62 protein-coding genes (1 of these 62 running past the window's edge) are annotated in these 57671 nt (G+C 38.5%); 12 read left to right on the forward strand and 50 right to left on the reverse strand.

Annotation, left to right across the window (positions count from 1 at the left end; translation table 11 throughout):
- The 15 genes from sigE to KHA95_RS06540 all read right to left on the reverse strand — a co-directional run.
- Positions 1-475, reverse strand: partial view of an RNA polymerase sporulation sigma factor SigE gene (sigE, locus tag KHA95_RS06470; protein WP_213136663.1) — the 5' portion only. The gene continues 245 nt to the left of window position 1, outside the view; only the first 475 of its 720 coding nucleotides appear in the window; the start codon lies at positions 473-475; its stop codon lies off the left edge, out of view.
- 48 nt (positions 476-523) lie between these two features.
- Positions 524-1450 (reverse strand): sigma-E processing peptidase SpoIIGA, encoded by a 927-nt coding sequence (gene spoIIGA / locus KHA95_RS06475; protein ID WP_213136664.1) that lies wholly within the window; start codon positions 1448-1450, stop codon positions 524-526.
- Between the two features lie 1001 nt (positions 1451-2451).
- Positions 2452-3588, reverse strand: coding sequence for a cell division protein FtsZ (gene ftsZ / locus KHA95_RS06480; RefSeq protein WP_213136665.1), 1137 nt, complete (start codon positions 3586-3588; stop codon positions 2452-2454).
- 36 nt (positions 3589-3624) lie between these two features.
- Positions 3625-4911: a cell division protein FtsA gene (gene ftsA / locus KHA95_RS06485; protein WP_213136666.1), complete on the reverse strand. Its 1287-nt coding sequence runs from the start codon at positions 4909-4911 to the stop codon at positions 3625-3627.
- Positions 4912-5038: 127 nt separating this feature from the next.
- A complete protein-coding gene (locus KHA95_RS06490; protein WP_213136667.1) occupies positions 5039-5395 on the reverse strand; it encodes a small basic family protein in 357 nt (118 codons plus the stop codon).
- Position 5396: 1 nt separating this feature from the next.
- Positions 5397-6125 (reverse strand): DUF881 domain-containing protein, encoded by a 729-nt coding sequence (locus KHA95_RS06495; RefSeq protein WP_213136668.1) that lies wholly within the window; start codon positions 6123-6125, stop codon positions 5397-5399.
- Complete coding sequence (locus KHA95_RS06500; protein ID WP_213136669.1) at positions 6122-6829, reverse strand: DUF881 domain-containing protein; 708 nt, start codon at positions 6827-6829, stop codon at positions 6122-6124. The genes KHA95_RS06495 and KHA95_RS06500 overlap by 4 nt, the downstream gene beginning before the upstream one ends.
- Complete coding sequence (locus KHA95_RS06505) at positions 6807-7592, reverse strand: cell division protein FtsQ/DivIB (RefSeq protein ID WP_213136670.1); 786 nt, start codon at positions 7590-7592, stop codon at positions 6807-6809. Before KHA95_RS06505 ends, KHA95_RS06500 begins: the two co-directional genes overlap by 23 nt.
- Before the next feature lie 44 nt (positions 7593-7636).
- Positions 7637-8734, reverse strand: a complete 1098-nt coding sequence (murG, locus tag KHA95_RS06510) for an undecaprenyldiphospho-muramoylpentapeptide beta-N-acetylglucosaminyltransferase (RefSeq protein ID WP_213136671.1) — start codon at positions 8732-8734, stop codon at positions 7637-7639.
- Between the two features lie 437 nt (positions 8735-9171).
- A complete protein-coding gene (spoVE, locus tag KHA95_RS06515) occupies positions 9172-10239 on the reverse strand; it encodes a stage V sporulation protein E (RefSeq protein WP_249316690.1) in 1068 nt (355 codons plus the stop codon).
- 86 nt (positions 10240-10325) lie between these two features.
- Positions 10326-11675, reverse strand: a complete 1350-nt coding sequence (gene murD / locus KHA95_RS06520) for a UDP-N-acetylmuramoyl-L-alanine--D-glutamate ligase (protein ID WP_213136673.1) — start codon at positions 11673-11675, stop codon at positions 10326-10328.
- A 1-nt stretch (position 11676) separates the two neighbouring features.
- Positions 11677-12648, reverse strand: a complete 972-nt coding sequence (gene mraY / locus KHA95_RS06525) for a phospho-N-acetylmuramoyl-pentapeptide-transferase (protein ID WP_213136674.1) — start codon at positions 12646-12648, stop codon at positions 11677-11679.
- Positions 12636-13070 carry a UDP-N-acetylmuramoyl-tripeptide--D-alanyl-D-alanine ligase gene (locus KHA95_RS06530; protein ID WP_213136675.1) on the reverse strand — a complete coding sequence of 145 codons (435 nt, stop codon included), beginning with the start codon at positions 13068-13070 and terminating at the stop codon, positions 12636-12638. Before KHA95_RS06530 ends, mraY begins: the two co-directional genes overlap by 13 nt.
- 5 nt (positions 13071-13075) lie before the next feature.
- The gene (locus KHA95_RS06535) at positions 13076-14530 is read right to left on the reverse strand and encodes a UDP-N-acetylmuramoyl-L-alanyl-D-glutamate--2,6-diaminopimelate ligase (RefSeq protein ID WP_213136676.1); all 1455 of its coding nucleotides are present in this window, start codon (positions 14528-14530) and stop codon (positions 13076-13078) included.
- Between the two features lie 179 nt (positions 14531-14709).
- Positions 14710-16587 (reverse strand): stage V sporulation protein D, encoded by a 1878-nt coding sequence (locus KHA95_RS06540; protein WP_213136929.1) that lies wholly within the window; start codon positions 16585-16587, stop codon positions 14710-14712.
- A 381-nt stretch (positions 16588-16968) separates the two neighbouring features.
- On the opposite strand from KHA95_RS06540, the gene KHA95_RS06545 reads away from it, so the two are divergent.
- Together KHA95_RS06545 and KHA95_RS06550 are read left to right on the forward strand one after the other, a co-directional pair.
- Positions 16969-17154: a hypothetical protein gene (locus KHA95_RS06545; RefSeq protein ID WP_213136677.1), complete on the forward strand. Its 186-nt coding sequence runs from the start codon at positions 16969-16971 to the stop codon at positions 17152-17154.
- Between the two features lie 54 nt (positions 17155-17208).
- Positions 17209-17619: a GNAT family N-acetyltransferase gene (locus KHA95_RS06550; RefSeq protein WP_249316617.1), complete on the forward strand. Its 411-nt coding sequence runs from the start codon at positions 17209-17211 to the stop codon at positions 17617-17619.
- A gap of 76 nt (positions 17620-17695) precedes the next feature.
- Here KHA95_RS06550 and KHA95_RS06555 read toward each other — a convergent pair whose 3' ends face one another.
- The 10 genes from KHA95_RS06555 to KHA95_RS06600 all read right to left on the reverse strand — a co-directional run bounded on the left by KHA95_RS06555 (position 17696) and on the right by KHA95_RS06600 (position 28036).
- On the reverse strand, positions 17696-19888 hold the full coding sequence (locus KHA95_RS06555; RefSeq protein WP_213136678.1) for a penicillin-binding protein: 2193 nt from the start codon (positions 19886-19888) through the stop codon (positions 17696-17698).
- On the reverse strand, positions 19885-20247 hold the full coding sequence (ftsL, locus tag KHA95_RS06560) for a cell division protein FtsL (protein WP_213136679.1): 363 nt from the start codon (positions 20245-20247) through the stop codon (positions 19885-19887). The genes KHA95_RS06555 and ftsL overlap by 4 nt, the downstream gene beginning before the upstream one ends.
- Positions 20248-20267: 20 nt before the next feature.
- Entirely contained in the window at positions 20268-21200 is a 933-nt protein-coding gene (gene rsmH / locus KHA95_RS06565) for a 16S rRNA (cytosine(1402)-N(4))-methyltransferase RsmH (RefSeq protein WP_213136680.1), read from the reverse strand.
- A 37-nt stretch (positions 21201-21237) separates the two neighbouring features.
- A complete protein-coding gene (mraZ, locus tag KHA95_RS06570) occupies positions 21238-21669 on the reverse strand; it encodes a division/cell wall cluster transcriptional repressor MraZ (RefSeq protein ID WP_213136931.1) in 432 nt (143 codons plus the stop codon).
- Between the two features lie 176 nt (positions 21670-21845).
- Positions 21846-23474: a bacillithiol biosynthesis cysteine-adding enzyme BshC gene (gene bshC, locus KHA95_RS06575; protein ID WP_213136681.1), complete on the reverse strand. Its 1629-nt coding sequence runs from the start codon at positions 23472-23474 to the stop codon at positions 21846-21848.
- Between the two features lie 83 nt (positions 23475-23557).
- Entirely contained in the window at positions 23558-23953 is a 396-nt protein-coding gene (locus KHA95_RS06580; protein ID WP_213136682.1) for a DUF3397 domain-containing protein, read from the reverse strand.
- Positions 23953-24849 (reverse strand): 2-dehydropantoate 2-reductase, encoded by an 897-nt coding sequence (locus KHA95_RS06585; RefSeq protein ID WP_213136683.1) that lies wholly within the window; start codon positions 24847-24849, stop codon positions 23953-23955. The genes KHA95_RS06580 and KHA95_RS06585 overlap by 1 nt, the downstream gene beginning before the upstream one ends.
- A 91-nt stretch (positions 24850-24940) precedes the next feature.
- A complete protein-coding gene (locus KHA95_RS06590; protein WP_213136684.1) occupies positions 24941-26473 on the reverse strand; it encodes an acyl-CoA carboxylase subunit beta in 1533 nt (510 codons plus the stop codon).
- Positions 26474-26495: 22 nt separating this feature from the next.
- Positions 26496-26708: an acetyl-CoA carboxylase biotin carboxyl carrier protein subunit gene (locus KHA95_RS06595; RefSeq protein ID WP_213136685.1), complete on the reverse strand. Its 213-nt coding sequence runs from the start codon at positions 26706-26708 to the stop codon at positions 26496-26498.
- Positions 26705-28036, reverse strand: a complete 1332-nt coding sequence (locus tag KHA95_RS06600) for an acetyl-CoA carboxylase biotin carboxylase subunit (protein WP_213136686.1) — start codon at positions 28034-28036, stop codon at positions 26705-26707. The genes KHA95_RS06595 and KHA95_RS06600 overlap by 4 nt, the downstream gene beginning before the upstream one ends.
- A 161-nt stretch (positions 28037-28197) precedes the next feature.
- Here KHA95_RS06600 and KHA95_RS06605 point away from each other — a divergent pair, with 161 nt between their 5' ends.
- Positions 28198-28686, forward strand: coding sequence for an N-acetyltransferase (locus tag KHA95_RS06605; RefSeq protein WP_213136687.1), 489 nt, complete (start codon positions 28198-28200; stop codon positions 28684-28686).
- A gap of 57 nt (positions 28687-28743) precedes the next feature.
- Positions 28744-29166 carry a DUF4064 domain-containing protein gene (locus KHA95_RS06610; RefSeq protein WP_213136688.1) on the forward strand — a complete coding sequence of 141 codons (423 nt, stop codon included), beginning with the start codon at positions 28744-28746 and terminating at the stop codon, positions 29164-29166.
- Between the two features lie 83 nt (positions 29167-29249).
- On the opposite strand, the gene KHA95_RS06615 is transcribed toward KHA95_RS06610, so the two are convergent.
- From KHA95_RS06615 to KHA95_RS06625, 3 genes are all read right to left on the reverse strand, one after another.
- Positions 29250-29783: an RsfA family transcriptional regulator gene (locus KHA95_RS06615; RefSeq protein ID WP_213136689.1), complete on the reverse strand. Its 534-nt coding sequence runs from the start codon at positions 29781-29783 to the stop codon at positions 29250-29252.
- Positions 29784-29920: 137 nt separating this feature from the next.
- Positions 29921-30094 carry a 50S ribosomal protein L32 gene (rpmF, locus tag KHA95_RS06620; RefSeq protein WP_213136690.1) on the reverse strand — a complete coding sequence of 58 codons (174 nt, stop codon included), beginning with the start codon at positions 30092-30094 and terminating at the stop codon, positions 29921-29923.
- A gap of 42 nt (positions 30095-30136) precedes the next feature.
- A complete protein-coding gene (locus KHA95_RS06625; RefSeq protein WP_213136691.1) occupies positions 30137-30676 on the reverse strand; it encodes a YceD family protein in 540 nt (179 codons plus the stop codon).
- Between the two features lie 234 nt (positions 30677-30910).
- On the opposite strand from KHA95_RS06625, the gene KHA95_RS06630 reads away from it, so the two are divergent.
- The gene (locus KHA95_RS06630; protein ID WP_213136692.1) at positions 30911-31150 is read left to right on the forward strand and encodes a hypothetical protein; all 240 of its coding nucleotides are present in this window, start codon (positions 30911-30913) and stop codon (positions 31148-31150) included.
- Between the two features lie 73 nt (positions 31151-31223).
- Positions 31224-32435, forward strand: coding sequence for a nucleotidyltransferase (locus tag KHA95_RS06635; protein WP_213136693.1), 1212 nt, complete (start codon positions 31224-31226; stop codon positions 32433-32435).
- A 70-nt stretch (positions 32436-32505) separates the two neighbouring features.
- Here the strand turns inward: KHA95_RS06635 and KHA95_RS06640 are convergent, their stop codons facing one another.
- Positions 32506-33291: a patatin-like phospholipase family protein gene (locus KHA95_RS06640; protein WP_213136694.1), complete on the reverse strand. Its 786-nt coding sequence runs from the start codon at positions 33289-33291 to the stop codon at positions 32506-32508.
- Between the two features lie 89 nt (positions 33292-33380).
- Between KHA95_RS06640 and ylbJ the strand changes: the two genes are divergently transcribed.
- Entirely contained in the window at positions 33381-34595 is a 1215-nt protein-coding gene (ylbJ, locus tag KHA95_RS06645; RefSeq protein ID WP_213136695.1) for a sporulation integral membrane protein YlbJ, read from the forward strand.
- On the opposite strand, the gene coaD is transcribed toward ylbJ, so the two are convergent.
- The 9 genes from coaD to KHA95_RS06690 form a co-directional block, all read right to left on the reverse strand.
- The gene (gene coaD / locus KHA95_RS06650) at positions 34592-35074 is read right to left on the reverse strand and encodes a pantetheine-phosphate adenylyltransferase (RefSeq protein ID WP_213136696.1); all 483 of its coding nucleotides are present in this window, start codon (positions 35072-35074) and stop codon (positions 34592-34594) included. The genes ylbJ and coaD overlap by 4 nt on opposite strands.
- Positions 35071-35637 carry a 16S rRNA (guanine(966)-N(2))-methyltransferase RsmD gene (rsmD, locus tag KHA95_RS06655; RefSeq protein ID WP_213136697.1) on the reverse strand — a complete coding sequence of 189 codons (567 nt, stop codon included), beginning with the start codon at positions 35635-35637 and terminating at the stop codon, positions 35071-35073. The genes coaD and rsmD overlap by 4 nt, the downstream gene beginning before the upstream one ends.
- 759 nt (positions 35638-36396) lie before the next feature.
- Positions 36397-37818, reverse strand: a complete 1422-nt coding sequence (locus KHA95_RS06660; protein WP_213136698.1) for a stalk domain-containing protein — start codon at positions 37816-37818, stop codon at positions 36397-36399.
- A gap of 71 nt (positions 37819-37889) precedes the next feature.
- Positions 37890-38165, reverse strand: a complete 276-nt coding sequence (locus KHA95_RS06665) for a YlbG family protein (protein ID WP_213136699.1) — start codon at positions 38163-38165, stop codon at positions 37890-37892.
- A 29-nt stretch (positions 38166-38194) separates the two neighbouring features.
- A complete protein-coding gene (locus KHA95_RS06670) occupies positions 38195-38641 on the reverse strand; it encodes a YlbF/YmcA family competence regulator (protein ID WP_213136700.1) in 447 nt (148 codons plus the stop codon).
- 52 nt (positions 38642-38693) lie between these two features.
- Positions 38694-39056, reverse strand: a complete 363-nt coding sequence (locus KHA95_RS06675) for a hypothetical protein (protein WP_213136701.1) — start codon at positions 39054-39056, stop codon at positions 38694-38696.
- Between the two features lie 53 nt (positions 39057-39109).
- A complete protein-coding gene (locus tag KHA95_RS06680) occupies positions 39110-39346 on the reverse strand; it encodes a YlbE-like family protein (RefSeq protein WP_213136702.1) in 237 nt (78 codons plus the stop codon).
- A gap of 17 nt (positions 39347-39363) precedes the next feature.
- Positions 39364-39762, reverse strand: a complete 399-nt coding sequence (locus KHA95_RS06685) for a YlbD family protein (RefSeq protein ID WP_213136703.1) — start codon at positions 39760-39762, stop codon at positions 39364-39366.
- 392 nt (positions 39763-40154) lie between these two features.
- Positions 40155-41222 (reverse strand): CAP domain-containing protein, encoded by a 1068-nt coding sequence (locus KHA95_RS06690; RefSeq protein ID WP_249316619.1) that lies wholly within the window; start codon positions 41220-41222, stop codon positions 40155-40157.
- A 264-nt stretch (positions 41223-41486) separates the two neighbouring features.
- Between KHA95_RS06690 and KHA95_RS06695 the strand changes: the two genes are divergently transcribed.
- A complete protein-coding gene (locus KHA95_RS06695; protein ID WP_213136704.1) occupies positions 41487-41846 on the forward strand; it encodes a YugN family protein in 360 nt (119 codons plus the stop codon).
- 121 nt (positions 41847-41967) lie between these two features.
- On the opposite strand, the gene KHA95_RS06700 is transcribed toward KHA95_RS06695, so the two are convergent.
- From KHA95_RS06700 to cyoE, 8 genes are all read right to left on the reverse strand, one after another.
- The gene (locus KHA95_RS06700; protein ID WP_213136705.1) at positions 41968-43137 is read right to left on the reverse strand and encodes a GNAT family N-acetyltransferase; all 1170 of its coding nucleotides are present in this window, start codon (positions 43135-43137) and stop codon (positions 41968-41970) included.
- A 65-nt stretch (positions 43138-43202) separates the two neighbouring features.
- Complete coding sequence (locus KHA95_RS06705; protein WP_213136706.1) at positions 43203-43664, reverse strand: DUF420 domain-containing protein; 462 nt, start codon at positions 43662-43664, stop codon at positions 43203-43205.
- Between the two features lie 35 nt (positions 43665-43699).
- Positions 43700-44623, reverse strand: a complete 924-nt coding sequence (ctaG, locus tag KHA95_RS06710) for a cytochrome c oxidase assembly factor CtaG (protein ID WP_213136707.1) — start codon at positions 44621-44623, stop codon at positions 43700-43702.
- 814 nt (positions 44624-45437) lie between these two features.
- Positions 45438-45770, reverse strand: a complete 333-nt coding sequence (gene ctaF, locus KHA95_RS06715) for a cytochrome c oxidase subunit IVB (protein WP_213136708.1) — start codon at positions 45768-45770, stop codon at positions 45438-45440.
- Between the two features lie 3 nt (positions 45771-45773).
- The gene (locus tag KHA95_RS06720) at positions 45774-46403 is read right to left on the reverse strand and encodes a cytochrome c oxidase subunit 3 (RefSeq protein WP_213136709.1); all 630 of its coding nucleotides are present in this window, start codon (positions 46401-46403) and stop codon (positions 45774-45776) included.
- Positions 46403-48271 carry a cytochrome c oxidase subunit I gene (ctaD, locus tag KHA95_RS06725; RefSeq protein WP_213136710.1) on the reverse strand — a complete coding sequence of 623 codons (1869 nt, stop codon included), beginning with the start codon at positions 48269-48271 and terminating at the stop codon, positions 46403-46405. The genes KHA95_RS06720 and ctaD overlap by 1 nt, the downstream gene beginning before the upstream one ends.
- 24 nt (positions 48272-48295) lie before the next feature.
- The gene (coxB, locus tag KHA95_RS06730) at positions 48296-49363 is read right to left on the reverse strand and encodes a cytochrome c oxidase subunit II (protein WP_213136711.1); all 1068 of its coding nucleotides are present in this window, start codon (positions 49361-49363) and stop codon (positions 48296-48298) included.
- A 213-nt stretch (positions 49364-49576) separates the two neighbouring features.
- Positions 49577-50494: a heme o synthase gene (gene cyoE / locus KHA95_RS06735; RefSeq protein ID WP_213136712.1), complete on the reverse strand. Its 918-nt coding sequence runs from the start codon at positions 50492-50494 to the stop codon at positions 49577-49579.
- Between the two features lie 486 nt (positions 50495-50980).
- Here cyoE and KHA95_RS06740 point away from each other — a divergent pair, with 486 nt between their 5' ends.
- Positions 50981-51970 carry a COX15/CtaA family protein gene (locus KHA95_RS06740; RefSeq protein WP_213136713.1) on the forward strand — a complete coding sequence of 330 codons (990 nt, stop codon included), beginning with the start codon at positions 50981-50983 and terminating at the stop codon, positions 51968-51970.
- A 117-nt stretch (positions 51971-52087) separates the two neighbouring features.
- Here KHA95_RS06740 and KHA95_RS06745 read toward each other — a convergent pair whose 3' ends face one another.
- Together KHA95_RS06745 and KHA95_RS06750 are read right to left on the reverse strand one after the other, a co-directional pair.
- On the reverse strand, positions 52088-53314 hold the full coding sequence (locus KHA95_RS06745; RefSeq protein WP_213136714.1) for an FtsW/RodA/SpoVE family cell cycle protein: 1227 nt from the start codon (positions 53312-53314) through the stop codon (positions 52088-52090).
- Between the two features lie 129 nt (positions 53315-53443).
- Complete coding sequence (locus KHA95_RS06750) at positions 53444-53725, reverse strand: Fpa/YlaN family protein (RefSeq protein ID WP_213136715.1); 282 nt, start codon at positions 53723-53725, stop codon at positions 53444-53446.
- A gap of 164 nt (positions 53726-53889) precedes the next feature.
- Between KHA95_RS06750 and KHA95_RS06755 the strand changes: the two genes are divergently transcribed.
- Positions 53890-54381: a molybdopterin-binding protein gene (locus tag KHA95_RS06755; RefSeq protein ID WP_213136716.1), complete on the forward strand. Its 492-nt coding sequence runs from the start codon at positions 53890-53892 to the stop codon at positions 54379-54381.
- A gap of 47 nt (positions 54382-54428) precedes the next feature.
- On the opposite strand, the gene KHA95_RS06760 is transcribed toward KHA95_RS06755, so the two are convergent.
- Positions 54429-55757: a PhoH family protein gene (locus KHA95_RS06760; RefSeq protein WP_213136717.1), complete on the reverse strand. Its 1329-nt coding sequence runs from the start codon at positions 55755-55757 to the stop codon at positions 54429-54431.
- 229 nt (positions 55758-55986) lie between these two features.
- Between KHA95_RS06760 and KHA95_RS06765 the strand changes: the two genes are divergently transcribed.
- Both KHA95_RS06765 and KHA95_RS06770 read left to right on the forward strand, forming a co-directional pair.
- A complete protein-coding gene (locus tag KHA95_RS06765) occupies positions 55987-56604 on the forward strand; it encodes a YhcN/YlaJ family sporulation lipoprotein (protein WP_213136718.1) in 618 nt (205 codons plus the stop codon).
- A gap of 65 nt (positions 56605-56669) precedes the next feature.
- Positions 56670-56870 carry a YlaI family protein gene (locus tag KHA95_RS06770; protein WP_213136719.1) on the forward strand — a complete coding sequence of 67 codons (201 nt, stop codon included), beginning with the start codon at positions 56670-56672 and terminating at the stop codon, positions 56868-56870.
- A 139-nt stretch (positions 56871-57009) separates the two neighbouring features.
- Here KHA95_RS06770 and KHA95_RS22895 read toward each other — a convergent pair whose 3' ends face one another.
- The gene (locus tag KHA95_RS22895) at positions 57010-57228 is read right to left on the reverse strand and encodes a hypothetical protein (protein ID WP_249316622.1); all 219 of its coding nucleotides are present in this window, start codon (positions 57226-57228) and stop codon (positions 57010-57012) included.
- Positions 57229-57671 lie beyond the last annotated feature (443 nt).

Below are 57671 nucleotides of genomic sequence, written 5' to 3' on the forward strand. Positions count from 1 at the left end.
TACCTAAAACATCAGATAACAACAATTCGTTTCCGTCCCAATCAATATTAAGCGGCTCATCGAATGAAACTTCAGAACGAGTTTTATTATTTCTCCGCAAGTACATGAGAATTTCATTTTCAATACAGCGGGAAGCGTATGTAGCAAGTTTAATTTTTTTCTCTGGGTTAAATGTATTCACTGCTTTAATTAATCCAATTGTTCCAATGCTAATTAAGTCTTCAATATTGATGCCCGTATTTTCAAACTTTCTTGCGATATAAACGACAAGTCTTAAATTTCTTTCAATCAATATGGAGCGGGCTGTTTTATCCCCCTTTGGCAGCTTCTGTAATAGTATCGCCTCTTCATCGCGTGAAAGTGGTGGTGGTAAAGCTTCACTTCCCCCAATATAATAAATCTCATCTGAACGTAAGCCAATTTTTCTTAGTAGCTTATACCAATAATAGTGTAGCCGCAGCCGTAGTTTATTCACAAAAAGAGCCCTCCTCCCATCTTGGAAAAAACGAAAACCAAGATTGTATTATGAAGCAGATTGTTCGATTCCATCGGATACCATTAAAGGATGGACAATGCAATGAAATTGATCATCTGCTGATAAGCGCTGTGCTGTAAATACGATTAGACCTTTTGACACTTGCTTGCTTTTATTACCGACCGTTACATGAATCGAATCTGGCTTAAAAGCGAAAAGTAATTGCTGGTTATTTCCTAAGACGGTTGCGGGTATGAGACGCATTTTACTCGACCAATTTTCTGACAATTCAATTGCCGCATCGAAATGGTCGCCGGAATTCTCTGCCAAATGCATAATCTCTTCTGGCAGCTTGTCTGCTACGGCTGAAGCTTGAATGACCATAACAGGCATTTTTGAAATCGGATCATATAGCTGATTCCCACTATCAATTAGACCGACAAGCTGTAATTCAATCTCATTGATAACGACTGAAACATTTGCTAACACATCATACTTAATAGCGGATATCGTAATTCCTTTTACTCTTCGTTGTGAAAAATGCCATGCAACAGGAAAACCAACCATGACAAACATCCAACTAATTGGATCTCCATAGCCTAATTGGTGCTGAATAAGCAGCCCCGATTGTAGCTCAAAATCAAAAGCAATAAAATAATGAGTCCCTAGTAAAATCCCACCCATTAAAAAAGTGGCAAAATATAAAGTTAATAGGCCATTGACATAATAAGAAAAGCGTTTATAACCGAATGCAACGAAAACCATTCCGACCGAGATTCCTATTTTCATAAGCGGGTGTGCAGCTAACGATGCCCAAGGGGTAATCGTTAATAAGATGAGCATAGATCCTAGTAGCCCTCCTAATAACACTCTAACCGGGCGAATCGAGCGCTTCAAAAAAATCGCGGTCATCCATAAAAGCAAACTGTCGATTAGGAAATTTAAAAGCCACAAAAAATCCAAATATACAACCAAGCGCTCAACCTCCTTTTCCATCATCGCAATCTAACTTTGCAGCTTTGGCAAAATTATATCCCATCTCTATTCGGGAATGTGTCGCTTTGTAGGAGGGAAAATAGAGAAGTTTTCACAACTTCTTTAGAAGATTGTCATAATTAATAGAAATTAAGAAAATACGGAATGGGGGCGTGATCAACTAGATTACGTATTAAACGTACTTAACTGCTTTTATTTTTTATCTTTAGAAGCTCGACTTATACGAACGCATAGAGATTTGCAAACGAGTAACGAATTTTCTAAGCCGTTGCCGGGATTTGTAAGCCATTGCCGGGATTTATAAGCCATTAATCAGATTTCTAAGCCATTGCGAGGATTTGTAAGCCATTAATCAAATTTCTAAGCCGTTGCCGGGATTTGTAAGCCTTTAATCAGATTTCTAAGCCATTGCGAGGATTTGTAAGCCATTAATCAAATTTCTAAGCCGTTAATAAAAATTTCTAAGCCGTTGCCGGGATTTGTAAGCCTTAAATCAGATTTCTAAGCCATTGCGAGGATTTGTAAGCCATTAATCAAATTTCTAAGCCGTTGCCGGGATTTGTAAGCCGTTAATCAGATTTCTAAGCCATTGCGGGGATATTATAAGCCATTAATCAGATTTCTAAGCCATTGCGAGGATTTGTAAGCCATTAATCAAATTTCTAAGCCGTTGCCGGGATTTGTAAGCCTTTAATCAGATTTCTAAGCCATTGCGGGGATTTATAAGCCTTTAATCAAATTTCTAAGCCGTTGCCGGAATTTGTAAGCCGTTAATCAGATTTCTAAGCCATTGGCGGGATTTATAAGCCGTTAGCCGTCGCGAGGATTTGTAAACCGTCCCCGCTTTGCTTTTATTCATCGTGAGGATAATCTAAGTCTTCGCATCGCATCGTTGTGATATTTCGAAAATCTATATTCGAATATATCATTATTTAAAAGACAAAAAAGACTAGCCCAAAATGAGCTAGCCTCTTTGCTATTTATCTTCTACGATTTCGATTTCGTAGGAAAGTTGGAATATCTAACGTATCCTCAACTGGCTGGTGATTAACATGAACAGGTTCTGGAATTTCTTCACGCTTTTGTTCACGTACTGGCGCCTGTTGTTGGATCGGCTTCTTCGCTTGTCCAAATGATGGACGTTGTTGTTTAGGCTGAGGCGCCACTTCATCGAATCCTGTTGCGATCACCGTTACAACTATTTCATCTTTCAAATTATCATTAATGACTGAACCGAAAATCATGTTCACTTCTTGATCAGATGCGGTTGCGACGATGTCTGCCGCTTCTTGTACTTCATAAAGGCTGAGGTTAGAACCGCCGGTAATATTCATCAATACACCTTGTGCTCCATCAATTGATGTTTCAAGCAATGGAGATGAAATTGCCTTTTTCGCTGCTTCTGCTGCACGGTTTTCACCAGTAGCTACCCCAATACCCATAAGCGCAGACCCTTTATTTGTCATAATTGTTTTTACGTCAGCAAAGTCAAGGTTAATTAATCCTGGTACAGCAATAAGATCCGAGATCCCTTGTACCCCTTGGCGCAATACATTATCTGCCTCACGGAACGCTTCAAGCATTGGTGTGCTTTTATCAACAATTTCAAGCAAGCGATCGTTTGGAATAACGATTAGTGTATCAACCGCTTCTTTCATCGCATCGATTCCACCGCCAGCTTGCGTTGCACGCTTGCGTCCTTCAAAAGTAAATGGTCTCGTCACTACACCAACGGTTAATGCACCTAGATCGCGAGCAATTTGAGCGATGACTGGAGCTGCTCCTGTTCCCGTTCCGCCTCCCATTCCAGCTGTAACGAAAACCATGTCTGCACCTTTTAACGCTTCTTCGATCTGCTCCTTGCTTTCTTCAGCAGCCTTTTTTCCAACTTCAGGGTTTGCACCTGCCCCTAAACCTCTCGTAAGCTTTGCACCAATTTGCATTTTAATTTCAGCTTTTGATAAATTTAGAGCTTGTGCATCCGTATTGACCGCAATAAATTCCACACCTTGCACATCATGTTCTATCATACGGTTGACGGCGTTATTTCCACCGCCTCCGACACCAATTACTTTAATTGTCGCGAGTGAATCTAAATTTGTATCAAAATCCAACATGGCAAATCCTCCTAAATTATATTCAACTGGGATGCTCTACTCGAAAAAAGAGACAAAAAATCTTTTTACTTTTGAGGACATTTTATCATCCGGATGTTTTTCAGTTTTTTGTTTTGGCACAGTTGTCTTAGAATGTCTATCGATCGGCTCGTTTGTATATTGCATCGCTGTCGCACTTACATTTCTTCCTTGCAATCTAGCATTCTTGAAAGCATAGCGAATGAGTCCGATAGCCGTCGTATATTGCGGCTCTCTCACGCCAATATAATCTGGGCTCGCTACTCTGACACGATTTTGCAAGATGACCTGGGCTAATTCCATCACTCCAGGCATATTCGCCACTCCGCCGGTTAACACATAGCCACCTGGAAGATCGGCGACCCCCATTCGTTTGATCTCATTCTGAATCAACTCAAATATTTCTTCCATTCTAGCTTCTATAATATCAGATAATTCAAGTTGATTGAATTGCTGATGCTGATCACTGCCAATAATCGGAACACTAAACACTTCATCTTCAGATGCATGATCATAATAAGCATGACCATATTGCTTTTTAATTTTTTCCGCATCGTCTGTCGCTGTCCTTAGTCCAATCGATAAATCTTTTGTAATATTATCTCCGCCAACAGGAATTACACTTGTTCCTCTTAACGCACCTTCTTCAAACACGGCTAAAGTTGTTGTCCCTCCGCCGATATCGATTAAGGCTGTACCAAGATTTTGTTCGTCTTTGGAAAGTGCTGCTGCTGAAGTAGCTAATGGTTGAAGAACAATATCAACAATCTCAAGACCGGCACGCTCTACACAACGCAAGGTATTATGTAAAATTGTTTTGGAACCCGTAATAATGATCCCTTCCATTTCGAGCCGAACACCGATCATTCCCCTCGGATCTGTGATTTCTTCTAAACCATCGACGATAAATTGTTGAGGAATTACATTAATGATTTCTCTTTCTGGAGGAATTGAAACGACCTGGGCCGCATCCATTACTCTTGCTACATCGTCATCGGTAATTTCGCGATTTTCACTGGAAACTGCCACAACACCATGGCATGGTTGAAGCTGAACATGATTTCCAGCAATTCCGACGATCACATGGTTGATTTTCATTCCAACCATTCTCTCAGCTTCCTCTATCGCCTTTTCAATTGAATGAACGGTTTCATCAATGTCGACTATCGAGCCTTTTCGTATTCCTTCTGCTTTGGCATTTCCAACACCTATAATATTTAATGAATCATTCGTCATTTCCCCAATGATTACTTTAACCGTGGATGTACCAATGTCTAAGCTGATATATATTTCATTGTTGTTCATTCAGTGGCACCTCCTTTATCCAACTTTTTACTTTTAATATTTTTATACATTTCATAAGATCATCCTTGGTTATACTTATTAAGATTAATTCGTCATTTATAAGTGATTTCCTTTTTAATAATACATTTTATTGAGATTTTTCTCTACTATGGCTCCATTTATTTAATAGTATCCTACGAATAACTGCTATATTTTGAAAAAGTCTAATTCCAAATGCAAAAACAGCAGCTAAATACAAGTCTACACCAAGATGAACACCTAGAAAAGCTAAACTTGCCGCTAAAATAATATTAAAGAAAAAACCTGAAACAAAAACCCGATTATCATATAGGTTTTGCAGATGTGCTCGAATGCCTCCAAAAAAGGTATCTAGCGCTGCAAGTACTGCAATTGAAAGATAATTTTCATATTCTTCGGGAATTTTTATATCTGTCAGTAAACCAAATAGGATACCGATCACTAATCCAAGTATTGGAAGCCACATGTTAGCTCTCTCCTTTTTCATGCACTGGCTCCATATTCCGAATACGTATTGGATCTACAAACGCTGGAACGACGATTGACTTTTCTGGCTGCGATATTTTCACTTGCAAATGATCGATAAAAAAATCTTCAATCGTTGGGGAAGCGAGCATTCTATTATACATTTTATCTGCTACATCCTTATTTTCAGTAATGACGACAATATCAAATGGCAATGTGCGCAAAGAGTGGCTGCCAACTTTCGTCTCTCCATTAATATCTCTTATAACTGATGTATTAATGATACGCTCACCGTCAATTGCTATATGTTTTGCTCCATACATGTTTAACTCATTAATCAGGCGTTTTAAAATAACAGGTGATACCGTATCCGCCTTTTCAAGAAAAAATGAGGAATCAGTCAGTGATTCGACTGTTAATACGATACCCGTCCCTTTAATCTCGGTTAATCCCGCTTCTTTTTTTAATTCAAGCAATGTTTGTCTTAACGCTTCCTCTTTACTCCCTGCGATTTCAGATTCGTACTTATCAATCCGATTTTCATTCACGCGGATTTCATCGAGAAGTTTCGACTGTATTTCCATTTCCTTTGCCAGTTGTTTTCGCAATTCCCACATATCACGTGTGTCCCTAACAACTGGCTCATTCACTGTTTGAAATTGAATCGCGATCATAAAACCGATAATAAATGTAATGAGTGTAAACGATAGTTTAGCTCGACTCAGTTTCATGATTTCTCTCCTACTATCGGCTCAATCATCATTTGTTTTTTCTTTTCCAGTGTGAACGTAATATTATCGTTTACAAGCTGGTCACGAACGCCCCCATTTAATGTTAATGCTGACGCCATGACATCTGTATCTCCTAGAGCTGTAATTTTAAATGGGGCGGGATATGGATTTCCATCAACGGTAATAACCGGGCCCATACAAACGATATAAGAATCATGTTTAATTCTTTGCCCATTCACGGCGACGGCCTGTGCGCCTGAAATAAATAATTCATTTATAACAGCAAAAACATGCTGTTCATGAACAATATAATCATTAACATTGCCTTCTGATTTAAATTCTCCATCTTCAAGCGTGACAATAATCCCAGGACCTTGGACTTTGATCTTTCCAAGATACATACGGTATTTCTCAGCTTCCTCAGCCATATTAGAAAAATCGAGTTCTTCTTCAGAGAGACTTTTTTCCAATTGGCGGATTTCTTCAATCTTTCCAGATAGTTCTTTTTGTAATTCGAGATTTTTATCTTGTTGAGTAATAAGTTGCTTCCTTAGCTCGTTTTCTTTCACTTGCTGTCGATCGGTTATTTGATTTCGAGTCACTTTATCATCTTTTGATTGACTAAAGGAAAAGGCAAGAATGAAGCCGAATACTAAACAAACAAAAGAAAAAACAACGTACTTACTCTTCCTCCCCTTCTTCATTCATATCTTCTCCCTCTGTTTCATAAGCTTTGAAAAAGGACCCAACTTCTAAATCAATCACTCCTTTAATATTTGGATCTAATTGACTGATCATGGAAGGATAATTCTTCATTTTGACTGAAAAGGTTGGAATTGTTGCATTCACTTCATAGCCATCATTTGTAAATAGATAGATATGATATTTATCTGTTTCTTTCGGGGCGTAATGTATTTCCGAAATAATATTTACAATTTCAGATGGAAGCTTTTGCAATTCATCCGCCATTTCCCGCAACACATCGTCCTCTTTAAAGCCGGACAGTATCGGTGCATTGCCACTTAAACCATATTGGCCATCATTTGTTAAAATGACTCCATTTTCTAGAATGGGTATAAACGTATTTTCTTGAAGTAAATAACCAATCGTCTTATATTCTTTTATTTCAATTTGCACGATATTTGGAAAACGAATGGATACTTTTGCCGTTTGAATCGCCTCAATCACTTCTAATTGTTTTTCAAGCGATTTTTTATTTATTTTCCATAAATTAAGCCCTTCTGTTAATTCTGTTACTTCTAATATTTTCTCGGCTGCGATTTTTTCATTTCCTTCAATGGCAATTTTTTTAACCTTGCTGAGCGGGGATTGAAAATATACGACGCACATGATTAGTAAGAAAAACATTGTTAACAGGAAAATCAAGCGCTGATTTGCTTTTCGTTTTCGATGCTCTTTTATGGTTGGTATCCTGTCTTCCAGAGATAAGACTTTCCCTTTCTCCATAAGCAATTCCCCTTTAACTCAATCTCTTTCTTCACCCTTCATGCCTATTTATTTTGAACGAGCTCTTCGATCACATGAAAAAGACGAATCGATGCATCTCTCATTCCTAGTTCTTTTGATGCCTCACTCATCTTTTTTCGTTTTGCATCATCGAGAAGGACTGCATCTAATGTTTCAACAAGACGCTTGCTCGTTAATTCTTTTTCTAATAGCATGAAGGCCGCTCCTTTATTCACAAGCACTTCAGCATTTTTCTCCTGATGATTATTCGTGACGTACGGACTTGGAATTAAGATCGAAGGGAGCCCTAAGGCGCTTATTTCGGCGATGGAAGTTGCTCCAGCCCTCCCGACAACAACTTGTACAGAAGGTAATATTTCCTGCATATTATGTATGAATGGAACAATTGTAATGTTATCAAATTTCCCGAGCAATTCCGCTTCTTTGCTCACATTTTCATAATGAATTTCACCGGTTACATATAATACTTGGTACGGTTTTTTCGCTAAATGTGATAAGGAGTTAATGACCGCCTCGTTAATTGCCTTCGCTCCACGGCTTCCGCCGAAAATTAAGGCGGTTGGCACATGCTCCTTTAATCCAAACGATTGCAATGCTCCTATTTTCTTTGCGGCAACGACTTCAGATGCTCGCGGATTCCCCGTCAGGATGACCTTATTTTGTGGAAAATGCTGTCCCACCTGTTCAAAGCAAGTTGCCACTTTATCTACGTATCTGCTGAGAAATTTATTTGTCAGTCCCGGAACGCTATTTTGTTCATGGATGACGGTTGGAATGTTCATTTTTGCCGCCGCATATAAAACAGGTCCGCATACGTAACCTCCCGTCCCAATGACGGCATCAGGCTTAAATTTTTTTAATAATTTTTTACTATCGCGCACACCTTTGATAAATCGGTATATCGTTTTAACATTTTCAAATGATAGTGATCGTTTAAATCCTGTAATATGAATGGGTGCAAATGGAATGTTTTCTTTGCGAATAATATTCGCTTCTAATCCTCGTTCCGTCCCAATATATAAAAATTCTGTTGCCGGATATTGCTTGCTTATCGTTCGAATGAGTGCAAGAGCAGGATAAATATGCCCTCCTGTCCCCCCACCGCTAACAACGATTTTCATATTGACACCTCAATCTCCAATAATCAATTTATCTATATAAGTTGAAATAAATAACATACATAAAATGCGGAAAGTAAACACCGTTGATTTCCGTTCCGGGCGGGCGGTGAGCCTTATCAGCCGCTTCGCACCTTGCGGGGGGTCTCACCTGTCCCGCTCATCCCCTAAGAGTCGCCGCCCTTCACTCCAATCAACTAGATATGCATCTGCTAAAAAAACATTTAAATGAACAATCTTTATTTCAATTTATATATTTTATGAATCGATACCATTCAATTATCTTATTTTACTATATTTTACACAAGAAAGCTGTGATTATATAAGATTGTTGCCGAAATGTAATCTTTTCGTAGAATAAAAAAAAGGAAGTCCGAAGAACTCCCTTCATTCACGTATATTTTTATTGCCATTGCCTGTTATTCATTCTTAAAGTCTGCTTATCTTGCATGGCGGCTTATGTTTAATAATACACCGATCGCCATAAGCATGAGTGTTAATGACGATCCTCCATAGCTTAGTAGTGGAAGCGTGATGCCTGTAACGGGCATCAGCCCAATGACAACTCCAATATTAATCATTACTTGAATAGCGATCATCGAAATGATGCCAACAGCTAGAAAACTTCCAAATAAATCAGGAGCGGTTAAAGCAATTTTAATGCCGCGCCATAATAAAAAGGAAAAGAGTAGAAGGATGAAACATCCACCAATAAAGCCCAGTTCCTCAGCGAGAATTGCAAAAATAAAATCGGTTTGCGGTTCGGGCAAATAAAAATATTTCTGCTTACTTTCACCTAGTCCCAAGCCCAGCAATCCACCGGGACCAATCGCATATAAGGACTGAATAATTTGAAAACCGCTATTCAACGGATCTTGCCACGGATCTAAAAAAGAAGTAATCCTCGCAATTCGATAGGGAGCAGAAAGGACAAGCCCGACGAATCCGCCGAGCCCTAGCAGCCCTAAAAAAGCGAAATGAGCCAATCGCGCACCGGCAGCGAAAATCATAACGACACAAGTTCCGACCATGACCGTACCAGTCCCAAGATCTGGCTGTAACATAATAAATCCAAATGCTAGAAAAACAATTGAGAGTGATGGAACAATCCCCTTTTTCACTGTCGTAATAAACTTCTGATGTTCGGATAGAAATTTTGCTAAAAAAGCAATCATCGCAAGCTTCATAAATTCAGAAGGCTGGATTGAGAACGCCCCAACTCCAATCCAACTTCTCGAACCGTTTCGCTCCATTCCAATACCCGGAACTAAGACGACAATTAATAGAACGAAACAAATAAGTAAGAGGGGCTTGGCCCACTTTTTCCAAAGCCAGTAATCGATATTCATAATAAATAGCATCGCAACAATGCCTATCCCAGCAAAAAGCAGCTGTCGCTTCGCAAAAAAGAAAGAATCTGCAAATTTATAGTTAGCCCAGATCGAGCTTGCGCTATAAACCATAATCAGACCGATTGTTAATAATAAAATCGTAGCGATGATTAACATGAAATCTGGGGCTGTCCTTTTATTTGGCACTGTGCAACACCTCTACGGCTCCATACTCGAGCTTGACGATCCCTTATATCGCTCTATTAAAGTTTATGCACTGCCTCTATAAAAATATCACCACGAACTTCAAAAGTTCGATATTGATCCCAGCTTGCACATGCAGGTGATAGTAGAATCACATCGCCGGCATCGGAAAGCTCATACGCAACCGGAACAGCGGCTTCCACATCATGGACATGACGAATGTCTTCAATTCCCGCCGCTTTCCCTGCTTTTTCAAGCTTGCTTGCCGTTTCCCCGAAAACAATTAAGCTTTTTACATTTGATAATGCTGGAATCAATTCATCAAATTCATTGCCGCGATCAAGACCACCAGCTAATAAAATGGTCGGTTCAGCAAACGCGTTTAATGCACTCGTTGCTGCAAGGATATTCGTTGCTTTTGAATCATTATAAAAACGACGGCCATTCAATTCTTTCACGAATTGGGTACGATGCTTTACCCCATTGAATGTCGTAAGCACAAGGCGAATCGATTGATTGTTTATTCCAATTGTTTTCACCGCTGCTATTGCTGATAGAACATTTTCCAAATTATGACTTCCCGGTAAGACAACTTCGTTTACATCGATGATTTCCTCATTCTTAAACAAAATTTTTCCATCTTTTATAGAAATCCCGTTAGGAAGATAACGTTTTGTTGAGAAAGGAATCACATTTGCTTTTGTAAACTGAATCAGCTCCATCAGCTCAGATTGTTCCGCATTGACGATCAAATAATCATCTGCTGTTTGATTTTTTGTAATGTTCGCCTTCGCTTCAATATACTCGTTCCATGTTCCATGATAATCGAGATGCGCCTCATATAAGTTAGTGATGATCGCAATATGCGGGCGAAACGTTTGGATTCCCATTAATTGAAATGATGATAACTCAACAACCATTTGCTGGTCCGGAGTTGCCATTTGCGCTACTTCCGATGCAACGGTACCGATATTTCCGGCAATTAGCGGCTGTTGCCCCGCCATTTTTAACATTTCAAAAATAAGCGTTGTCGTCGTCGTTTTTCCATTTGTCCCGGTAATCCCGATCATCATCGCCTCCGAGATCCGATAAGCTAATTCCACTTCTGTAATAATCGGGATTTCTAATTGAACAGCCCCTTGAACGAGTGGGTTTGTATATGGAATCCCCGGATTTTTCACGATCAATTCAAATCCTTCATCTAGGAGTTCAACCGGATGGCTCCCACAAATCACTTTAATCCCTTGCTCAAGCAAGCCTTGTGCATCAGGATTCTCCTCAAATGGTTTATAGTCATTAACTGTCACGAAAGCCCCTAGTTGATGAAGAAGTGAGGCAGCAACAACCCCACTTTTTGCCAAACCAAGAACTAATATTTTTTTATGCTTATAATCGGATATTGTTTTCATCTTACATCCATACCTCCAAATACACACCTATGATCGCAAAAATAAGCCCAACTGCCCAAAATGTCATAACGACTCGCCATTCTGACCAGCCCGATAATTCATAATGATGGTGGAGGGGGCTCATTTTGAAAATTCGCTTTCCTGTTGTTTTGAAGGAAGCAACTTGCAAAATAACCGATAAAGTTTCCAAAACGAAAACTCCTCCGATTAACAATAAGATAATTTCCATTTTCGTAATAATCGAGATGGCTGCAATCGCTCCGCCAAGCGCTAATGAACCCGTATCACCCATAAATACTTTTGCCGGGTTCGCATTAAAGACAAGGAAGCCTAAGACAGCGCCCATAACCGCTACGGAAAAGATAGTCACATCAAGCTGTGACTGACTCCACGCCAAAATGGCAAATGCACCAAACGCAATCGCAGCCGTTCCGGATAAAAGACCATCGAGTCCATCGGTTAAATTCGTCGCGTTCGAAAAGCCGACTAACCAAAAAATAATAAATAATGCATAGCCCCAACCTAAATCAATCGAAATATTCGTAAGCGGGATTGAAATAGTCGTTGAAAAATCTTGCATCGTTAACACAATATAGAAAATAATGGCGATGATCACTTGACCGATTAGTTTTTGCTTCGATGTTAACCCTAAATTTCTTTTCATTGAAATTTTAATAAAATCATCGAGAAAGCCTAACAAACCATACCCAATTAAGACAAATAATAATAAGTATGTATCTATACTAGGCTCTGTATACTTCGCTGTGATGATGAAAGTTGTAATGACGATCGATAAGACAATCACAATTCCGCCTAATGTTGGCGTCCCGCTTTTCTTTTGATGGGATTTTGGCCCTTCATCACGAATGCTTTGCCCAAATTTAAGCCTGCGAAGGAACGGGATAAAGACAGGCGCTAATATAACCGAGATAAGGAAAGCCATAATGATGGCAAATAAAATTACTTGCTCCATCCGTTATCGCCTCCTTTGTGCATAGCTTTTAAAAATTCACGTACTTCTAGTTGATTGATTTTTAACTTCTTCATTTCTTTATTTTCAAGTTTCATAGTCGTTAAATCTCCACAATTCTCTATTGATATTTTACTTGCATATGTTTGCACTAATAAGCGCAAGGCTTCAATCACGTCGTCCACTAAAAATACTGGAAAATGATTTGGGGTATAGGACGGCAATGTTTTCGAAGCCGGCCAAATGGCAGCAATAGCTCCATTGCTGATCGCATCTAATAACCGTTCTTCATCATCTAGATAAATAAACAGTCCTTTTTCCACCTTAAGTGTACTGTTTGTCGTGATCGTTTGGAAATTAAGTGAAATCCCTTTTATCCCCTTTCCATCAGGAAATAAATGGGCTACATCTGAAAATGTCAACATCGTATTTATCGCCCCTTTAATGCTTCTAACGCAACTAGACGATCATCAAAATCAAATACGTGCTCCCCAATAATTTGGTATGTTTCGTGACCTTTTCCAGCGATTAAAATAACATCGTCGCCGCTTGCCATCTGAATCGCCTGCTTGATCGCTTCTTTTCGATCAGAAATGATCTGATACTGGCCTTTTGCTCCTTTTTCCATATCCGCTAAAATAGCGAGCGGATCTTCGCTGCGTGGATTATCTGATGTGAAAATGGGATTTGTTGCATACATGCAAGCAATTTCAGCCATAAGTGGTCGTTTTGTCTTATCACGATCCCCACCGCAGCCGACAATCGCAAAAATTCGTTTTTTTGCAAACTGCTTAATGGTTTTCAATACATTTTCCAAACTATCAGGTGTATGTGCATAATCGACAATGACAGGGAAGTCTTGACCACCATCAACTGGCTCGAAGCGACCAGGAACTCCAGTTACATTTTCAAGTGAACGAATGATGGAATCGAGCGGTATATTCGATACATATGCAGCAGCAATCGAAGCGAGCGCGTTATATATATTGAAAGTTCCCATTAATTTTAGCTGAACCTTTTGTACCCCTTCTGGAGAGGTGAGCGTAAAGCTAGTGCCACTGTTCGTCAGTGTAATATCTGCTGCATGGAAGTCTGCTTGATTGTTGATTCCGTACGTCATCACGTGGGCGGCAGCATCCACTTTATAATGCTCCGAAGCTTGATCATCATTGTTTAAAATTGCAAATTTTGGATTGTTTGCCTCATACGTATTTCCTTGCCGTGAAAATAACAATCCTTTTGCTCGCCTATATTCATCCATTGTTTGATGGTAATCTAAATGATCTTGCGATAAGTTCGTAAAGACAGCGACATCATACTCACAGCCATTTACTCTTCCTTGTACTAAGGCATGTGATGATACTTCCATAATCGCAGTATTTACGTTTTCTCGGACCATTTCTTGAAAAATCGATTGTAAGACGATCCCGTCAGGCGTTGTATTTTTCGATTCAATCACTCGATCGCCAATCTTCATATTAATCGTACCAATTAACCCTGTTGTTCGACCAGCATCACGAAAGATCGTCTCAAGCAAATGACTTGTCGTAGTCTTTCCATTCGTGCCTGTAATCCCAATTAGATGAAGTTGCTTTGTTGGATGTTCGTAAAACTGATTTGCTAATATCGGCAATATTCGTTTCGTATCATTCACTTGGATGACCGGAACAGATACATCAAGTGGCTTTTCAGCAACGATCGCTACCGCTCCGTTTTCTTCGGCGCCTTTTGCAAACTCATGGCCATCAACGACATGACCGTTTACACAAATAAATAAGCTACCAGGCTCCACTTTACGGTGGTCATTCGTTATTGAAATAATGTCCGGATTTTCATCAGGCAGATGAATGAACGGAACAGATTGTAAGATTGTATGTAATTTCATTTTGTCATCCTTTCTTTCATAAGGAGAAGTACCATTATTTCCTTGATTAAAATGTTTCGAGCAGGCATCCTTATCTATTCTACAAAATAATTGCCGATGATGCTATCATGCAGGAGATTTTTTTTCATCTAATCCTGACAAATGGCGGCCATGAAAAAATTCATGCCGCCACGTGGAAATTATTTCATATAAATTCGGATCACAGAGCCCGCTTCGACTTTCACACCGGCTTCTGGGATTTGATGGCCGACTACCTTGCCTTCGCCACTTGTTTCAAGACGAAGATTATATATTTCCTGTTCCATAATATCCATTTTCGTCATCCCTTGTAAATCAGGTACTTCAATCATAACCGGATCATCCCATTTCTTCTTTTTTTCAATTTGATCCGCCCTTGGCTCCACATCCATCGCTCTAAGCGCATCACCGATCATATTCCCTACAATCGGGGCCGCAACAGTCCCACCAAATTGTACTGTTCCTTTCGGGTTATCAACCGCCACATAAATAATGATTTGTGGATCATCAGCTGGGGCGAATCCGATGAATGAAACAATATGATTGTTCTCTAAATAACGACCATCTTGTGCCTTTTGCGCCGTCCCTGTCTTGCCGCCGACACGATACGAATCGACGAATGCATTCCCACCAGTCCCTTGCGCAACAACGCTTTCAAGGGCATATCGCACTTCCTTCGATGTTGCTTCAGAGATCACATTCCGTTTCGCAACAGGGGTCTTTCTCATAACAACTTCTCCTGTAATCGGATCGATTAATTCTTTTGCAACATATGGTTGATATAACGTCCCGCCATTTACTGCTGCTGCAACAGCTGCCACCTGCTGTATCGGTGTAACCGATACACCTTGACCAAAGGCGGTCGTTGCTTGCTCAACAGGGCCAACTTGATCCATCTTAAATAAAATCCCTGTCCCTTCTCCCGCTAAATCAATCCCGGTTTTTTGCCCAAATCCAAAATCTCTAATATACTGAAATAACTTTTCTTTCCCTAATCGTTGCCCAAGTTCTACAAAGCCCGGGTTACAAGAGTTCTCAACAACTTCTAAAAATGATTGGCTCCCATGACCGCCCCGCTTCCAGCATTTTAATGTTGCACCGCCTACTTTTACAAAGCCGGGGTCATGAAAATGATCGTGCTCTAAGTTTACTTTCCCTTCTTCTAAGGCTGCTGCAAGTGTAATAATTTTAAAGGTTGAACCTGGTTCATATGTGCTCCAAATAGGTAAATTACGATTATACACTTCTTGTGGCACATCTCTAAATTGTGACGGATGAAAGGATGGACGGCTTGACATACCTAATATTTCACCATTGTTCGGATTCATTGCAATCGCTATGATTCCATCTGGATTATACTGTGCTTCGGCGTTATCTAATTCCCTTTCAATGATTGACTGAATTTTTGTATCAATCGTTAATTTTAACTCGTACCCATCAATTGGCGCTTCGTAATCATCGGACATATTTGGCATTCTTTTTCCTTTTGCATCTGAGAAAAATTGCACGGATCCACTTTTTCCTTTTAATTCCTCATCATAAAAAAGTTCCAATCCCATTAACCCTTGGTTATCAATCCCGGTAAAACCGAGTACATGTGATAAATATTCCCCAAAAGGATAATGGCGCTTCGAATCCTCAGCGATATAAACTCCTTTTATTTTTTTGGCATGAACTTCTCGCGCCTTTTCAAATGATATTTTTCTTCCAGCAGATAATCTTACGTTAACCTCATTCTTTGTCAGCTCTTTATATAATGTTTCCTTTGATGTGTTAAGTATCGCCGCGAGTTTTTCAGCCGCATCAGCTGCGTCTTCGATTTGCCGTGGCACAACATAGATTGTCGGAGCACTCTCATTAGTCGCAATTGGAACGCCATTTCGATCAACGATTTGCCCTCGCTCTGGTTCAAATTTAATTTCTCGGCTCCAAGAATCACGAGCCCGATCCGTTAGTACATCTCCCATCGCAAACTGCACGTAACCGAGTCGAATCGAAATAATGAGAAAGATAATTAATCCTCCGGCTAATATATACATCAATCTTTTCTTAACTGTTACTGCGGAAACGCGCTTCACAAAAGAACCCCCTTTTTTTCGGCTCGTTCCACTATATGTCCTGTCCACCCTTATTTAGAACGGTTCGGTCATAAGAAAAGCGCAATAATGTTCGCTTTATTACGAAGTCTTCATTGGACGCAGCCGCTTCTCATTACCTGAAGGTATATCTAATCTTTGTTAAACTTCTTTCTGTTACTTTATAGAAAGTTTCTATGATAGTTTCATCGCGGCAAGCTGTCTATTCTCTATCATTCGCGGAGTGTTGAGAATAGTTAATGATGCAGGTATATTTGGAAGTTCGTCGAAATGAAAATATAGAAGACGCTAATCAAACGGGCATTGTTGAAGGAGAGAATAATAATGCTTAAAGACTTTAAGAACAAACGATATTGGATTTTAATGCCACCCTTTTTAATTATCGGACTATTATTAATTACCCTTCTTTCGGGTAATTATAAATATTTATCATTCTTAACAATTATTGTGTTTTGGATTATCTATCATAGCTGGAATGATCAGGCGGAAAAACATAAGAAAAGAGAATAATTTATTTACAGATTTTTAATAATCACTTATTAAACAGATGGGGGATAAAGAATCTTGATCAATTTAATCATAAGTAATGATAAATCACTTCTGGACTTAGATAAAATTTACGATTTCATGCAACAAAGCTATTGGGCAAATAAAAGATCAAAGGAAAAGATAAAGAAATCAATTGAGCATTCTTTATGTTATGGGGTTTACGATGGTGAAAAACAAATAGGTTTTGCCCGGATAATTACGGATTGGACAACGATGTACTGGCTATGTGATGTGTTCATTGATGAAGATTATAGAAGTCTAGGGATAGGTAAGAGGTTAATTGAAGAAATAACAACATCCGGAGATTTAAAGAATCTATTTGGGTTTTTAGGAACAAAAGATGCACATACATTTTATAAACAATATGATTTTGTTAGAGAACTAGAAAAAACAATGATTCGAACACCTGACTTTTTGCGAAAGTAGTAACGATTTTCAGCCAATAAAAATAGCAACTGAGAAGTCAGTTGCTATTTTTATTGAGCATTTTTCCCGCGCAAACCTAATCACTTGGGGTTTCATCATCATCCATCTTACTGCCGGTTTCTTCCCGTTCAAGTGCTTCCTTCGGCGTTTCAAATGTAACGACGAGCACATCACCTTCTGCAAGTATCCGATCGGGCTGTAAATTTTGGTTGGCTACATAGCCTTCACCAGTCATATTTACTTCGATGCCAAGCAATCGGGAAGCTTTCAGCACATCACGTTTCGACCAACCGATCATATTTGGGATTGTCCGATCACCGTCCGTTTGGACGATCACTTTTTCTCCTTCAATGACCGCACTTCCCTTTTGAGGAGACTGGCCAATGATTTTTTCACCATTTCCGATTATAATCGGAACGAGTCCGTTCTCTTCCAATAACTGGTTCACTTCTTGTAAACTCATATCCGTCAAATCTGGCAATGATAGAATGTTCGCATTTGGAATATCTTCCGGTTCGATATTTAAATATTTTAAACTGTTTTCCATTACGGTGTTAAAAATTATTGAAACCGGGTCGCTCCCATGATCACCTTCTTCAAGCTTTGGACGATCGACAACGACATACATAATTAATTCAGGATCATCCGCCGGGGCAGCCCCCAAAAATGAATAGAGGTAATTCCCCTCAATATATCCTCGATCAGATATTTGGGCTGTTCCCGTCTTACCAGCTACTTTATAGCCTTCAAGCTGATAGCTCTTTCCTGTTCCATTCTCAGATGTGATGACCGTTTCTAAAATCGACATCACTTCTTTTGCTGTTTTCTTACTAATCGGTTCGCCAACCATTTCCGGTTCAAACGTTTCAACAGTATCATCATTCGGATCAACAATTTTCTCAACGACGTACGGCTTCATCATTTTCCCGTCATTCGCAATCGCGGTCATCGCCTGAATCATTTGCATCGCTGTAACAGTCGTTCCTTGGCCATACACACTCGTTACTTTTTCGATCGGCCAATCGTATAAAATTTTTCCTGGCACTTCATTTGGCAAGTCAATACCAGTTTTCACCCCAAATTTAAATTTACCCATATACTCGCGCCATGTTTCTGTCCCCATTTTCTCGAGTAAGTAGGCGAAAGCGACGTTAGAAGATCGCTGCACACCTTCTAAATAAGTAATTTCCCCCCAGCCATTTCTATTATGATCGCGAATCGGACCGCTTTTCTGATCGACCAAATAGCTGCCTGACTTGAACTTATCATTTGGATTAAATTTGTTCTCTTCGATCGCTGTCGCTAATGAAAATATTTTCATCGTTGACCCAGGTTCAAATGATGTTTCAACGAGCTCATTATGCCATGATTGGTCAATTCCTTCGCGCGTATCAGGATGAAATGTCGGGCGTTGCGCCATAGCGAGGATTTTTCCTGTTTTCGCCTCTGCAACAATCGCCATAACCCGTTCTGGTGTATAGCGTTCACTTACTTGACTCATCATATCTTCAAGAAAGGTTTGGATTTTCTTATCAATCGTTAAATAAATATCATGACCATGCTTAGGCTCAACAACTTGTTTCGATGAATTTGGCAAAATGTAATTCCAAATATCTCCTTCATATTGAATCGAGCCATCTTCTCCTTTTAGCATTGTATCGTAACTTTTTTCCAAACCCATTTTCCCGATAATCTCTGATGGCTTTCCTTCCTCTTGTTCCTTTTGGGCATAACCAATCAAATGGGAAGCAAATATTCCATTCGGATAATATCGCTTCGAGTCCTTCATAAAAGAGATCCCTGGCAATTTTAACTGTTCAATCGCTTTTTTCAAATTATGCGACAAATCTCTCCCAGCTTTTCCGAACTCTACTTGTTTACGCTCTGGTTTCGTAAGCCTTTGATAAATCTCTTGCTCACTCATGTCAATATGCTTTGCAAGTTCCACAGCAGTATATTGAGGATCGACAACATGTCTTGGATGTTCCGGATCTGTTGTCAAATTCTCATCCAAAATGGCAACTAACGTATAAGAAGAGGAATCTTCGGCAATTGGCTCTTTATTATGATCATAGATCGTTCCCCGTTTTGCCTTAATCGTTTCTGTTTGTAAATATAATTGTGCCGCCTTTGCTGACAACACCGTCCCTTTTACTTCTCCAGAATATTGAATCGATATAAAGCGAACGACTAAAATAAAAAAGAGCAGACCAAAGAAAATAAATAAGATCGCTGCTCCAATATTTCTATTTTTTTTATTTACATTCATTTTTGCCCAACAACCTTAACATTATCTTTGTCTAAATTCAATCCACGATTTTTTGCTTTTTCCAACACACGGTCAGGCTTACTTAATTCGCTAATTTGAATTTCCAAATCATCGTTTAATTTTTTCTGCTCATGCATCGTCGATTTTACGTCTTCGATTTCTTTATTCACTTCATAAATGGCTGCTTGTGCCGACACGATCTTTACAGCCATAAAAACAATAAATGCAACGAACATAGCAGCTAAAATCTTTTCTCCAGGGGTAATTTTCGTATGTCTTTGAACCTTTTTGACCTTGACCGTCGCCTGCTTCACTTGTTCATCAAATTGATGTTGGTGTTTTCGTGCTAAATTACCCATTCTCCTTCCCCCATTTTCCTTTATATTTTTTCTATAATTCTTAATTTCGCTGATCGTGCTCGATTATTTTGTTCCAACTCTTCATCAGATGGAATAATCGGCTTACGGTTAATTAATTTAACAGTTGGTTCATACCCGGCTGGAATGGCTGGCATCCCAGGTGGAAGCACTGGTCCTTCACTCGCTTCCTTAAAAACAGTTTTACAAATGCGATCTTCAAGCGAATGGAATGTGATAACACTAACCCTTCCACCTTGATTAAGTAAATCGATCGCTTGGTGCAATGAACTTTCGAAAACCGCCAACTCATCATTCACAGCAATGCGAATCGCCTGAAATACCCGCTTGGCTGGATGACCGCCTTTTCTTCTTGCGGGGGCGGGAATGCCTGCTTTAATTAATTCCACTAATTCCCCAGTCGTTTTAATCGGCTCTTTCATCCGAGCTGCTTCAATTTTCCGAGCGATTTGCTTCGAAAATCGCTCTTCTCCATATTGGAAAAAGATGCGAACAAGGTCTTCATACGGCCAATTATTAACAACTTCATATGCGCTTAACTCACCTTGTGTGTCCATTCTCATGTCAAGTGGGGCATCGTGGTGGTAGCTAAACCCTCTTTCAGGTGTATCTAATTGTGGAGATGATACGCCTAGATCATATAAAACACCATCAACCTTATGTATATTCAAGCTGTTCAAGCGTTCTTGAAGGTATTTAAAATTGCTTTTTACTAATATAAGCTTTTCCCCATATTGCTTTAAGTTCTCTTTCGCGTTTTCAAGGGCGATATCATCCTGATCAAAAGCAATCAGTTTCCCATTTTCTGATAATTGCTCAAGAATTTTTTGTGAATGTCCGCCACCACCTAATGTGCAATCAACATACACTCCATCTGGGCGGATATTTAAACCGTCTACGGTTTCGTCTAATAAGACCGTTGTATGATTAAACAATGACGCTCACCTTTCTACTTATCGACGTACATTAAACTTAAATATCAAAATCGATCATATTCTCTGCAATATCTGCAAAAGATTCTTCAGATTCTGTTATATAGCCTTCCCATAACTCTTTGTCCCAAATCTCAAATCGACCAGAAACACCTAAAATAACACATTCCTTTGTCAAATTCGCATATCCGAGCAAAGATGAAGGTAAATTTATTCTTCCCTGTTTGTCTAATTCACATTCTGTTGCTCCAGAAAAGAAAAAACGTGTAAATGCTCGTGCATCTTTCTTCGTCAACGGCAGGGCTTTTAATTTTTCTTCCAATATTCTCCATTCCTCAAGTGGATAGCCAAATAAGCATTGATCAAGTCCGCGAGTAACAACAAATGTTTCACCGAGAAGTTCACGAAACTTCGACGGAATGATCAATCGGCCTTTTACATCTATGTTATGTCGGTATTCACCCATAAACATAAGACATGCCCCACTTTCTATATTAAATGTACCACATCCCCCCACTTCACACCACCCATTTTTCAAAAAAAATAGCTTCCACATGGGAAGCTATAAAAACGAGTTCAAAAGGTAGGTAAAAAGGACTAAATTCTACTATGTCATTCTTACTAAACCTTTTGAATTCTCATGAAAAATTATATTTTAATTACTTTATGTGTACCATCAAAGTGGTAATCAAGTGCCATTATATCTGAGATAAAACTCGGTCCTCTTTCATTAAGAAAATAAAAAATATTCCACATCCGTTCTTGGAAGCTTCCTTCTGGACGAAGAAAACGTTCAAGGCGATCAAATTTATTAATGATTGTTTCATGCTTTTTATAAATCGATTGATCTACTTTTTGAGCTAAATAATCGAATTGTTTTTGATGATAATGCAGGTTTTTCTCAGCCAATGGTATAAGGCTTTGATCGATCACCCGCAAGCGTTCAAAAACGTTCTTATATTGTATCGTTAAATCGTCTAAAGCAGCTTCTAATATGTTATTTAGTTCCCCATCGACTGTTGATTGCATAAACCCATCTCTACTATGCTGTAACCCTGCCTCAATAATCTTGGCAAGATCGAGCTGCAATTCATGCGCATCTCGCTCATGAACCGATTCAACAAACGTCATATTAAGCCGCGGAATAATCGGCGGCATCTTCATGTTCAATTGTTCAAAAGCTTGTTTTAACTCACCCCAATAAGCAATTTCACCTGGCCCAGCAATAAAAGCTAATGACGGAAAAATCCATTCCTGCATGAGTGGTCTTGTGACAACATTATTGCTAAAACGTTCGGGGTATTGCTCAAGCAAATCAAAGAGTTCTTCCTTCGTGAATATGATATCGGCTTTTTTAGACGTAAATCTATTTTGCGTTTCATCGAAATCAAGAAGAATGCGCTCATTTTCAAAATAGTAGAAAATATTCGCTGAATCATTGTTCAACTCAATCATCTGCTTAAAGCCCTTCGCTTGAATAAGCGCTTGTTGAACTAAAACTGCTTTAGTTACATCTGCGCCATGATCAATTAAACGCGAGAAATAAGGTCTTTCTATTTTCCTAAGCTTGGCGTCAGCTGCGTCGATGATAAGCAATCCGTAATCTTTAAATAAGGATGTTACGAGATATGCGAAAAATTGTGTAAACGTATGAAATGTATGAATCGCTTCTTGCAACAAGGTTAGAAGCTCCTTCGTATACTTTCGCTCACCAAAATGCTCAAATACATCGTTTACCCATTTTTCTAATTGCTGTTTATTATAATCAATATGCGAAACCATCCGCTTTTCATCAAGAAGACCCGGATAGCTAATCTTCTTCATCCGCTCCCTCGTCTCCGTATATACATGATTGATTTCTAGAAAATCATGATCTTCTCCAGCAATCCAAAAAACAGGAACAACCGGCTTACCAAGCTGTTTTTCTTGTTGCTCCGCCAATTTAATAATCGAAATGATTTTATGGATCGTATAAAGTGGCCCTGTTAATAACCCTGCTTGTTGACCACCAATCACTACTACGGAGGAAGGGTCACGAAGCTTATTTATTGATTCTGTTATTTTTTCAGAGGTCGGATAGTCTTTCATATAATCTTCAATACAATCTGCCACAACTTCTCGATCGTACGTTTGTTTCATTACTTCTTTATATCGCTTTTCATAAACCGACTGGTTGGTTATATCGTAATGAAAAAAACTTTTTACAGGATCTTTTTGTTCTATATAGAGTGAAGCAAATTGATTCAACGCTGGAATGACGATGCTTTCCAATTTCATAAACTAAGCATCCTTTCTATACTTTCATGCTTTTTCTTCGTTGAGTATAGCAAACTCATAGATAAATTGATATTAACTTGCTCTTAGAACAGTGTAACGGCTTCTACTGCGCGATAGGCAATTCCATACATCATTAAGATGATATAAGCAAAAGAAAATAATAAAAAACTTAATCGCCAATAGCCGATCACGATTTTCGAATATATTATTTCTTCCCGATAACGCCAATACACGATCGTAAAAACAACTGCAGTAATGAGCATTACGAGAAAAATCAGCCACAATAATGAACGCGACCAAATAGCTGTCATTAAGAAATGAACAGACATAATTAAAAAAGGTGTCGTAATATTGATCGCAATGTTTCTTGCTTTACGGCCGTTTCTCAACCACCGTTTCATAATAATAAAAATGATTACGTATAAAAATAAAGGCATAATAATCATCATCGCAATAAAATAATTTAAAACCGCCCCCATTACTCCCTTAATCCCCTTTCAAATTCCATCCCTTTAATTGATTCATATAAAAACGAAACATTTGGTAATTTCCGTCCCATCTCTGCCCCTCTTTTTAATACGTAGCCTAAGATGGCGTCTATCTCCGTTCGTCGTCCTTCTTCTATATCTTTGAACATTGATGATTGATTATCGCTTGTCGATCGGCAAATTCTTTCTACCTCTTTGATCGTCATGTTTTCCTTGATTTTCGGAAAACACGGAATGATTTCCTCATATAATATATGTAATAACGCTAAATAGGATGGATTGGTAAGTAACTTTCCGTTCTTTACCTGGAATAGCGCTGTAAGTGGATTAATGATTGCATTGACAATTAGTTTTTGCTCTAGTATGGCTTCGTAATCTTGGTGGAGCTTAATTGGAAATGAATCACTTTGCATCCTTGATAGAGCGAGTATCCGTTCATCCCCGCGAAAATAAGCAATGTTCGTTTTCCCGATCCCACTATGGTATACAGAATGGTCATCTATTTTTAATGCACCATGCTCAACTGTACCAACAAGAATCGCTTGATTGTTTAATGTACACAAATATGTAAGATGGCCCATTCCATTTTGAATGAACAAGAGCGGAATATGGATAGGCAACGTTCTCAAGATCGGCAGGATCCCTTCCAAATCATATTGTTTCACTGCAATGATGATAAGCTCCTGTTCGCTCAGTGTTTGCCAATTTGCTCGTGCCTTCACAGGTGTAATCAATGACTCTTGAGCAGTTTTTACATGAACCCCATGTAATTCAAGTTGCTTAGACTGCTCCATTCGCCGAGAAAAGAGCGTCACATCATACTCCTGCCCTATATACCCAGCAAATAACAGACCAAGCGCCCCCCCTCCAATAATCCCAATTTTCATGATTCTCGTCCCCTAATTTTTCATATAGTTCTATTGTACCAAATTTCATTTAAGAAACAGCAGTAAAAACTCCTCTGTTTCTTAAGAGGAGTTAGACAGGATAAACCGGATGTTTTCTTGCAATTAGATCGATTGCTTTCGTCTCATAATAATGAAATCTTGTGACGAGGGTTTGTCGCAATTCATTTGGCGATACGATGTCGTCGATAATTAATTCAGAGGCTAATTGATAGATATCGATATGTTCTTTATACTCCTGTTGCTTCGCTTGAATGAAGGCTGCTCGCTCCATTTTATCTTCTATCTCAGCTATTTTATTTGAGTAAACGGCATTGACTGCTGCTTCCGGACCCATAACGGCAATTTGTGCGGTTGGTAAAGCTAGGCAACAATCGGGTTCAAAAGCGGGACCTGCCATCGCATAGAGCCCTGCCCCATACGCTTTTCTAATAATGACTGAAATTTTCGGAACCGTTGCTGAACTCATCGCAGCAATGAATTTTGCACCATGGCGAATGATACCAGCCCTCTCTACCTTTGTTCCAATCATAAATCCCGGCACATCTGCCAAAAAGAGCAAAGGAATATGAAATGCATCGCATAGTTGAATAAATTTTGCTCCTTTATCAGCTGAATCGACGAAGAGTACTCCACCCTTAACTTTTGGTTGGTTAGCAATGATGCCAACGACCTTTCCATCGATCCGACCTAAACCCGTAATGAGCTCCGCGGCAAATAATTTCTTAATTTCAAAAAACGTGCCTTCATCTATAAGTGCTTCAATCGCTTCATACATATCAAATGGGCTATTTTGATTTTTCGGAACAATCTCTTCAAGTGTTTTTAGCGATTTTTCCTGTTTTGACTCAGCTATCGGTGGCTTCATCTGGTAATTGGCGGGAAAATAAGATACATATCGTTTCGCTTTTTCAATGGCCTCTTCTTCCGATCGTGCTAAAAGATCCCCACAGCCACTTACTGTACAATGCATCCTCGCACCACCCATTTCCTCTAATGTCACCTTTTCGCCAATCACTTTCTCAGCCATTCTCGGTGATCCTAAATACATCGAGGCATTATTCTCGACCATTATAACGATATCACAAAAGGCAGGAATATAAGCTCCACCTGCTGCCGACGGACCAAATAAAATGCAGATTTGCGGAATGACACCGGATAATTTTACTTGATTATGAAAAATCCTCCCAGCTCCACGGCGATTAGGAAACATTTCCAATTGATCGGTAATCCTCGCTCCAGCCGAATCGACTAAATAAAGAATAGGTACTTTGAGCTTTTCTGCGGTCTCCTGAATTCGAATGATTTTCTCAACCGTTCGGGCTCCCCATGAGCCTGCTTTAACAGTAGAATCATTCGCCATCACACACACAGTTTGACCATTGATTTTCCCAATTGCGGTAACAACGCCGTCCGCCGGAAGAACCGAAGCTGAATAATTGGCAAATACCCCATCTTCCTCATACAGGCCTTGATCAAATAAAAGTGAGAGCCGATTGCGGACAAATAATTTCTTTTGCTTTTCCATTTGCTCGTGATATTTTCGTTTTCCGCCAGCCTTTATTTGTTCACGACGTTCATTTAACGTATTTACATGTTGATTCATCCTCAACACCTCGCCCGTTCACTTATTTCAATATGAATAATACATCTCCTTCATTGACAAAATTTCCGTCCGCAACTTTTACTTCTGCAATCGTTCCTGCATGTTGTGCTTCGATCGGGATTTCCATTTTCATCGATTCAAGTATAACAACGGTTTTCCCTACTTCTACTTGGTCCCCTTTATCCATTAACACATCTAAAATTGTACCAGCCATCGTTGCGACTATTTCCGTCATCCATCCTTCCTCCTTTGTAAAATATTTGTCGTATACTCACCTGACTGAAAAGCTTTATTTTGTAAAATATTATTTAAATAAGGGATATTCGTTTTAATTCCATCTATAATGATCTGTCCAATCCATCGCTTCGCATTCAATAAGCATTCCTCTCGCGTCACACCATGAACAATCCATTTAGCAATGAGTGGATCATAATACGGGCTTACAATAGTTCCTTCCGCATACCCTGCATCCACTCTCCCCCCATCTGGCCAAACGAGCTTGGTGATTTTACCTGGTGAGGGGAAATAGGTTGCTGGGTCTTCCGCATAGATTCGAAATTCAATCGCATGACCGTTTTTCCGCAAATCCGTTTGTTTAAATGGAAGCTTTTCTCCGTTCGCTACTTTGATTTGCCATTCAACAAGATCAATCCCTGTGATCACCTCTGTAACTGGGTGCTCCACTTGTAGTCTTGTATTCATTTCTAAGAAGTAAAATTGTTCATCTGGTCCAACGATAAATTCGACAGTTCCAGCGTTATCATATTGCGTCGCCTTTGCTGCCTCCATTGCCATTTTGTATAAGGCAACCTTTGTTTCATCGGATAGAAACGGGGATGGTGATTCCTCGATCACCTTTTGATTGCGCCTCTGTACAGAACAATTTCTTTCAAATAATTGGACGATATTGCCTAACTTATCACCAAAAATTTGCACCTCAATATGGCGGGCATGATCTATGCATTTCTCAATAAAAATAGCGTCATCTCCGAAATAGCTCTTTGCTCGCTTTTTGATCGATTCATAACAGGAGATCAGTTCCTTCTCATCATTGCAACGCTGCATCCCAATTCCCCCACCGCCGCTACTTGCCTTTAGCATTAATGGGTAGCCAATTTGCTTAGCAGCAAGCTTTGCGTCCTCCACTGTTGGCAAATGTTCATTTATTCCTGGGACAACTGGAACCCCGGCACGGATCATCGCTCTTCTGGATGCGATTTTATCCCCCATTAAAGCGATAATCTCATGTGAAGGACCAATGAAACAGATCCCAGCCTCGGTCACCTTTCTAGCAAACTCACTGTCCTCAGATAAAAGTCCATAGCCTGGATGAATTGCATCAGCACCTAGTCGAAGCGCTGTTTCTATAATGTAATCTCCCTGTAAATACGATTTACTTACCTGTGCTTCTCCAATTCCTACTGAAACATCAGCTTCTTGAACGAACGGCATCTCATTATCCGCGTCTGAATAAATGGCGATTGTTTTGATCTTCATCCGTTTGCATGTTTTTATAATCCGGGAAGCGATTTCACCACGATTAGCAATTAAAATCTTTTTCATACGAAAACTCCCTTCATGCATTACTAATTTCGACAAAGTTGCTCATATCCCTCTTCCTAATGGGAGCGCTCTCTAAATTATATCTGAATTATTTTTAAGTTTGTTATATAATAAAAATATTCATTTATTATTTTTCATTTCATTAGGAGGGGGATTTCGGTATGCCTGTTCGTGTAGAAAAGCTTAAAATTAATTATAAAACGTTGGAAGAATTTAAAAAGTTTAAAGAGTATGGCGCTCAAGAATTATCCATGCTTGAAGATTTGCAAGCAAATATGATTGAAGATGATTCTCACTCACCTTTTTATGGCATCTATTTCGGAGATAAACTCGTTGCCAGAATGAGTTTGTACCGCCGGGATGCAAAATTCGATCAATACTTCGATCCACCACAAACGTATATGGAATTATGGAAATTAGAGGTACTGCCTGGATACCAGCATAAAAACTTTGGAAAATCACTCGTTGATTATGCGAAAAGCTTTAATATACCGATTAAAACAAACCCACGAATGAATTCTAAAGCATTCTTTGAAAAATTAGGCTTCAAACCAGTGACATATGAAATGGAACGTGATCGAGGTGAAAATCCGCTCGTATGGTATCCCGACGGTGTTTCCGAACAAAAACACTCCAAGAAAAAAAGTTGAAACCATTCTGTATCTCGTTCGTATATTAAGTTGATACAGATATAAGGAGGGTTTTCTTTGAAAAGAACCGGAGAAATGACATTAGGAATTATCGGGATCGTCTTAAGTTTCTTCATGGCGATTTTCGGTGTTGCTTTAAAATGGGCAAGTGATTCAGAAGAAATAAAATCTGTTTTTCTTGAAGCAACTGAAAATGATCCAGCATTGAATCCTAGCGATGCCGAACTTGTTTTTTCAACATTAGCTGGAGCGGGGACTTCCATGCTAATCGCTGCGATTATCGGAATTGTAATTGGAATTATCGCCGCCATTTTCACTAAAGGAAATAAAAAGCCAAAATTAGCAGGAATTTTATTTATCGTTAGTGCTGTACTCATAACAATTATTTCATTCCTAACAGGCTTCTTGCCAGCTCTGCTTTACTTAATCGCTGGAATTATGTGCCTAGTACGAAAGCCAAAAACAGTTGAGACTTACTAATCGGTAGAAAAATCCGGTTCATAATCGAACCGGATTTTTTTATTTTCCAACCTATTTCCTGATTCATTCCCGCGTTTCACCTTCTATTGCTTGCCAGTCAATACTTCACTTTTCGTTGTTCTTTCCCTCGCGTTATTTAATATATCTAGCAACGTATAATATTCTGATTGTAATTTTGAAAAATCATGTTGAATCCGTTCAATCTCGTTTATTTTTTCTGCTTTCTTACTTTTTAAAAGCATGATTTCGCGCTGTAAATATTGATTTTCCATCTTCAGTTTCTCAAATGCAGTAAAGGTCTTTTCAAGCTTTTCCATGAATGTGGCTGCTTCTGCCTGATTTAATATTTCTAACTCTGTTTGTTCAGCACTTGTCTCTGTATGCACAGATTGAAGTTGTTTTCTTTCTTTTTTTGCAAAGTCGATCCCTTTTTTATATTGTTTACGAACATAGGCATTCCATCGAAACCCACAAGCTGCTGCTGTTCTTTTCAACTTTGTTCCGGCTTCTTCAAATGCTTTTAATTGGGTACTGCCAGTTCTAATATGGGTAAGAACTGTTTCAGCAAGTATCATATCCTCATCCTTCGTCCATGCATCTTGTCTAATAACCGTCAATTCGCATCACTCCTATTTTTTGATATATGTATATGTATCAAATAGGAAAGGTAGACTTATGACATTTCTATTAATCGTTTAAAAAATCAATGAATAAAAAAAAGCGTGAAGAGTCAATGTCTCTACACGCTTTTTTATTAGTTGTTTACAACTTCTTTTCCTTTATATGTTCCACACTCTTTGCACACGCGGTGAGCAAGTTTCATTTCACCACAGTTTGGGCAAGCAACCATTCCAGGTACTTGTAACTTGAAATGTGTGCGGCGTTGTCTTTTTGCAGTTTTAGAAGTTCTTCTTTTAGGTACAGCCATTCTTCCCACCTCCTTAAAAAGATTTGCCATCGTACAATAGCATTATTCATTATTTTCGTTTAACAATTTAGCTAGATCTGCAAGGCGCGGATCTATTTTTTTCTTCGCAAGTTCTTGTTTATTAAGAAACTGTTCTTCGGTCATAACTTCCCAGCCATTTCCAACTTGCGTTGCGCCATTTATCTCCTCTTCACTAAAGACTTGTAAAGGTACCTCTAGAAGAAGGAGCTCTTCAATGACCGGTATTAAATTAATATTTCCTCCATCAGCTTCGTGAACAATCTCCATTTCTCCAAGCTCATAATCGAGTGGCTGTAATAAAAACGTCTCAATTGAATGGACATCAATTGGAACTTTCACATCCTCAAGCGTCCGAGAACAAGGAAGAGTGTAGGTACCAGTTACATGAAGATGGAAGCTAACTTTTTTAGAATCTACATTTGCTTTACCAGTTACATGTACAGGTGTTAAATCTCTAATCTCTGGATTTCTTTGCTTTAAGTCATCTGTTATGTCAATGACTTCATCAAATTCAAATTCACGACCGCGGAAATTTTGCAGTTGAACGACTGACCATTTCAATGTTATCACCTCTAGGCAACAAAAGTAATTATAGCTTTCGATAATACGTTTGTCAATATTTTATCTTTACAGTTTTTCTTTATTTCTAGCATTCATTCCTAGAAATAATTCAATCATTTATATTCATTTTATCTATTTGTTTCTATTTTGCAAACTGTATAAGGTCGTTTGTCCACACTTCATATTGTTCACTCACATACAATAACCCGAAGCTTAAATGCGGGGGTGAAATAAATGAGCGAAGAACGGAATTACCCTTATCACGGATACGGAGCTTACCATCCTTATCCGATGTATACAACTTATCCTGTCGGACATGTTCATGGGGGATATCATCATGGACATCATGGGCACCATCACGGACATCACCATGGAAGCCATCACGGTGGACACCATCACGGCGGGGGACATCATGGGCATCACGGCCAGCATAGTGGACATCATGGAAGCAATATGAATTATGGACATCGTTAGTCCACATTCGATATGATAGGGAGGTTAGTACCTCTCTATTTTTATTGCAAAATAACGCTTTTGGAGGATGATTATGAAAAGTGCGGGACTAATTGTCGAGTATAATCCATTTCATAATGGGCATTTGTATCATTTACAAAAAACAAAGCAATTAACAAATGCTGATGTAACCGTAGCGGTGATGAGCGGAAACTTTTTACAAAGAGGAGAGCCTGCACTTGTCTCAAAATGGGCTCGTACAAAGATGGCATTAGCTGCGGGGGTAGATATTATCATTGAGCTTCCATACGGATTTGCTGTACAGCAAGCGACCATTTTTGCAAGAGGTGCTGTATATCTTTTAAATGCTTTGCGATGCGACCATATTTGCTTCGGAAGTGAACGTGGTGAAATACAACCTTTTATACATACGATCGCTTTTTTAGAAAAGAATAAAACAGATTACGAAGCGGCTGTAAGCTTTCATTTAAAAAAAGGAATGAGCTATCCGAATGCATTAGCAGCCGCATTTGCGAGCTTGAATCCACCAGATCATATTATTGACTTGTCAAAACCAAATAATATACTAGGCTATCATTACATGTTAGCCGCTAAACAATTGCAAACATCGATCACATTTGACACCGTCGGTCGAAAACATGCGAATTATCACGATCAAGAGGCTATAAATGATTCCATTGCTAGTGCAACAGCTATTCGCAAACTTTTACAGGAACATAAAAGTATAGGGGAGATTGAAAATTATATTCCGAAGGAAACAGTAGCAGAGCTCAAAAACTATTCCGATACATTTGGCCAGTTTCATCAATGGGAAAATTATTGGTCTTATCTTCAATATCGCTTACTGACGATGGATGTCGATGAACTTCGAAACATCCATGAAATGGAGGAAGGGATTGAACATCGCTTGAAAAGAGCTGCAAAGCAAGCCGATCATTTTGCAGGTTTTATGGAGTTGGTGAAAACAAAAAGATATACGTGGACAAGATTGCAACGCCTTTGTACACATGTATTAACAAACACGACGAAAACAGCGATAAATAATGCGGGAACCTATCCTGCCTATGCTCGATTACTTGGTATGAGCACAACCGGGAGACAATATTTAAACGTTATAAAAAAAGAGCTTCCGATCCCTCTTATTGCAAAGGCATCTTCTTTCCAATCAGAGTCAATTCAACTCGATTTTCAGGCAGCTCACGTCTACGCACTCGGTTTGAATGAGCCAGCACGCTCCAAACTGCTTTTACAGGAGTTTCAACAGCCGCCGATTATGTTTTCCTAATAGATGGACCCACCTTTGTTGATCATACATCAACAAAGTATTCATTTAGTTTACATAATAATTTTATAGACTACCTATTTTTATTAAATTGCTCGATTGCTTTTTGTATTTCCGGCAGTTTCCTTCTTGCATCCTCCTCACCCGCTTTAATAATTTCCTCGATATTTTTAAAAGCCCTTGCGCTATACATTTCGACAGCCGGATGAATCATTACATCTGACTCATATTCCCTCGCTATTCCAATTTCTAATTGTAATATATCAAGACTCTGCATAATCACATCATAAACCGTTAATATTTCCGCCTCTTTATTTACCGTAGCGACATCGCAGCCGATCACAATATCCGCCCCCATTTTTTTTACGGTTGATACTGGGACACGATCGACTACCCCCCCATCAACGAGCAAGCGGCCATTTAATTTTTCGGGAGAAAAAATTCCTGGTATCGATATACTAGCCCGAACAGATTCTGCAATCGGACCTTGAAAGAACTCTACCTTCTCCCCCGTTTGCAAGTCGGTTGCGATCACACAAACAGGGATGTTCAACTCTTCCAGCCGCTTATTATGGACAAAATAACGCACTAAATTTTTCACTTTCTTCCCTGCGATAAATCCCATTTTCGGAACGGTAAAATCTAAATAATATTTTTTGCGAAAGGCAACAGATAATTTGATTAACATCTCAATATTATGTCCAAAGGAATAAAAGCAAGCGATTAAGGCTCCCATGCTACTGCCAGCTAAATAATCAACAGGTATGTTGTTCTCTTCCAATACTTTCAATACTCCTAAATGCGCAAAGCCTCTAGCACCGCCAGAACCGAGTGCAAGCCCCACTTTTGGCATGTCCATAGAAAACCCCTCCCCACCATATTTTATGGTCTAAAAGTGGGACATATGAGTATATTGATTATGTGGGTGGTGGACAGGAGGCAATGAAATTGAATTTATCAAAATTTAAAACAGTCGTTCTCGCATTAGCGGTTTCAATCATGGCAATTTCAATGATCGTACTTCCCGAACAATCATTAGAAGCATCTGCTAGAGGGTTACATATGTGGTGGAAAAGCGTGTTTCCTGCCTTATTTCCCTTTTTCGTCATTTCAGAACTGCTCATTGGTTTTGGCGTAGTGAAGTTTATGGGGGTATTCCTTGAACCGCTGATGCGCCCTTTATTTAAAGTTCCCGGGGTAGGTGGTTTTGCATGGGCAATGGGGATGGCGTCTGGCTTTCCAGCTGGGGCAAAATTAACGACAAGGCTGCGGATGGAAGAGCAAATAACAAAAAAAGAGGCTGAACGACTCGTGTCTTTTACGAATTCCTCCAGCCCTTTATTTATTTTCGGGGCGGTTGCCGTTGGCTTTTTCGGTAATCCCCGCTTAGGTATGTTGCTTGCAGCTACACATTATTTAGGCAATTTTTTCGTTGGCATCATTATGCGTTTCTACGGAAAAGGCGAAACAACAGTAACGAAACGAAACAACTCGACAAGACCGCTTCCTTACCAAGCACTAACAGCACTTCATCGAACAAGATTAGCAAATAAAAAGCCACTTGGAAAACTTCTCGGCGATGCTGTAATCTCTTCGATTCATACATTGCTCATGATTGGCGGATTTATTATCTTATTTTCTGTCATCAATAAATTATTGTTCCACCTACAAGTGACACTCGTACTGTCTAAACTAATCAGCTATGTACTCCAACTCTTTCAACTGTCAGAAGGATTAAGCATTCCACTTATTGCCGGCTTATTTGAAATTACACTTGGAAGTAAGTTAGCAAGCGACGTTTTAGAAGTAAGTCTTATGCATAAAGTCATTATTACAAGTTTTATTCTCGGCTTTAGCGGTTTTAGTGTCCAAGCCCAAGTAGCGAGCATTCTTGCCGAGACGGATATTAGCTTTAAACCCTTTTTTATCGCCAGGATCTTCCACGGCTTTATTGCCGGCTTACTCACATATGTATTATGGAAACCGTTCTCCGACCGCTTTTATTTTGATGCAGAACCGTCCGCTGTGCCAACATTTTTACAAGATCATGACGCGTGGTGGGAAACGGCTCATCAATTTTTGATTGATTTTGGACCGCCATTTACACTCGCATGTTTATTTATTTATTTGCTTGTTTATATGAAGAGCGCAAAGAAAAATTAATCGTTGAATTTTCCCTTTAGCGCTTTTTCTACTTCTTTTGGGACAAGTTCACTAATATTTCCATCATACTTCGCTACTTCCTTTACAATACTAGAACTCAAAAAAGAATATTGATTATTCGTCATAATGAAAAAAGTTTCAATACTCTCATTGAGCACGCGGTTCATCGAGGTAATTTGCATTTCATATTCAAAATCGGAAACGGCACGCAAGCCTCTGATGATCGCATTCGCATTTACACTTTGGGCATAGTCGACGAGCAATCCATTGAAGGTATCCACTTTTACATTCGGTATATCCTTCGTTACTTCTTGGATTAAAGCGATCCTTTCCTCCATCGTAAAAAGTGGTTTCTTCGCCGAATTGCTTAGAACAACGACATAAATCTCGTCAAAAACTTTTGCACCTCGGCGAATAATATCTAAATGCCCGTATGTAATTGGATCAAAACTGCCTGGGCATACTGCAATTCTTGTCATTTTTGCTCCTCCTCATTCCAATTAAAAATCGTGAGCCCAATGTTGCCAAATTCACCTTTTTTTCCTTGCACAAGCTTTCCGACTGCATCCGGTAATTCTACATCAGGGGTATGCTCACAAATAATGATTCCCTCTGCTTTTAATAAATGATGTTCTTCGATCATTTGCAATAAAATAGCTAGCTTTTGCTTAAAATAAGGTGGATCTAAAAAAATATAGTCAAATTGCATGTCACGTTTTATAATCGCCTTTAATGCACGTTCCGCATCATTTCGAAAAACTTCACTTTGCTCCACTAGCTCACATGTTTGAAGATTTGCTTTAATTGTCTGGATTGCTTTCATATCTCGGTCAACAAAAATGACTTTATCCAATCCTCGACTTAACGCCTCAATGCCCAGACCACCACTGCCAGCGAACAGATCTAATCCAAGACCGCCAGAAAAATACGGACCAATGACATTAAACATTGTTTCCTTCACTTTATCCGTCGTTGGACGCGTTTGATTGCCTGGCACTCCTTTTAATGTTCTTCCTTTACAAGCTCCTGAAATCACTCTCATTTTCTTCACCATTTAATTTAAGATTTTCTTTTTCATCCTACCACATTTCATTTTATTTCGACAAACTTTCAATTGTTTTAGCAATTTTCTTTAGTAATAATGGTAGAGGCACACTTTCAGAAAAGGTTGACGAGGTTAATGGGGGTTGATTACCGTCCTGGCTAGACACATTCTTACCTCTTGCCGAGTGTTATGTATGATTTCTTTTTTTGGGGTTGTCAAAAAGACCGAAAAAGCTAACTTTTTGGGAGCCAATCTACTCATTCTGCGTTGAATTTGGCTGTTGTCGCAAATCTAGGCACTTCGCTTTGCACAGGCGAACGGTGAGCCGTTTTTCAGGTCAACAACTATTGGTCATGAAGCTCTGCCAGACGACGTGGCTACCTTACTCAGCTGCCTCGTGGATCCCGGCAGCGCGGAAGCTTACGAGATCGCGGAAAGCGCCAATATGGAATGTAATCATCAGGATGGATGATCCGTGGATCAAAAGAGCTTTACATTCTTTATTTTTGGTTAAACTTAAGCGAGTTTGCTTATTTTAGTATAAATATCATTTTTTCGGTAAAAATATACGTAGCAGCATCCGATGATGTTGTTACCAACCGTGGAGAAGACTTACGTTTCCCCATAAGTTCTTCATCCGGTTTCTCCTCTCCCTTTGCCTTCTATCTGTATGAATACAGAAATAGAAGGGCCCTGCATCGTAAAATGCAGGGTTTTTTATTTTTTATGAAATTAGAAACGATACATAGCAGCGGATCATTTCATAATCGAACGAATCAATATTTCAGTTTCACCTTCTGAAATATTCAAATGGAAAAAAGTCATAATGAGTGCATAATCGATATAGTTCTGATTAAAAATGCTTATAACTGGCTGATTTTCCACACCATATTGATGCTGATTCAGTTGAAAAAGACGCTTATTCGGATAAAATTGATAATGAATTGAGCCTTTTTTTGCGATCACTTCATTTTCAGCCACTTGCTCAATCTCATATCCTAGAGCACTTAGCAATGGTTTCATCGTAATATAGGTTTTTCCCTCTTGATAAATAATATGTGCATCTGAAGATTTTTCCCCATTGATAATGATCTTTCTTTTATCAAAATAAAAAAGTGGAACGAGTGGCTTGTCTATATTTGAATTAGCGGAAAAAAATTGGATGTCCAATCCTTTTTCAGCTGGTAAATAGTGATCAAGCGAGCCACTGTCCATTTCCTGTTTTCCGTGGCTAAGCAGTCGTTCGAGCCATTGCTCCCTTTCTTTTTCTGTTAGCTTCTCATTCATTTCCACATACATTTGCTGGGCCTTTTCCGGTCCAATCGGATGATTTAGTAGCTGAGAAACAATCACATGTACGAGCCATTTTTCAGCTTCTGGGAAGGCAAATAATTGTAAGATCGTTTGATTCCATTTTTCCGCTTGGATCGCTCTTAACGCTCCTTCGGAATTGATAATTTTAAGCTGACCCATATCAGTTTCTTTATGGATATCTGTATAAATAATATGCAGCGGCTCCAAATCGCCCACTTGGTTCATCATTGCTTTAGGAGGCGATGAAGTAAGCGCCAATTGCAAATCATTTCTCCCATAAAGTACGAATTGATCATCTTCATATGTAATCTCGAGCGGCTCTTGCTGCCAGTACAATGCTGGTATTTCTCCATTTATTTCAAAAATATAATAGTCTAAATAATTCATTTGTTTATGGCCAATCAATTTAGCTGGAGCAACCCAATTGCCTGTTCGCCAAACGGCTTCATTTATTTGAAGCGCCGTCAATGTGACAGGGTGACTTTGAATTTGGGCACCCCAATCATTGAATAAAAAACTTTTTGGCGTTTCTGGTGCTGGAATCGAATAAACTAGTCGAATATCACTTCCATCTCCAACGATCGTTTTCTCCTCAAATTGGCTTGAACTTTGTTTTTCTGTACTCCAAGTAACGTTTTCCGCTTTGGCGGGTAATTCGATGGTTAAAATTTCGTCAGCGGGAAGCCGACTAATTGAGTGTTCAATCTTAAACATCTTTGGCTGATGGTTGATTTTTATCGTTTGTTTTAAATGAATTGGCTCTTGATCATCAAGCGCTGTCGAGTATCCTTTCCATTGAAAAAAAAGCAGACTACCAATCAAGCTGACCAGTATGACAATCATAGACAGTATTTTAAATTTCATTTCTCCATTCTCCTTGCCTATACAACAATAAGACGACCAAAGCTGGTCGCCTTCATAAAATGTTAAGGAATTTAAATTCCCATTCTGTAATCGTATTCCTTCGCCTTATCCGGTTTGGAATTCTCATACTCCGTCTTTAAAAAAGGTTTATAGGAAGGTTCTACTTTTTTTACAAACGGCATCGAAGCCAGCTTTTCGGCTAGTTCGTCAATCTCATCTTGATCACAATAAAGAACAACATATTTCATTCTTTTGGAAACAAAGTGAACATTACCGAACCGTCGAAGTGCTTTGGCATTTTTCAAACTAAAAAGCCAAACGATTAATCCTTGTCTTCCTTTAAACATCGCTTTTCCCCTTTTTCATTGTGCTACTTTTAAGCGGAGCAACCACAGCCTCCACCTGTTCCACAACCACCGCTACATGAAGAACCACTGTCAAAGAATGGATTTCCTGTCGGAACTTTAATATGTTCTGATACCGATCTGCCAATCAATGTACTAATTTCATCGAGTAATGATTGAAGATCATTTTCGGCTCGGCGGAAGTTGGCTACGTTTTCATCCATATCCATTTCCCTTTTTCGTATCCGCGTCTCCGTCATAATCTGTTTATAATCTGGATGGTATCTTCCAAATCTTTGCACATCATCGTATAAGTCCTTCATTTTCACAAATGCAGCAATTTTCTCTCTCGTTTCCGCATCTGTTTGTAATTTATGATAAAAAAACCTGTACGTATCGGCAACGGCACTCTCGTTAATCCAATTACCAATCATCTCAGCTTCTTCAATAATTTGAATCCTTTCGACTGTAGCAAGCAAAAAGCCCACCTCCAATCGTATTTTACCATGTTTTAGCTTCGCTTGCGACTTATTATTTGATTGTAACAGAAAAAGCGGACTTTAATCCAGTTGGTTGATTATTTGGTTTCACCACTTCAACAACAAGCTCATGTGTGCCTGGACTAACATTTTTCACAATAAAAGCAGCTGTATCAAATTGCTTATACAACTTTCCGTTAATCGATACTTGAATTTTTCCTGATTGTTTTTCGTTCAAGTTGATTGTAGGGATATGACATTCAATGAGAATATCGGAATTGCGTACAAAATGGTTCACCGTTAATAATGAATGATGTTCATTTGTCGCTGCCTGAACCGATTGTGGCTCAGGCATTTGCTTACCACATGCTGAAAGGGTCATGCAAACGAATAGACAAGCAATTAATTTTTTCATACGTATCACTCCTCCTCTTTAGTTTTTACTAAAGAAAGAGGTTCATGCAAAAATTATTCCGAGGCCATTGTTTGTAACATGCTCATCATCATTGAGGCCATTTGTAAACCATTAGTAAATTTTTCAACTTTATGAGGAATCGTTTTTTGGAAATAATGAAGAGAAGCAATTTCAAATTGATTTAATAATTCCGGGTCTCGAGAAAGCTTCCGATACCAATACGGTTGTTCACGAATCATCTGTTTTAATTCTTTTTTTGAATAAATATATTGAACAATCTCCTGCCTCATTTTCTCCACCCCTATCATTAATCTTTCCGAAATGAAAATGGACTTTTTCGTTCCGCTGCTTTTGGTTGACTTTGTTCATTTCCTCCTTGAAATTGCATTAATACTCCTTGAACAGCACCGATTGCTTGACTCAAATTTTGCAGATGGTATTGAACTTGATTGGCATCCATTTTTTTCATGATTCCTGTAAATTGATCAACCCAGCTTTTTTCTTCCACTTTCTCTTTTTCTTGCCCAGCTACACGCTCTCCTTTATATGCATCCCATTTTGGATCGTCCTCACCTAATAAAAACCAATCTTCATATAAATCCTGCCATGTATTTTCATTATCTTTTACAGACTGACCAATTTTTGGATATTGCTTTACAAACGATTTAAACTTTTCAACTGATGGATGTAAAACCTTTCCTTCCATAACCATTCACCCCAAGTAATTACTCCTTATATTACACTATGATGCAAACAAGGCGAATGTGCATAGGAAAGCCATTTGCTGTTTTTTCGAATGAAAAATTTAATAGCCGGCTACAAACTTGTATTTTGCCTTAAAATTTAAGCTAGAGCTTTGAAATTTGGGCTTTAGCTTCAAAAATCTCAAGAGTTGAATTAAATTCTTAAAAAGCTACGATCTCTACTTTTTACAATCCAGTTTTAATAGACCAACATTAATTTGTCACTTCCTCAAGACATTGTATATATCGTGCAAGCGTTAATCTAGTCTCCAAGCACAAATATGTTAACAGGAAGATATTTTGTGAAAAACATTTATTTTCTTACTGAAAAAGGATGACTCATGGCGTTTCGCCTTTAGTCATCCTTTGAGGTAAGAAAGTTTTGCGTATAATATTTTTTATAAACCCCTACTCCTAACTCCGTGAACTCCTTTTCAAGCAATGATTTACGGTGGCTTTCTGAATTCAACCATCCATCAACTGCTGCTGGCCCATCCGCATAATCAGCGGCAATGTTTTCACCAGCTTGCTGGAATTCAATTTCTTCTGCTTCTAATCTTGATGCAAGGTCGCCGTATTCGGGTGATTCGTGAGCAAAGAAACTATTAAGTGCCATATCCATACTATGTTTATATGCCACTTCCGCTACTTGTTCATTCCATTCAAGCGGCTGTAAATCAAACCTTTGGCGAATGACATTTGAAATATCAAAGATTTGGTTGGCGCTGCCTCTTTCAATTTCCTTCCACATCTCTTCGTCTGGTGTCATAGGCGCTTGAAAATCACCACGATAATATAGTTCATATGGACGCTGTTTGATAAGCGTATCTTTGTCAAAAAAACGAATGCTTGACAATGATCCGGAATATTTATCAATGATCAATTGTGCGTATATATCATCAAGTTGTACAAGTGGGCGAATATTTAAATCTTCTTCCGAAAGTTCAAAGCGATATGTTCCTTTCACAGATGCAACCGTTATCTCTGTTTCCAATAAGGTTGTTCTGTATATTTCTTCAATCGTCTGACCGATCTGAAATGGCGCAACATTTAACTTGCTTCCAAGCGCGTAAATGGTTACGACATAACCATCTTGCACCCCTACTTGCATATATGTATTTGCATAGTCATAATAAATCCACCATTCATAGCCATATGCTGACGGATCTTTGCGTATAGGCTCCCCATATACATGAATAAGCTGATCCGTTGATTGGCCGATATACGTTGCTAATCCTTCTTCTAATTGAACGGTTGGATCAACACTATCAAGGTCATTTTCATTATTTATATCGTATTTCGGTGGTTTAGCATAATTATCGTCTTGCAATAACTGTTGATCATCGGACTCGGAATAATAATAAATACTAATAAGGAATACAATGGTTGAAATGACCATGACACGAAATAATGTACGCAGCAATATCTCTCCTTTCAATCCATACAAGATACAACAAATGATGACAAGTTTCACTTTATTATATCATTAATAACGCGTCTACCAAATAGAGAGTAATGAATTTACATAGGATTAAGACGATTTTATCATCATTTAGCTTAATCATACATATTAACTTCATTTCGTTGCAACATCTACGTTTTTCGACTATTATTAAACTTGGAGCAAATGTAATATTAACTGTACATAAACAGCGAAAAATGATCTGATATTAGGAGGGAACGAATTATGAGATTTGAAAATAGTGGAATCGAATCATTAAAAGTAGATTTAAAACGTCTTGATGAAATCATGGATCATAATGGGATGATCCGCGCGGGTCAATGGGATTATGAAAGAGTTACATACGATCATAAATTCCAAATTAAAGAAGGAATATACTATTTCAGAATTCAAGGTTATGCCGTACAAGGGGATGTGGGTGCAAATGATGCAGTAATCCAACTAATGACACCACTCCTTGGAAAACATTATTACCCACACGGCGTTGAGTATGGGGAGGATGAATTTTTCCCTGAGCAATTAGTAAAAAAATGCAATCAAATGCTGAAAAAAATCAAAGAGGAAACGGCCGTTTTTGCCGAGTGATCCTTTAGCCAAAAAATGACTCATAGATGCTTATGAGTCATTTTTTTCTGGATTAATTACGCCTTGGTGTAATTGTGTATGTTTTCATCCCGCCACATATTGTGTCCGGACACTTCTAGTGTTAAAAGAAATCTGGAAAATACGTAGATTGCTTCGGTACAATACCGGCTAATTCCAATACTTGCTCAATAGGTCCGAGTATTTCCCCGATATCACTTAATTGCTGAGCAGTTTGGTAGCCTAATAATAATGCTGTCAATGCATTAATTGTTAATGTGAGGCACTTTTCTCTCTGCTGTTCACTCACATTTCTTACTTTTTTAATGCTTTGACGTGAAATTTCATAAACTCCTTCATTCCAAGGTGCATAAGGATCTTCGATATGTAATTGCAGCGAATCATCAGATTGAATTTGAAAAGGATACTGTAATAAATACGCTTCAACATCAACAATTCGCGTCATAAAATAAGGTGTAAGCTCTGTTTTCACTTGAGGATTTTTTAATGTGTACAGTAAAGGCTCATCCTTGTTAATATTCATTGTTAACGTATCAATCATCGAATCGTGTTGACAAACAAATCGCCATAGTTCTGTGCGCGCTTCATGTTGCAAAATAATGAACTCCTTTACTTCCATTCTCCTCTCCTTCACATCATAAAGGAGGTAACCAAGGGGCTCTCCCTTTTCTCCAAAATAAATGGCGGCTGCCACATTCTTTAGCACACTTTTCTGCCACCATTCTTTTGATCTTACTAACATACCGGAATGACTTTGAGCAAAAGCATCATAAATATCATGTAACGCTTCATGGAATTGTTCCTTGCGCAAACGTATGATTTTTCCACCTATTTTGTCGCTATTAATCGGAATAAGATCCGCCTGCTTCATCTGTACCCGTATATTTTCGGAAAAGATTTCATAACCAAATTTTCGATAAAAACTAATTGAGAAAGGATGAAGCATTGATAATAGTTGCCCATTCTTTCTCATTTCCTCTAAAGAAGCAAGCAATAATTGCTTCACATAGCCTCTTCTTCTATATTCGGGATATGTTGAAACACTAGCTATACCACCCATTTTGATGGGCTCACTTCGTTGATACACTTGAAACGGTCGTATATGTAGCTTTGCTGCTAATTGATTGTTTTCATAGATACCAAGAATTTGATGCTCCTTTAAATTATGCCTTTTTTCTTCCAGCTCTTTATCTGATAAATCATATTGAAACGCATACATCGATAATTGAAAGATTTCCTGCCATTGATCATGACTTACTTTTATTACATCCATGATGAATGCTCCTTTATACAAAAAATGAGGCCATCCTTGACATGAAGCCTCGGACAGCCTTTTGTTTAAAAACCTAGAATTGCTTTAATTAGTGAGGTTGTTTCTCCACCTTGATAAATAACATAGAGCAATAAATAAACAAGAACACCTGTAATAGCAGTGAAAAACCAAATGACGCTTGTAATCGGCCCTAATTTTCTATGCTTATCGAGCCTATCTTTGTAGCCTGTCCAAAGTGAAATAACACCAAGCACACCGCCGGTTGTTGCAAGGAAAATATGGAAAACTAAAAATACTGTATAAAATATTTTATATTCGTCTGGACCGCCAAAGGAAGTATTTCCTACGAAGATCGTTCGGCTTGCATATAAAATAAAAAAGATTAATGCAAAAATTCCTGCACGAGTCATTGCTTTTTTATGGCCCTCAATATCACGTTTTTTAATTTTCAGCCAACCAATTGCAACGAAAATAGCGCTGAGTACAATAAATGCTGTGCTAATAGTCGGTAAAATGGGAACTATCATAATATACATTCATCCTATCTATTCATCTTTAAGGATCATTCAACCGTTTGAGGATTATTATGTTTTAATAATGCTTCCTCATTAATTTGTTCAGCTTCTTCTTGTTCCTTTTTAAACCATTCAAAGAAGATTTTAATGAGCATCGTACCGAGAACAATCTCTTGGATGATTTTCATTAGTACACCGCCAAGCTGCTGATCCTCCTGGGCTGGCATATTCGAAAATAACTCAGGGCCGGAAATTGATAAGCCCGCTAGGCTTGACAATGTGCTGCCCGGAACACATAATTCCATTGCTTTCATCCACATTTCTCCATCTGTATATGTAGCATACATAGCTACTGGAGCAAAAATAATTAACCCACATGCAGGGGTAAGTAGAACGCCGTCACCAATAATGTATCCAAGTTTTTTCAACCCGTGCAATTGATATTGCCCCTCTAGTTTATTTAATAATGGCCACCATAAGAAGATCGCTAAAATGAACAATAATACTGTATAGAGCGAATGAATAACAATGTTCATTTTGACTGCATCCATAACCATTGGAATATGATAGATAGAGAAAATTCCATTAAACACGATTAAAGCAATAAGCGGCTTTGTAAAGAACGAAAAAATCGGCTTAATAAATCGATGCTCAATCACTTGTCTCCACACCCAATTTGGAATACTTACAACTAATAATGGCGGGATTACTAAGTAAAGAAAAGCCATTTGAATCATATGAAAGGTAAACATAATATGGGCAATTAAATCAACAGGCGAACCTTTAATAACATAGAGTAGGATCATCGCAATACTAAATATAATTCCCTGACTTTTTTTCAGCGGTTCGCTATCTTTAAATTGATGTCTTTTTTTAACAGTTAAATAAAAAAAGCCGATAGTTATTAATAAAACGAATATCATAAAATAAGGACTCCATAATGCCCGGAATCCGAAAATACTTAAAGGCATAACACCTTCACCTCTTCTTTCGCTTTGATCCTACCATCTATTATACGTTTCGCGAATAAATAGTTCAATGTAACGCAATTGACAAGTTAATGACAATCGTGAAAGTGACCAATACAATTAGAATTTGAATCCTTTAACCCTCAACATAAAATGAAGATTGTATGAGATCGACCTATCTTTCATTGGTCGCGTGTAACGTTAAAAGGGGCTATTTGTGGATGCCTTATGGACGTGGTTTGAGAAGGCTTCTTATGGACAAGGGTTTACGATTTTGAAGAACTACTGTCCATTAGAGGGCTCCTTATGGACAGAGGTTGCGATTTTGAAGTACTTACGGTCCATTAGAGGGTTCCTTACTGTCCATTAGAGGGTTCCTTATGGACAGGCTTTTCGATTTTGAAGTACTTACTGTCCATTAGAGGGCTCCTTATGGACAGGCTTTACGATTTTGAAGTACTTACTGTCCATTAGAGGGTTCCTTATGGACGGAGTTCGATTTTGAAGAACTACCGTCCATTAGAAGGTTCCTTATGGACGGAGGTTGCGATTTTGAAGTACTTACGGTCCATTAGAACGTTCCTTATGGACGGAGGTTGCGATTTTCACCGCCAAGATCAATAATAGAACGATTAATGATCTTGGCGGATACACTGTGGCAGAATCACAAAGTTTCTAAGCTTTTAAGAAAAATCAGTCAATAAAGACGTAGATGAATTTCAGTTCGACGCTTCTTTCGTGGTTCTTCCAAGAACAGCCTTAAAGAAATTTATTCATTCAAAAAAAAGATCAGCAATATGCTGATCTTTTTTTTTTCTTACCACCAAACAATTGTTAGGAAACAAACAATTGTGGCGAAACCAATAATGACTCCTCCGTATATAAACAGTTGTGGAGCTTCATGCCCTTTTTGGTTCATATGCATGAAATAATACAATTGGAAAATAACCTGTACAGCTGCTAGCAATAGGATAACTGGAATCACGAACCATTTATCGAAGCCAGCATACACTGCGCCGAACGCAACGAGCGTTAAAAAGATTGAGATTGCAAATGAAATGACTTGATGACGCATTTCTTCTGCATTTCTTTTTCGGCGGTATTCATATTCGATTTGAGAGCTGTTAGAATTCAAGTGTTGGTTTTCCATCTCTTATCCCACCATTCCCATTAAATATACAACCGTAAAGATAAATACCCACACAACGTCAATGAAGTGCCAGTATAAACTTGCAATGTAAAACTTTGGAGCGTTCGCTAAATTCAATCCACGTTTTGAATTTCGTACCATTAAAGCAATAAGCCAACCTAGACCAAATACAACGTGTCCTCCGTGGAAGCCAACGAGTGTATAGAACGCTGAGCTAAATGCACTCGATGTATAGCCGAAGCCAAGTTCAGTCGTATAATGATAGAACTCGTAAATTTCAAAGCCAAGGAATGTTAATCCTAATGCAACGGTAATGATCAACCAAAGCTGCATTTTTTTGAAATTAAAGTTTTTCATATGGTACATCGCATACACGCTCGTAATTGAGCTCGTAAGTAAAACCATCGTCATGATAAATGCCAACGGTAGTGCAAACACATCCGTTGAAATTAATTCTGACTTCGAAGGAACTTTGTCTTTCAATGCCAAATATGTTGCAAAGAACGAGGCAAAGAGTACGGTTTCTCCGCCAAGAAAGAACCAGAACCCTAAAAATTTATTTTTCCCTTCAAGGGTTGCTCTTTCAGGTGATTCAGGCCATGTTTTTGGTGTAAATTGTTGTTCAACATGCATTATGCCCGTACCCCCTTATCTTTATCATCAATTAATTCCGATTTCGGAATATGGAAACCATGATCGTCTTTTAATGATCTTAATAGCATTGAACCAAAGGCAACAGCAAGACCAATAATTAATACCGCCAGTCCCCATCCATGCTCAAGACGATAAATCGCACCAAAGGAAGCGATAAAGAATCCTAGTGAAATAAATACCGGTAAAATCGAGCCATTTGGCATATGAATATCACCGATTGGTTCAGCAGGTGTCATTTCCTTTTTACCTTCCATTTTTTCAAGCCAATAAGCATCGATGCCGCGTACTAATGGCAATTGCTTAAAGTTGTAAAATGGTGGTGGTGAAGGCAATGCCCACTCAAGTGTACGTCCATCTTCCCACGGGTCACTTCCAACCTTCTCATTTTTCACGGAAGTAACAACGATATTGCAAAGTAAAATGATAACTGCAAGTCCCATGAGGGCAGCACCAATTGTACTGATCATGTTTCCTAGATCTAAGCCTTGACCTGTGTAGTATGTCGCAATTCTTCGTGGCATTCCCATTAATCCAAGGAAATGTTGAATAAAGAATGTCATATGGAAACCGACTAAGAATAAAACAAATTCGAATTTACCAAGTGTTGCATTTAACATCGTTCCAAATAATTTCGGCCAATAAAAGTGAGTTGCAGCCAAAATCGCTAATACTACTCCCCCAACGATTACATAGTGAAAGTGAGCGACAACAAAGTATGTGTCATGGTACTGATAATCCGTTGGTGCTGTCGCAACCATGATTCCAGTTACCCCACCCATTACGAATGATGGAATGAATGCTGCTGCATAAAGCATTGGCGTCGTAAACTTAATACTACCGCCCCACATTGTAAATAACCAGTTGAAAATTTTAATTCCTGTCGGAACAGCAATCGCAAATGATGCTACTGCGAAAATTGCGTTCGCTATATTACCAAGTCCAACTGTAAACATATGGTGAGCCCAAACCATAAATCCAAGGAATCCGATTAATACTGTTGCAAATACCATTGATGAGTATCCGAACAAACGCTTCCTTGAGAATGTCGAGAAAATCTCTGAGAAGATACCAAATGCTGGCAAAACTAAGATATATACTTCCGGATGTCCGAAGATCCAGAAAAAGTGTTCCCAAATGATTGTGTTTCCACCCATTTGAACATTAAAGAAGTTTGATCCAAACATACGGTCAAAAGTTAATAAAAACAATGCAACCGTAAGTGGCGGGAATGCAAATAAGATAAGTGCTGATGCGACAAATGTTGTCCATGAAAACATCGGCATTCTCATATATGTCATACCTGGTGCACGCATATTAATGATCGTTACGAGGAAGTTAATTCCCCCCATTAACGTACCAAATCCAGATATTTGTAACCCTAATGCATAAAAGTCAATCCCATGCCCTGGTGAATTCAATGATAGTGATGCATATGAAGTCCATCCCGCATCAGGCGCTCCGCCTAAAAACCAAGATAAGTTCAAAAGCAATCCACCAAAGAAGAACAGCCAAAATCCAAGGGAGTTCAAAAATGGGAATGCAACGTCACGCGCACCAATTTGCAATGGCATGACTAAGTTCATAAATCCAATTAATATCGGCATGGCCGCAAGGAAAATCATCGTTACCCCATGCATTGTAAGCATTTGGTTAAATAGACCTGCACTGACAAAGTTACTATCAGGTACGGCAAGTTGGATACGAATAATTAAGGCTTCTAGGCCACCTAATAGAAAGAAGAATCCGCCGGCAGCAATATATAATATGGCGATTTTTTTATGGTCAACCGTGGTCATAAAATCCCATATTGTTGCGCCCACACTTCTTTTTTGAGCAATAGTACTCACAATTTAACCTCCTCATTCAAAAATTTATTTCGCTTGGACTTTTAGTCCCATTAAGTATTCAGTTAAAGCATCTAATTCTGCATCATTTAATTCAGGATATTTTCCAGTCATTTCATTCGCAGGTTTGATTTTTTCTGGATCTTCTAACCATCTTTTTAATTCCTCTTCAGTATGGTCTAAAATACCAGCAACTTTTTCCCTCTCACCAAAGTTTGCCAAGTTAGGACCGACTGAGTTTGCATCAGTAGATACAGCGTGACAGCTAATACAGCTTTGGTTAAAGATTTCTTCTCCTTGTTTCGCCAAATCAGTTGTAGCTACTGGCGCTTCTGCATTTTGCATATCAGCAACCCATTGATCAAATTCAGCTTTTGGAAGTGCTTTTACTTTAAAGTCCATGAACGCATGTGAAGGACCGCAAAGCTCCGCACATTTTCCATAGAAGATTCCGCCAGCTTCATCAGCTTTATCTTGATCAACGCTCAACCAGAATTTATTGATGTTATCAGGGTTATTATCAAGCTTTCCACCTAATGGAGGAATCCAAAATGAGTGCTTTACATCAGCGGCAGTAAGCTGGAAATAAACCTTTTCTTCTGTCGGGATAATAAGATCTTGAGCTGTAACAATTCCAAGGTCTGGATACTCAAATTCCCACCAATATAAATGCGCTTTAACGTTTACAACAAGTGCTTCTGGGTTCCCTTCTGCATCTTTCTTACCAATCGCAGACACATCCCCTTGTGAGAATGTAACAGAAACTGTCGGTACAGCAAGAATAATTAATAAAATAATCGGGATAACCGTCCAAACAATTTCTAGTACGTGGCTTCCCTCTACCTGTTTAGGTATTTTGTTTTCGTCTCCCTTTTTACGTCGGAAGCGGATCATTACAATAGTGAAAATGACGAACACTACTATAATAACTAATGTCATAATACCGAAACTAAACAATATGAGATCATATTGCTCCTGCGCCACTTGGCCTGCCGGTTTTAAAGCAGACAGGAATGGCTTGCCACAACCCGATAAGACGAGCGCCAAAATCGCAAAAACTGATGCGAGACGCCATTTTTGCAGCCATTTTTTCATAATGTAATCAAACCCCTCTTTCTGAATTATCATAGTGGTAACAAAGACCAAGTGCTATATATGGATTTCTTATACAAGAAAGAACTCCCATGCCTAAAATAAAACCATGGTAGAACAAAGTTGATTTTCAGCGGTTTATAAGCCTACTGAATAAAGATTAATTATGCCATTCATCCCTCACTTATAGATGTGAATGACTTCTGTTAATTCAAGTTAAATAACAGCTAAAATTACCATCGCCGTAAATAAAATCGTTAAATAATTTAACGAATATACAAACATCCGTGTTGCCCATTTAATATCGTCTTTTTTCCTATACCCTAAAAATCCAACAACGAGCCATCCAATATTTAAAATTGTGGCGATAATGACAAAAGGTATTCCTAATGACGTCATAAAAAATGGAATGGGTAAAAGCATCGCTACCCAAACTAATATGTGAACTTTTGTAACAGAAAATCCTTTTACAACAGGTAGCATTGGAATTCCGGCTGCTCGATACTCCTCAACTCTCCTCATTGCTAAAGCATAAAAATGTGGAGGTTGCCAAATGAACATAAGTAAAAATAGCATCCAAGCCATTGGTGGTAAACTCGGATCAACCGCGGCCCAGCCAATCAATGGAGGTACGGCTCCTGAAACACTTCCAAGGACTGTATTGCTAACGTATAGTCGTTTTGACCACATACTATAAAGGACAACATATGTAAATGCACCGATAAATCCAATAATCCCTGTTGTCATATTCATCATAAACAGCATAACTAAACCTATTAAAACAAAAGTAAGCCCAATTGTTAAGACTTTTGAACCGCTTAATTTTCCAGTTACGGTTGGGCGCTCTTTTGTACGTTCCATGATTGGATCAATATCACGGTCGATATAGTTATTTAATGCACAAGATCCTGCGATTACAAGTGAAGAACCAAGCATTGTAAAAACTACAATATCTAATGATTGCAGAAAATGCTTATTCGTTAAAATAAAGGCCAACCATAATCCGGTAAAGGTTGTAATCGCATTTGAATTCACAATTCCCATTTTAAAAAGCGCTGAATATTCTTTCCAAATTGAAGTAGAAGGAGTACTAGATGCATTGTCTTTTGCTGCCAATGCACGACTATTTCCCATTTCTTCTTCCCCCTCTCTTAAATATAACATGGTTAACAAAACACAGATACTACTACTATATAGCATTATCTCCAAGTTTTCTTTAATTTCAAGCAGAATTCAGTATTTGTTCACTATTTCTTCATGTTTCCCCTTACACATTTGCTTACAGATAACGAACTGCACCCCATATTGTAACATATAGTAACAAAAAACAGAATACAAGAGTTTTTCTTCTTCTTTATCATTCATCATTCGACGTAAAATGATCCTTCGCATGCGTATAAAACGTTTTCATCAAAAATGAAAAATGATATGCTTTTCATGCCTCTCCATCTTGAAGTATTTTCAGCCATCTTTCAAGGGTTGTAACAATTTTGTCGGTTGTATTTTTTTGTTGATTTATGTACTATCGATATGTGCATGTCAGAATGTGAAGCTTCCAATATAAGGAGTTCACCATCCAGAAAAATGGGATAAATGATGAATAGATAAGAAGGTGAAGATTTGCACCGAAATTTAAAATGGTTTGCAGTATTAACAACACTTGTTATGACTGGGGTTTTAATCGGAGGAGCCTTAGTAACAAAAACTGGCTCAGAGCTTGGTTGTGGGAGAACGTGGCCGCTTTGTCACGGCGAATTGATCCCTACTAATATTACCCCAGAACTCATTATTGAATTAGCACACCGACTTGTTTCAGGCAGTGCTGGTCTACTCGTATTAGTCCTTTCTATATGGGCATGGAAAGCAATCGGCCATATAAGGGAAACAAAACTATTAGCGGTACTGTCTGTTTCATTCTTATTATTACAGGCATTAATTGGCGCGGCGGCAGTCATGTGGCCACAATCCGATTTCGTACTCGCTCTACACTTTGGGATTTCACTTATCTCGTTTGCCACAGTCTTTTTATTAACTTTGCTTATTTTTGAAGTAGACCAAAAATTTGATACGAAACGACTTATCATCGATAGCAGAATGAAATTTCATATTATTGGTGTAACGGTTTATAGTTATTTTGTCGTTTATACTGGCGCGTTAGTAAGGCATACGGATGCGAGTCTTGTTTGCCGCGATTGGCCACTTTGTGTGAATGGTTCCTTTTCTCTTCCCGTCAATATTTACGAGTGGATTCAAATGGGACATCGTCTTGCGGCTGGGCTGATCTTTTTATGGATTGCGTATATTACAATGATCGCTATTAAGCATTATAAACATCAAAAAGTGATGTATTGGGGCTGGATCATCGCCTTTGCACTTACAATGATGCAAGTAATCGCCGGAGCGGTCGTTGTACTAACAAGCTTAAACATTTATGTCGCATTGGCTCATGCTTTTTTTATCGCCTGCCTTTTTGCGGTACTTAGCTATTTTGTTCTTTTATTAACGAGAAATGGACAGCATCAAGCAGCGATAAATAATGTGAAAAAAGTACGTGATACCGAATTGAATACTTCTGATGCATTATTCAATAAAAAAGATGCACGAGCGTAAATCGCTCGTGCATCTTTTTATTTTCCCCCGCGGCGTAGCTCGTTCGATATACATCCACCAGAAGCTTAACCCGAATCAACTCAGAGTTTGACCTTTCTTCCATTCTGCCCGTTCAAGCTAAAAGGACCGTTTATTTGCTAGCTGATGGTTGATTCCTTGTGGTATCACAGTTTGAGATGGAGAAGTTGTTTTTTCCGTTTTAAACTTTTCATCGTAGTTTTTAAACATCGAAACGTTTGCCAGAATTCCCATACAAATTGATAATACTAGGATCGAGGAACCCCCGTAACTAATAAATGGCAATGTGACTCCAGTAATCGGAATGATTCCCGACATTCCACCTAAATTAATAAACGATTGAATGCCTAACATTCCAGAAATTCCAATTGCCAGCATACTGCCAAACGGATCGCGACATCTGATCGCTATGTAGATTCCTCTTAAAACGAGAAAAGCAATTCCAATCACAACAAAGGCAACTCCAAACAAGCCAAGTTCTTCAGCAATAATTGCCATAATAAAATCCGTATGTGCTTCAGGCAAATAACCGAGTTTTTGTACACTTTGTCCTAAGCCGAGACCTTTTAATCCTCCGGAACCGATCGCTAAAAAGGAATTAACTAACTGAAAGCCTTGATCACCGGCCGTACCAAAAGGATCAAGAAACCCAGTAATTCGCTTCATATTCCCTTCCGTAAATACTTTATCAAGTTGCCAAATGATGATTGGTGAAATAATGGTCACACCAACGACACCAATCATAACGAGTTTCATAATCGTACGAAATCGCATCCCTGAACAAAGAATGATCATCATCCCAATTAAAAACGTAATGACAGCCGTTCCGTTATCCGGTTCAATTTTAATTAAAAAACAAACAAAAAGGAGATAAATGATTGGTGGAAGCACTCCCCTATTTAACTGATCAATGTACCGTTGTTTATTAGAATAAACCGCTGATAAGTAAATAATGACACTTACCTTAACGAATTCTGATGGCTGAATTTTTCGTGCCCCGACCTGAATCCAGCTTTGCGCATTATTTGTTGCATGTCCGATTACTGAAACAAGAAATAGCCCGATCACTGCTGCCACTGTAAGGAAAATAAGAAACTTTTTATTGCGGTATGCTTTATATGGAAAGATCGCAAAAAACAAAAATGCAACGAACGCCATGAGTAAATTCATTTTTTGTTTTTCGTAAAAGAAATTTGCGGGATATCCGTACCATTGAACTGCCATGACCATGCTCGAGCTATAAATCATTATAAGTCCAAATAAGCATAATAAAAGGTATGTAATAATAATTGAATAATCATATGATTTTAATACTTTTTTTAACATAAAGACTCTTCCAATCTATGATTGAATTATAGTAAGAATTAGTATAAAAAAACCCAAACAATTTCTTTCGAACTGTTTGAGTTTTTGTATTCATTCCGCTGTTAGCTCTGTGCGAAAATCTAGAATCTATTATTTCCTCATGGAGGCTTCATGCAAAATCGTCAGCTTACTCTCAAGAGAACCTAATAATTCTTTCCCGTCTTCTTCATTGACCAATCCCAACCGGACTGCAAAATCTATTTCACGGGACAGGCCAAACATTTGCGTATCCAACACTTCCTCATATAAAGGGCATTGAGGCATAGTTAAGTTATCCATTTGAACTTGTATTAGACGCAAGATTTTTTCAGCGTCGGCTTTTAATAGCTCATAGGCTTTTTCGCGATGATCTACAATTATTTCAGACACCACATTAATCCCCCTGTCTCCGAACAAATAGGCAATACTATCTGTAAATTTTACATTGTAAATAGTAAAATTGCAAGTGATATCGTGTGGAACTCCAATTGTCACCGCTTTCGTTTTTTCACATTTCAGGCTATAATTACAAGGTGATGAAAGGGGACATTTATATAATGAATACGATTATGGCAATTAAAGGGAAGGTACAATTCCCAATTACGCTTGATGCAGGTGTTTGGATTTTTGATGATCGACGCATTGATTTAAATACATATTTTACAGAAGGTGTAGTAGAGCAGGAAGAAGAAGAACTCACCATCGTTTCGAAACATTGGGATCGTGTGATTAAAGAAGGGTCAGTTGCACCGCCTACACTGAAAACAGAACGACAATTTGAAAAAGTTAAAGTATTAACTGGGTCTTTTGGGATTATGCTTGATCCTTTTTTAAAAAATGCAGAGCCTGATCCAAATGCCTCAAAACTAATAATAGAAACAGCCGATGGGGATATTATGGTTCCTTTAGATCAAGCGTATCAATTAATTCTTGCTTTTTCAAAGGACGGCAAGCCACTGCGTGAAGATGGGCCTGTACATATTATTTATCCAGATGGCTCCAATCGAGAGCACCCGATTAAACATGTGAAGGCTTTTAGGGTTGAATAATGTAATAGATAAAGGCAGGTGGGATAATATCCACCTGCCTTTATTTATTATAATAAATCCGCAGCTAATTGTGCCAAATCAGAACGTTCACCTTTGATTAGTTTTATATGTCCTGCAACAGCTTCTTCTTTAAATTTTTCTAGCACATATGTTAAGCCATTATTATATGCATCTAAATACGGGTGATCAATCTGATCGGGGTCTCCCATAAAAACAATTTTACTCTTATCACCAACCCGTGTTAAAATCGTTTTCACTTCATGTTTTGTTAAATTTTGGGCTTCATCAATAATGATAAATTGCTCAGGAATACTTCTGCCTCTTATATACGTAAGGGCTTCAACTTCAATTGAACTCATCCCTGCTAAAATCGCATCGAGTTCACCTGGTTTTTTCGTGTTAAATAAATACTCCAAATTATCATAAACAGGCTGCATCCACGGACGAAGCTTTTCTTGCTTTTCCCCTGGCAAATATCCAATATCTTTCCCAACTGGAACGATTGGGCGAGCGACAAGCAGCTTTTTATATATTCGCAAATCCTCCGTTTGCATTAAGCCTGCCGCTAATGCTAAAAGTGTTTTTCCTGTTCCAGCTTTACCTATCATTGTCACAAGCTGAATATCCTTACGAAATAACAGCTCCATCGCCATTGTTTGCTGCGCATTTCTTGGCTTAATCCCCCAGATCGAATCGTATTGGTTATATAATTTTTTTACTATTGTCCCTGAGCAATCGACCATTCCTAACGCAGATGCAGAGCTACCTAATTCATCTTTCATAATTAAAAATTGATTCGGATAAAGTTTATGGTCATATAATTTATGACATTCGATTTTCCCTTGCTCATAAAACTCCTTTAATGTATCTATATGAACATACAATTCATTTAAGCCAGTAAATAGATCATCTATCTCAACAACCCGGTCATTCAAAAAATCTTGAGCTTCTAAACCGAGGGCATCCGCTTTTACCCTAAGGAGTGCATCTTTACTAACAAGGATAACAGGGCGTCCATTTTCTTTCTTTTCCTCTTCAAGCGCAATATTTTTAGCTACGGCTAAAATTCGATTATCATTCGTTTTTTCTACAAATATTTCTTGAAGTTCATGGAAAGAGCGATGGTTTAATTCAATCCGAAGTGTTCCCCCATTCGAAAGCTTGATTTCCTCATGCAGTTTACCTGTTTCCCTAAAGCCGTCAATTAGCTTGGCAATCAGCCTTGCATTTCTGCCAATCTCATTCATGTAACGCTTTTTCGAGTCGACTTCTTCAAGGACTACTGCAGGAATTACGATCTCATTGTCTTCAAAAGAGAAAACAGCATTCGGATCTTGCAACAAGACATTCGTATCTAACACGTATATTTTCGTCAAATTGATGCCTCCTGCTCCTTTTTAAATATTATATGTGACCATCTCAAAGCCGGTTCCATGTGAGATATCCTCTTATTGTAAGAAATATATGTACAAATGAATAAAGATAGAATTAAACCGCAACATATTAAGAAAAGCAGATGTGTTTGTTCAGCGCTTCAAACATAAATTAAGTCATTATTGGGCTGAACCCTGAAGCTGGATACTATCATAAAACGGAGGATACACGATGAAAAATCTACTGCTTACACTCATATTGATTTCCATGTTAACCGCCTGCACACAAAAGCAAACCACTCCAGAAAATAAAAACATGAATGATATGCCGCAAACAATGTCGGTAAAAGATAGTCATATTAACATGGCAGATATTAGACAATATACCGATGAAGAAAGAGCCAATTATTTAGCGAATCTTGCGGGCAGCTTGCCAAATGTGAATGGCGCTACCGCCGTTGTCTTCGGCACGTTAGCACTCGTTGGAATCGATGTCGATAAAGACTTAGATCGATCAAGAGTTGGCACAATCAAGTATTCCGTCGCTGAAAGTATAAAAAACGATCCACAAGGGGCGGGGGCGATTGTCATTGCTGATCCCGATTTGACAGGACGAATCAAAGCGGTACAACAAGATATCGAAGCCGGAAAACCACTTCAAGGGATTATGAATGAATTATCCGCCATTATCGGCCGACTTATCCCTGAAGTTCCACAAATGAATGAAAATCATAACCCACAAGAAGCACCGGAAAAACCTAAGCAAGAAATGGACCCAGCGAGCAGAAACGAACTAGATAAAGAACAACAAGATCAATCTAATGACCATATGCACAAAAGTAGTGAATGATAATAACACTTCATGTTATAATGATGAGAAAAGGAATGGTATGCATTCATTTGAGGTGTTCAACAATGAGAGTTCAATGCGTTATTTGTGATCAGCAATCAACACTTGAAGATCATTCACCGATTGCAAAAAAATTGCGAAATCGCCCGATTCATACATTTATGTGTGATACATGCCATGCTCGCATTAAAGAAAATACAGAGGCGCGCTTGGCAAAAAACACATTTCAACTTTACTCGTATAACAATAAAGATCGTGACTTTTAACAGCAAAAAAGCCTTTTATGTTTGGAGACACCAAACGTAAAAGGCTTTTTACGTATCATTGCTTTTTTCCATAACTAAAATTGCAAAACTTTGCTAGCACTAGCACACGAATTGATTAAAGCTCCAGTTCATATAATTCTTATTGGCGATTGATTTCATGCCATTTAAACTCTTCTACCCGAAATACATTCGCATCTTTTGGATATCCAAAATAATATAGCATTTCTCCATCTTTATTAAAGGCAGTTGGGTTAAGAAAGTCGATTTGTTCACTGTACGGAAACAAGAAAGAAACACGCTCGCCTTTTTTGATTTCCTTTCTTTCTATATTCGGCTCGACACCTACCTCTATATACACACAACATCTTCATCGTATGAGATGACACTTAACAAAGTGGCTGCATCTTTTTTGGTAGAAAAGCTAATACCTCCAACGGCTTGAATAGGATCAGTACGATACGGAATATTCGTTGATATACTACTGCGAAAAAGCGGACCAGACTTTTTAGATAATACTGTCTGGTAAATCTTATCTTCCTCGCTCTTAAATAAAAAAATAACGAATGAACTTGTCTCAAATTATTCAATCAACTCCGCATCTTTTGAAAGATATGCATTACTTTTGGCAGCACTCAAAGCGGAAAATCGGTAACCAATTATGAAAAATATAAACAGAGTTACAATGATCACTGGTACTATAAAGCTCCATTTTTTCCAACTATATCCTCCTCTCAAAACTAACTTAACACCAGCCATCTCCATTAATTTTGTCCATGATTAAAATGTGAAAGTAACTACTAG

The sequence above is a fragment of the Bacillus sp. FJAT-50079 genome, assembly GCF_018343515.1.
Classification (GTDB): domain Bacteria; phylum Bacillota; class Bacilli; order Bacillales; family Bacillaceae_C; genus Lederbergia.

Bases quoted from the DNA above. Each gene is read 5' to 3' on its own strand.
- KHA95_RS06635 (WP_213136693.1), top strand. From the start codon at position 31,224: ATGAAAAGTGCGGGACTAATTGTCGAGTATAATCCATTTCATAATGGG.
- mraY (WP_213136674.1), bottom strand. From the start codon at position 12,648: ATGGAGCAAGTAATTTTATTTGCCATCATTATGGCTTTCCTTATCTCG.
- KHA95_RS06700 (WP_213136705.1), bottom strand. From the start codon at position 43,137: ATGGATGTAATAAAAGTAAGTCATGATCAATGGCAGGAAATCTTTCAA.
- KHA95_RS06720 (WP_213136709.1), bottom strand. From the start codon at position 46,403: ATGCATGTTGAACAACAATTTACACCAAAAACATGGCCTGAATCACCT.
- KHA95_RS06500 (WP_213136669.1), bottom strand. From the start codon at position 6,829: ATGAAGAAGGGGAGGAAGAGTAAGTACGTTGTTTTTTCTTTTGTTTGT.
- murD (WP_213136673.1), bottom strand. From the start codon at position 11,675: ATGAAAACAATATCCGATTATAAGCATAAAAAAATATTAGTTCTTGGT.
- KHA95_RS06640 (WP_213136694.1), bottom strand. From the start codon at position 33,291: ATGGACATGCCAAAAGTGGGGCTTGCACTCGGTTCTGGCGGTGCTAGA.
- KHA95_RS06665 (WP_213136699.1), bottom strand. From the start codon at position 38,165: ATGTTTAAAGGAAGACAAGGATTAATCGTTTGGCTTTTTAGTTTGAAA.
- KHA95_RS06555 (WP_213136678.1), bottom strand. From the start codon at position 19,888: ATGAATGTAAATAAAAAAAATAGAAATATTGGAGCAGCGATCTTATTT.
- cyoE (WP_213136712.1), bottom strand. From the start codon at position 50,494: ATGGGAAATAGTCGTGCATTGGCAGCAAAAGACAATGCATCTAGTACT.
- KHA95_RS06600 (WP_213136686.1), bottom strand. From the start codon at position 28,036: ATGAAAAAGATTTTAATTGCTAATCGTGGTGAAATCGCTTCCCGGATT.
- ftsL (WP_213136679.1), bottom strand. From the start codon at position 20,247: ATGGGTAATTTAGCACGAAAACACCAACATCAATTTGATGAACAAGTG.
- rsmD (WP_213136697.1), bottom strand. From the start codon at position 35,637: ATGAGAGTGATTTCAGGAGCTTGTAAAGGAAGAACATTAAAAGGAGTG.
- KHA95_RS06505 (WP_213136670.1), bottom strand. From the start codon at position 7,592: ATGGAGAAAGGGAAAGTCTTATCTCTGGAAGACAGGATACCAACCATA.
- KHA95_RS06585 (WP_213136683.1), bottom strand. From the start codon at position 24,849: ATGAAAATTGGGATTATTGGAGGGGGGGCGCTTGGTCTGTTATTTGCT.
- KHA95_RS06530 (WP_213136675.1), bottom strand. From the start codon at position 13,070: ATGTTGACATTTTCAGATGTAGCCCATTTATTTCCTGATGGAAAGGGG.
- bshC (WP_213136681.1), bottom strand. From the start codon at position 23,474: ATGAAATTGGAAAGCATCGTCATTCCAGCGTTGAATCAATTTGCTTCA.
- KHA95_RS06745 (WP_213136714.1), bottom strand. From the start codon at position 53,314: ATGTTAAAAAAAGTATTAAAATCATATGATTATTCAATTATTATTACA.
- KHA95_RS06680 (WP_213136702.1), bottom strand. From the start codon at position 39,346: ATGAGGCAGGAGATTGTTCAATATATTTATTCAAAAAAAGAATTAAAA.
- KHA95_RS06675 (WP_213136701.1), bottom strand. From the start codon at position 39,056: ATGAAAAAATTAATTGCTTGTCTATTCGTTTGCATGACCCTTTCAGCA.
- KHA95_RS06770 (WP_213136719.1), top strand. From the start codon at position 56,670: ATGAGAGTTCAATGCGTTATTTGTGATCAGCAATCAACACTTGAAGAT.
- KHA95_RS06685 (WP_213136703.1), bottom strand. From the start codon at position 39,762: ATGGAAGGAAAGGTTTTACATCCATCAGTTGAAAAGTTTAAATCGTTT.
- KHA95_RS06580 (WP_213136682.1), bottom strand. From the start codon at position 23,953: ATGGGGGCGGTTTTAAATTATTTTATTGCGATGATGATTATTATGCCT.
- KHA95_RS06605 (WP_213136687.1), top strand. From the start codon at position 28,198: ATGCCTGTTCGTGTAGAAAAGCTTAAAATTAATTATAAAACGTTGGAA.
- KHA95_RS06660 (WP_213136698.1), bottom strand. From the start codon at position 37,818: ATGAAATTTAAAATACTGTCTATGATTGTCATACTGGTCAGCTTGATT.
- KHA95_RS06535 (WP_213136676.1), bottom strand. From the start codon at position 14,530: ATGAAATTACATACAATCTTACAATCTGTTCCGTTCATTCATCTGCCT.
- KHA95_RS06540 (WP_213136929.1), bottom strand. From the start codon at position 16,587: ATGTATATATTAGCCGGAGGATTAATTATCTTTCTCATTATTTCGATT.
- KHA95_RS06590 (WP_213136684.1), bottom strand. From the start codon at position 26,473: ATGAATCAACATGTAAATACGTTAAATGAACGTCGTGAACAAATAAAG.
- KHA95_RS06765 (WP_213136718.1), top strand. From the start codon at position 55,987: ATGAAAAATCTACTGCTTACACTCATATTGATTTCCATGTTAACCGCC.
- coaD (WP_213136696.1), bottom strand. From the start codon at position 35,074: ATGACAAGAATTGCAGTATGCCCAGGCAGTTTTGATCCAATTACATAC.
- KHA95_RS06545 (WP_213136677.1), top strand. From the start codon at position 16,969: ATGCTTAAAGACTTTAAGAACAAACGATATTGGATTTTAATGCCACCC.
- mraZ (WP_213136931.1), bottom strand. From the start codon at position 21,669: ATGTTTATGGGTGAATACCGACATAACATAGATGTAAAAGGCCGATTG.
- spoVE (WP_249316690.1), bottom strand. From the start codon at position 10,239: ATGTTAATCATCGCTACGATTTTATTATTAACAATCGGTCTGATTATG.
- KHA95_RS06705 (WP_213136706.1), bottom strand. From the start codon at position 43,664: ATGATAGTTCCCATTTTACCGACTATTAGCACAGCATTTATTGTACTC.
- KHA95_RS06630 (WP_213136692.1), top strand. From the start codon at position 30,911: ATGAGCGAAGAACGGAATTACCCTTATCACGGATACGGAGCTTACCAT.
- ftsZ (WP_213136665.1), bottom strand. From the start codon at position 3,588: ATGTTGGATTTTGATACAAATTTAGATTCACTCGCGACAATTAAAGTA.
- KHA95_RS06755 (WP_213136716.1), top strand. From the start codon at position 53,890: ATGAATACGATTATGGCAATTAAAGGGAAGGTACAATTCCCAATTACG.
- KHA95_RS06495 (WP_213136668.1), bottom strand. From the start codon at position 6,125: ATGAAACTGAGTCGAGCTAAACTATCGTTTACACTCATTACATTTATT.
- murG (WP_213136671.1), bottom strand. From the start codon at position 8,734: ATGAAAATCGTTGTTAGCGGTGGGGGGACAGGAGGGCATATTTATCCT.
- ctaG (WP_213136707.1), bottom strand. From the start codon at position 44,623: ATGCCTTTAAGTATTTTCGGATTCCGGGCATTATGGAGTCCTTATTTT.
- ftsA (WP_213136666.1), bottom strand. From the start codon at position 4,911: ATGAACAACAATGAAATATATATCAGCTTAGACATTGGTACATCCACG.
- KHA95_RS06595 (WP_213136685.1), bottom strand. From the start codon at position 26,708: ATGACGGAAATAGTCGCAACGATGGCTGGTACAATTTTAGATGTGTTA.
- KHA95_RS06490 (WP_213136667.1), bottom strand. From the start codon at position 5,395: ATGTGGCTTCCAATACTTGGATTAGTGATCGGTATCCTATTTGGTTTA.
- coxB (WP_213136711.1), bottom strand. From the start codon at position 49,363: ATGAAAAAATGGCTGCAAAAATGGCGTCTCGCATCAGTTTTTGCGATT.
- KHA95_RS06695 (WP_213136704.1), top strand. From the start codon at position 41,487: ATGAGATTTGAAAATAGTGGAATCGAATCATTAAAAGTAGATTTAAAA.
- rpmF (WP_213136690.1), bottom strand. From the start codon at position 30,094: ATGGCTGTACCTAAAAGAAGAACTTCTAAAACTGCAAAAAGACAACGC.
- ctaF (WP_213136708.1), bottom strand. From the start codon at position 45,770: ATGGAAAACCAACACTTGAATTCTAACAGCTCTCAAATCGAATATGAA.